The following is a 55586-nucleotide window of genomic DNA, read 5'->3' on the forward strand; positions in this document are numbered from 1 at the left end:
CCAAGAAGCAGGCGCAGGAGGCCATCGCCGAGCAGGCGACCCGGGTCGGCCAGCCGTACGTGAACCACCGCTGGCTGGGCGGCATGCTCACCAACTTCCAGACCGTTTACAAGCGGCTCCAGCGCATGAAGGAGCTCGAGGGCCTGGGTGACCTGACCGGCACCGCCGCCGGGTACACCAAGAAGGAGACCCTCCAGCTCTTCCGCGAGAAGACCAAGCTCACCAAGACGCTCGGTGGTCTGCGTGACATGACCAAGACGCCGTCGGCGATCTGGGTCGTGGACACCAAGAAGGAGCACATCGCCGTCGACGAGGCCCGCAAGCTGGGCATCCCGGTCATCGCGGTGCTGGACACCAACTGTGACCCGGACGAGGTCGACTTCCCGATCCCGGGCAACGACGACGCGATCCGCTCCGCCGAGCTGCTCACCAAGGTCATCGCCGCGGCGGTCGCCGACGGTCTGATCGCCCGCTCCGGCCGTGGCCGTGGTGGCGCCGACGAGAAGCCCGAGCCGGGCACCGTCGCCGCCGGCGAGCCCCTGCCCGAGTGGGAGCGCGACCTCTACGAGGGCGCCGAGAAGAAGGCCGACGACGCTCCGGCCGCCGAGACGCCCGCTGCTGAGGCGCCCGCTGCTGAGGCGCCCGCCGCCGAGGCTCCGGCCGCCGAGCCGGTTCCGGCCGCTGCCGCTCCCGCCGAGTAAGTCACCGACGAACCTGACATCGAGAGAGAGTCATGGCTAACTACACCGCCGCGGACGTGAAGAAGCTCCGCGACCTGACCGGTGCCGGCATGATGGACTGCAAGAAGGCGCTCGAGGAGTCGGCCGGCGACTTCGACCAGGCCGTCGAGTTCCTGCGCATCAAGGGCGCGAAGGACGTCGGCAAGCGGGCCGGTCGCACCGCCGCCAACGGCATCGTGGCCCACTCGGGCGGCGCGCTGCTCGAGCTCAACTGCGAGACCGACTTCGTCGCCAAGACCCCCGACTTCGTCGCGCTGGGTCAGCAGCTGGTCGAGCTGGGCGAGCAGAACAAGGTCGCCGACGCCGCCGCTCTGCTGACCGCGACGCTGCCGGACGGCAAGACCGTCGCCGACACCGTCCAGGAATACTCCGCGAAGATCGGCGAGAAGATCGTCGTGAACCGGTTCGTGATCCTCGACGGCACCGTCGCGGTCTACCTGCACCGCAAGGCGCAGGACCTGCCGCCGCAGGTCGGCGTTCTGGTCGAGTACACCGGCAAGAACGACGAGGCGGCCGACGCGGACGCCCGCGGCATCGGCATGCAGGCCGCCGCGATGCGCCCGCGCTTCCTCACCCGCGAGGAGGTGCCCGCCGACGTGGTCGAGTCGGAGCGCCGCATCGCCGAGGAGACCGCCAAGGAGGAGGGCAAGCCCGAGAAGGCTCTGCCCAAGATCATCGAGGGCCGGGTGAACTCCTTCTTCAAGGACTTCGTCCTCCTCGAGCAGGCGTCGGTCGTCGACAACAAGAAGACCGTCAAGCAGATCGCCGACGAGGCCGGGCTGACCATCACCCGTTTCGTCCGGTTCGAGGTCGGCCAGGAGTAAGCGGGCCGCTGGAGTCAGAGGAGGCCGGGTACGCGATTCTGCGTCCGGCCTCCTTCTCCCATAAGGTCTCTGTCGAGCGTTCGAAGGGAAGGCGGGTCTCATGACGATGGTGACCGAGCAGGCAGTTCCGGTTGACAGTCCGACTCCGCCGTCCGCGCGGCCCCGCCGGGTCGTGCTGAAGCTCTCCGGCGAGGTGTTCGGCGGCGGCGCGGTCGGCGTCGACCCCGACATCGTGCAGGGCATCGCCCGGCAGATCGCCACCGTCATCCGCCGGGGCATCCAGGTCGCCGTCGTGGTCGGCGGCGGCAACTTCTTCCGCGGCGCCGAGCTGCAGAAGCGCGGCATGGACCGCAACCGCGCCGACTACATGGGCATGCTCGGCACGGTCATGAACGGCCTGGCCCTGCAAGACTTCCTCGAGAAGGAGGGCATCGAGACGCGGGTGCAGACCGCGATCACGATGGCCCAGGTCGCCGAGCCCTACATCCCGCTGCGCGCCATCCGCCACCTCGAGAAGGGGCGGTGTGTGATCTTCGGCGCCGGGGCCGGCATGCCGTACTTCTCGACCGACACCGTCACCGCCCAGCGCGCCCTCGAGATCCACGCGGATGTCGTGCTGATGAGCAAGAACGGTGTCGACGGCGTCTACAGCGCCGACCCCCGCGTCGACCCCGACGCCAAGAAGCTCGACCGGCTCACTTTCCAAGACGTGATCCAGCAGGGCCTCCGGGTGGCCGACCAGGCCGCCTTCAGCCTCTGCGAGGAGAACGACCTGCCCATGCTCGTCTTCGGTGCCCAGGGCGACGACACGATCATCCGCGCCGTGAGTGGCGAGAAGATCGGCACCCTGATCACCGCCTAGACAACCTTTCCCCACCGAAGAGAAGCAAGGGAGGCGAGAAGAGCCGGTGATCGACGAGACCCTCTTCGAGGCCGAAGAAAAGATGGAGAGCGCGGTCGAGCACGCCAAGGAGGAGTTCGCCGCGATCCGCACCGGGCGGGCCACCCCGGCGATGTTCTCCAAGATCGTGGTCGACTACTACGGCGCGCCGACGCCGATCACGCAGATGGCGTCGGTCGGTATCCCGGAGCCGCGCATGGTCATCGTGAAGCCGTACGACGCGTCTCAGCTGGGCGCGATCGAGCGGGCGATCCGTGACTCGGATCTCGGGGTCAACCCCAACAACGAGGGCACCCAGCTGCGGATCCACCTGCCGCAGATGACCGAGGAGCGCCGCCGCGACATGATCAAGGTCGCGCGGGGCAAGGCGGAGGAGGGGCGGGTCGCGATCCGCAACGTCCGCCGCAAGGCCAAGGAGTCGCTCGACCGCCTGGTCAAGGACGGCGAGGCGGGCGAGGACGAGGGCCGCCGCGCCGAGAAGGAGCTCGACGACACGACGCACAAGTACGTGTCCGTCGTCGACGAGCTCGTCAAGCACAAGGAAGCCGAGTTGCTCGAGGTCTGATGTCCTACCTCGATCCGCGGGCCGGGCAGAGCTCCGGCGACGACACGAGCGTCCCGGCGCCGTACGCCTATGGCGTGCCCGACACCGGGAATCCCCAGGCGGGGTTCCCGGCCGGGCCGGCGTGGCACGCGGGCGAGGATGTGCCGACCGGGCAGCTCCCTCTCGTCCCCACGACGGAGGAGAAGCCCCAACTGGGCCGCCGGCGGGCCAAGGGCCGGGCCGGTCGCAACCTGCCGGCCGCCATCGGGGTCGGCGTCGGCCTGGTCCTGCTGGTCCTCGGCTCCCTGGTCATCTGGCCGGACGCCTTCCTCGGCGTCATCGCGCTGGCCTCGGCCGTCGGTGTCTACGAGATGGTCCGGGCGCTGCGGGCCTCCGGCGCCGACGCCCCGCTGATCCCGCTGATCGCCGGCTCACTGCTGATGGTCGGCCTGGCCTGGCACGACGGCCCCGACGCGCTGTTGCTCGGCCTGCTGGTCACGGTGGCCGCCTCGGTGATCTGGCGGATCGCCGACGGCTTCGCCGCGTTCCGGCGCGACCTGGTGGCCAGCGTCCTCATCGCGATCTACGTCCCGTTCCTGCTCAGCTTCGGCGTGCTGCTCCAGCTGCCGGACGCGGACACCGACGGCCGCTGGCGGGTGCTGTGCACGCTGCTCGCGGTAGTGCTTTCCGACACAGGTGGCTACGCGGTCGGCGTCTTCTTCGGCAAGCACAAGATGGCGCCCTCGATCAGCCCCGGCAAGACCTGGGAGGGCTTCGCGGGCTCGGTCCTCTCGTCCGGGATCGGCAGCGCCCTGCTGCTCCACTTCCTGCTCGACATCCCCTGGTACTGGGGCCTGCTCTTCGGCGCCGTTCTCGCGGTCGTGGCCGTCGCCGGCGACCTGGCCGAGTCCATGCTCAAGCGTGATCTCGGCCTCAAGGACATGAGCAACCTGCTGCCCGGGCACGGCGGTCTCATGGACCGTCTCGACTCCATCCTGTTTGCGGTGCCCACGGCGTACCTGCTCTTCGCCCTGATCGCGGCGAACACGTGAACGGCACACACACAGGCGAGCGTGCGAGACTGGTTGGGCCATGACGATTCTTCCGGTCATCCCGACCAGCCTCGACCAGCCCGACGCGGTGGCCACCCGGCGCCGTCCGTCGATGCCCCCTCGCCACCTCGCCGATCTGAGTCTCGACGCCCGCAAGGAGGCCGTGGCCGCCCTCGGCGAGCCCGCCTTCCGGGCCAAGCAGATCTCGACCCACTACTTCGGCCGCCTCGTGCGCGACGCCGACGCGATGACGGATCTGCCCGCCGCGTCCCGCGCCCGGCTCACCGACGACCTGCTGCCCACCCTGCTCACGCCCGTACGCGAGATGGCCTGCGACGACGGCGCGACCCGCAAGACGCTGTGGCGGCTGCACGACGGCGCGCTGGTGGAAAGTGTCCTGATGGGCTACCCCGACCGGGTGACGGCGTGTGTGTCGAGCCAGGCCGGCTGTGGCATGGCGTGCCCGTTCTGCGCCACCGGTCAGCAGGGCCTGACCCGCAACCTCTCCATCGCCGAGATCGTCGACCAGGTGGTCTATCTCGCGGGCGTGGCCGCCTCGGGCGCCGTCACCGGATCGCCGCCCCGGCTGTCCCGGGTCGTCTTCATGGGTATGGGCGAGCCGCTGGCCAATTACCCCCGGGTCATCGAGGCCGTACGCCGGCTCACCTCCCCGGCTCCCGAGGGTCTCGGTCTTTCACAGCGGCACATCACCGTGTCGACCGTGGGTCTGGTGCCCGCCATCCACCGTTTGACGGCCGAAGACCTCAATGTGACCCTTGCGCTGTCCCTGCATGCCCCCGATGATGATCTGCGCGATGAGCTAGTGCCCGTCAATCAACGCTGGAAGGTGGCCGAGGTGCTCGATGCCGCGTTCGATTACGCGGCCCGGACCGGACGCCGGATCTCGATCGAATATGCCCTGATCAGGGACGTCAACGATCAGCCCTGGCGTGCCGACCTTCTCGGCAGGCTTTTGCGCGGCAAGCTGGCGCATGTGAATCTGATCCCGCTCAACCCGACACCGGGCAGCAAGTGGGATGCGAGTCCGAAACCGGTCGAGCGCGAGTTCGTCCGCCGGCTGGTCGAGGCCGGAATATCGACGACGGTCCGCGACACCCGGGGCCGGGAGATCGATGGCGCGTGCGGCCAGCTGGCCGCGGGTGAGCTTACGGAGGCGAGCGCTGGGGGCGCCGCCGCCGACGCGGAGGTGGCACAGTGACTGGGCGTAGGTCCCAGCAAGCGGAGTGGGAGACGTTGTGACGAGTCAGGGGCAACGTTTCCGGCGGCGTGCGCTGCGCCGCGGCTACAAGGTAGACGAGGTCGACGCCTTCCTCGACCGGGTCGAGGCCACCCTGGCCGGTGAGCAGGTGGGCCCGCCCGTCGGCGCCCAGGAGGTGCACGACGTGGTCTTCCGCGTGCGCTTCGGCGGCTACGACGAGTGGCAGGTCGACCTGCACCTCGACCGGGTCGAGCGTCAGCTGGCCGAGCTCGAGGACCGTGGAGGCCGGGGTGCCCCGCCGCCCGACCCGATGCGTGACTCGCTGCGCAGCGGCCTGACCGCGGCCAAGCCGGGCGGCCTCGGTGCCGCAATGAGCGGCGGTGGCATGAGCGGCGGTGGCATGGGCGGCCCCGGCATGGGTGGACAGGGCGGGGGCGGCCGGATGGCCCCGCCGACCGAGCGCCTGCCCGCTCCGCCGGTGCGCGACGACCGCTACCAGCAGCAGGCCCCGCAGCGCGGGCAGATGCAGCCCGACCCGTACGGCCGCTACGACGAGCCGACCGGGTACGGCCAGCCGCAGCAGCCCCAGTTGCCTCAGCGGCCCGCTCAGCAGCCGCCGCCGTCCGCCTACGACCGGGGTGACCCGCGCGACCCGCGTGGCTACGACCGCGGCGGGTACGACACGGGCAGCTTCGAGCAGCCGGGTGGCTTCGACGGGTTCGAGGCGGGCCGGCACGGCAAGGCCGACATGACCGCCGAGATCCGCATGCCGCAGCGCGAGCAGCAGGACCCGCGCGGTGGCTACGGTGGCCCGCCGATGAGCGGCCCGCCCATGGGCAACGCCCCGATGAGCGGCCCGCCGATGGGCTACGGCGAACCGCAGCCGCCCCAGCTGCCCCCGCCGATGGGCGAGCCGGGTGGCGAGCTCTACCGGGTCGACCAGTTGCGGCGCACGTTCCAGCCGCGGCGGTTCGGCAGTGGCTACGACCCGAGCCAGGTCGATCGCCTGTTCGAGGGCATCCTGCAGGCGATGACCGGGCGCGGGCCGATGCCCGTACCGGAAAATGATCTTGACATGCTGCAGTTCGGCCTGGTGCCCGGCGGCTACTTCGAGGCCGAGGTGGATGCCGCGTTGCGCGAGGTCAAAGACATCCTGACGCGACGCCGATAGCGAAAAGGGCCCGCCTAGGCGGGCCCTTACTCGTTGCGGAAGCTCTTACTGGTCTTCCGGCTTCAGTCCGTTGCGACGCAGCACGGCGTCGACGATCAGGGCCGCGACCAGGCCGACCGCGAACACGACGAGCCAGATGTTCTCGGTGTTGCCCTCGTGGTTGCCCCAGAAGAACAGCAGCATGATCGCGGCCGAGATGATCGCCGCCTTTCGCGCCCGCTTCCGGTTGCCCGGCTTGAGCTGGTCGGGGGCGTAGACCGGATCCGATTCGGCAGACACGCCTTTGTCCTTCCTCGAAGGTCTTTTCCCATGCGCGATCAGTCTCGCATGGCGGCTCCGCTCGCGGCCCACCAACCCGCACCCGGTACCTTCGATGCCGTCAGCTTCTCGGATCGAGGGAGTAGAACGGTGCGGATCACAGGCACTGGACACGCGAGCATGCGGATCGACACCGCCGCCGGCAGCATTCTGTGTGATCCGTGGGTCAATCCCGCCTATTTCGCCTCATGGTTCCCTTTCCCCGACAATTCGCTCCTGGATTGGGAAACCCTCGGCGACGTCGACTACCTCTACGTGTCGCACCTGCACCGCGACCACTTCGACGCCGAGCACCTCAAGCGCTTCATCAGCAAGAAGGCGACGGTGCTCCTGCCCGAGTATCCGACCAGCCAGCTCGAGGACGAGCTGCGCGAGCTGGGCTTCACCAGCTTCTTCAAGACGAAGTCGGACGAGGTGCACGAGCTCGACGGCGGCCTCAAGATCATGATCCAGGCGCTGATCAGCCCGACCGACGGCCCGATCGGCGACTCGTCGCTGTGGGTCGAGCACGACGGCGTACGGGTGCTCAATCAGAACGACGCCCGCCCGACCGATCTGACCCGCTTCAACGAGCTGGGCCACGTCCACGCGCACATGCTGCAGTTCTCCGGCGCGATCTGGTACCCGATGGTCTACGAGCTGCCCGAGGCGGCCAAGACCGCGTTCGGTAAGCAGAAGCGCGACCGCCAGTTCGACCGCACATGGCGCTACATCGACGACCTCAAGGCCGACCACGTCTTCCCGATCGCCGGCCCGCCGTGCTTCCTCGACGACACGCTCTGGCAGTTCAACGACATCTTCGGCGACGAGGGCAACATCTTCCCCGACCAGTCGGTCTTCATGTCGGAGTACGCCAAGGTCGGCGGCACCAACGGCGTGGTCCTGCTTCCCGGCTCCGTCTCGGATCTGTCCGATTCATCGATTTCCACGACGCACCCCACCGATGTCGACGAGTTCTTCGCCAACAAGGCCGCCCACCTCGAAGAGATGCGCGAGCGCAAGGCCCCGATCATCGCGGCCGAGAAGGCATCGTGGCGGCACCCCGAGATCGACGTGCTCGGCGCCATGAAAAAGCGCATCGAGCCCCTCCTCGAAGAGTCGATCTACATGGCCCAGGGCGTCGGCGGCCCGGTCCGCTTCGACCTGACCGACGGCTTCGGCCCCGACGGCGAGGTCGTCGAATCGATCGTGGTCGACTTCCCCGGCAAGCAGGTACGCCCCTACGCCGACGAAAAGGTGCGCTACCGCTTCAAGACCGGCCGCGCCCTGATCGAGCACCTGATCCACATCGACGAGGGCGACTGGGTCAACAGCCTGTTCCTGAGCTGCCGCTTCAGCGCGGCCCGCATCGGCCAGTACAACGAATACGTCTACGCGTTCTTCAAGTGCCTTTCCGAAGAGCGCCTGCAGTACGCCGAGGGCTGGTACGACGAGCACGAGAAGGCCGTCGAGGCCGAAGACACGGTGCTCGGCGACTGGACCGTCCAGCGCCGCTGCCCCCACCTGAAGGCCGACCTGAGCCGCTTCGGCATCGTCGACGGCAACACCCTCACCTGCCAGTTGCACGGCTGGAAGTTCGACCTGCCCAGCGGGCGCTGCCTGACCAGCGTGGGCCACAAGATCCGCGCCGAGAAGACCGAATCCTGAGAATCTTCATGTCCCGGCCGGGAGGGGCGTACAGACCGTCGCTCCCGCGGGGACCGCGCCGAGCCTCGCTGGCCGCTGGCGCGCCCAGAACGCGAGGCGCGTCACGGCGACGTGCGTGAGTGGTTGCGGTCAAACCCCGAACCCACAGGGGAGCGGATGGTTCTCGAGGGGCATTTCCAGTGGTGGCTCTACGGTGTGGGGCATTCCCAGCTCGTTCTGCACGCGCCCGCCGACGGAATCGCGACCAGCGTCCACTTCGAAGGCGTCCGGGCGGTGAAGCTGCGCACGTCCTACGTGGGGCTGACGATCCTGGAGGCGAGCGGGGACGACCGGATCCGCATGCTCGCGTACGCGAAGGTGCCGGAGAGGCTCTCGGACACCCACATCTGCCTCACGTTGCCCACTGAGGACGACGGTTTCGTCGTCTGTGGCCGGGCGACAGCGTTGTCAGGACGCCAAGCGCGCGCGCATTCCGGCTGGCGGTGGCCCGAGGAGGCCGCCGTGCTCGCGTCATGGAGCCGATGACGCGAGCGGCGACCGGTGCGGTTGTGGAGGGCTTTACGGCGTACGGGAAGAAGGGTCTCAGCGGCCCAGGTCACGCAGGATGCGCTGTGCCACGTTGTGGCCGGCGGCGCCGATGACACTCCCGGCCGGGTGGGCGCCGGCCGAGCCCGCGTAGAGGCCGTCGACGCCGGTGGCGTAGGGCATGCGCTCGTTGAAGGCCACCGTGTTGTCGACGTGGTGGATGTGGCCGCCGGTGATGCCGAAGTGGCGTTCGATGCCCGGTGGGGTGAGTGGCATCGTGTCGGCGATCAGGTCGCGGGTGCCGGGGGCGTAGCGCTCGCAGATGTCGAGGAGGCGGTCGACGTAGGCGGGAAGGGCCTCGTCCCACGTCGTGCCGGCCAGGTCGTAGGGGACTGACTGCACGAACAGGGCCGACGAGTGGTGGCCTTCCTCGTCCTGCAGGGACGGGTCGACCGTGGTGTGCAGGTACCACTCGATGGTCGGCTCGTCGGGCAAGCGGCCCGCCTGCACGTCGGCCCACATGGCGCGCAGCGCGGCCATGGGCGACTCGGAGGCCGAGCCGGGCAGCAGGTGGATCGTCGCGCCGAACGGGGACGGTGCCTCGGGCGGCAGGCAGGTGAACTGCGGCAGCCCGCGCAGGGCGAGGTTGAGTTTGAGGGTGGTGCCGGGGCGCTTCACGGCTTCCATGCGCGACGTCAAAGCCGCCGGGAGGGTCACCAGGGACATCAAGCGGTAAGGGTCGCAGGCGCCCAGCACGACGCCCGCGCTGATCGAGCGGCCGTCGGCCAGCACGACCCCGCTGGCGGCTCCGCCGTCGACCGGGATCGACGAGACCGCGGCGCCGGTGAAGATCTGGGCGCCCGCCGCCCGAGCCGCGTCGGCGAACGTGCGGGTGACCGTGCCCATGCCGCCCTGGGCGATCATCCAGGTGCCGTCGGAACCGGGCAGGCGGCACATGTTGTGGACGAGGAAGTTGTGGCCGGTGCCCGGGTCGTCGGGGCCGGCGTTGAGCCCGGAGAGGCCGTCGGTGACCGCGTACATGCTGACCAGCAGTTCGCTCTTGAAGCCGAACCGGGCCAGATAGTCGGCGACCGAACCGCGGACCAGGTCGATGAACGTGCTCTGCAGCTGTGGCCGGATGAACCGGTCGGCGGTCTCTTCGACGCTGCCGGGCTCCTGCAGCCAGGCCGGGGCCAGGTCGGCCCGCAGCGCGGCGATCTCGACCGCCAGCTGTTCGTCGGCGGCGGCGTCACGCGGGGAGAAGAACTGCTCGAGCTGCGCGCGGGTGGACGCGTGGTCACGCCCGAACAGCAGGTAGGGCGAGCCGGCCGGACCGGGCGTGGGCAGGAAGTAGTGCGGGTCGCGGCGCAGCACCGGGATGTCGACGTCGAGCGTGCGCATCAGCTCGGGCGGCATCAGGCCCAGAAGGTAGGAGCCGGTGGAGTGGCCGAGGCCGGGCACGCGGGGGAACGGATGCTCGGTGCGGGCGGCGCCGCCGATCACGTCGGTGGCCTCGAGCACGACGACGTCGAGGCCGGCGCGGGCGAGCAGGATCGCCGAGACGAGGCCGTTGTGGCCGGCGCCGATGATCACTACGTCGGACCGGGTGGGGAGTCCGGTGGCGGGGAGAGTGGTCATGACGCCTGAGCCTAGCGCGCGGAGAGTTCCCGCCGGGTCTGGAATGCGCTCGCGCTGCGGGTAGCGGCGTAACCGGCCAGAACGATCACGTGGAACAGGTAGAGCCAGAGGCCGACGGCGACCGTTCCGCCGATCGCGTCGAACCCGCCGAACGGCGCACCGAGGTCGATCGGGAGCGAGCAGAACAAAACGAAGCCGTGCAGGAAACCGGACAGGTTGGCGGCGGTGAACGACCCGACCAGTACGGTCGAGAGCCAGCGCGGGCGGCCCGGTGCCACGTAGCGGTAGACCCAGATCACCACCGGGGTCAGCACCAGCCAGGCGGCCAGGAAGGACAGGACCACCGCCAGTACGGCGTACCAGCCGCCCCGCAGCCACAGTCCGCTCGTCGACGGCAGCGCCAGGAACATCGCCAGCAGCAGGGCCGGTGCCGCCGCCATCAGGGGCAGCCAGAGCAGCCGTCCGCGCCAGCCGACCAGGGGCTCGCCGCCCGGCTCCTTGCGCTGCAGCGAGACGAAGGCACGGCGCAGCCCTTCGCCGTAGAGCGTGGCGGGCAACAGGCTGGCCAGCGCGAACAGGGGCGTCAGATGCAGCCCGGCGTCGATCAGGGCGGCCAGCGCGTGCGGCGCCCCGATCTGGTCGGGCAGCGCGGCGATGGTGCGCCCGGTGAGCCGGCGCACCCGGTCGGGTCCGGCGATCAGGCCGGTGATCCAGGTCGCGAGCAGGGCGATCGGCACCACGGCGATGCCGGCGTAGAAGGTGACGGCCGCCGCGTGCAGGGCCAGATCACGGCCCTGGATGGGCCGGAACGGCAAGCTCAGCGTCCGCACCCACCCCGTCATGCTGATCTTCATACCCAGTTGTCCACAGCCCGACCCGTCCGTCCTGGCGCGGCTCCGGAAAGATGGGCGCCATGCGTGACCTCGTTCTGCTCGGCTCGACCGGATCCATCGGCACCCAGGCCATCGACATCGTGCGCCGCAACCCCGACAAGTTCCGCGTGGTCGCCCTCGGCGCGGGCGGCGGCAACGTCCAGCTGCTGGCCGAGCAGGCCCTCGAGCTCGGCGTCGAGGCGGTCGGGGTGGCCCGGTCCTCCGTCGTGCAGGATCTGCAGCTCGCCTTCTACGCCGAGGCGCAGCGCCGCGGATGGGCCACCGGCGACTTCAAGCTCCCCAAGATCGTGGCCGGCCCCGACGCGATGACCGAGCTCGCCCGCCGGCCGTGCGACGTCGTGCTCAACGGGGTGGTCGGCAGCCTCGGCCTGGCGCCCACCCTGGCCGCGCTCGAGTCGGGCCGGATCCTCGCCCTGGCCAACAAGGAGTCGCTGGTCGCGGGCGGCCCGCTGGTGCGCCGCATCGCCAAGGAGGGGCAGATCGTCCCGGTCGACTCCGAGCACTCGGCGCTCGCCCAGTGCCTGCGCGGGGGCACTGCGGCCGAGGTACGCCGTCTCGTGCTGACTGCCAGCGGAGGCGCGTTCCGGGGCCGCCGCCGTGCGGAGCTGACGAACGTCACACCCGAGGACGCGCTCAAGCACCCGACGTGGGACATGGGCCCGGTCGTCACGATCAACACCGCCACGATGGTGAACAAGGGGCTCGAGGTGATCGAGGCGCACGAGTTGTTCGGCACCCCGTACGACGACATCGAGGTGATGGTGCACCCGCAGTCGGTCATCCACTCGATGGTCGAGTTCACCGACGGGTCGACGCTCACCCAGGCCAGCCCGCCCGACATGCGCCTGCCGATCGCGCTGGCCCTGGCCTGGCCCGAGCGGGTGCCGCAGGCCGCGCCCGCGGTCGACTGGCGTGAGGCACACAACTGGGAGCTGCGGCCGCTCGACGACGAGGCGTTCCCCGCCGTACGCCTGGCCAAGGACGCCGGTCGCGCCGGTCACTGCCGTCCGGCCATCTACAACGCCGCCAACGAGGAGTGTGTGGCCGCTTTCGTCGACGGTCGGCTACCTTTTCTGGGCATCGTCGACACGTTGGAGCGTGTGCTCGAGGCGGCACCCGAATTTGCCGAGCCGAGTACCGTCGAAGAAGTGCTCGCGGCCGAGGCTTGGGCGCGCACCCAGGCACAGCAAGAGATCGCTACTGCGGCAAAAGGAGCTTGATGCTGTACTGGCTGGGAGTGGTCGCGTTCGCGCTGGCCATCCTGATCTCGGTGAGCCTGCACGAGTTCGGCCACATGCTCACGGCCAAGGGCTTCGGCATGAAGGTCTCGCGATATTTCGTCGGCTTCGGCCCCACCATCTTCTCGTTCCAGCGCGGCGAGACCGAGTACGGCCTCAAGGCGATCCCGCTCGGCGGCTTCTGCAAGATCGTCGGCATGACGCCGCAGGACGACGACGTCGCCCCGGAGGACCAGCCCCGCGCGATGTGGCGGTTCCCGGTGTGGAAGCGCACGATCGTGATGTCGGCCGGCTCGATAACCCACTTCCTGCTGGCCGGTGTGGCCGCCTACTTCGCCGCGATCTCGATCGGCCTGCCCAACACGGCCTATCCGCAGACCGACGAGGCCACCCTGGCGCAGAAGCCGGTCATCACGATCACCGAGTGCACCTGGGTCAACCTGCCCACCACCCAGCAGGACTGCGTGCCCGGGCAGAACGGCGCGATCGCCGGCCCGGCCTACGCCGCCGGCCTGCGCGACGGTGACCTGGTCACCCAGGTCGGCACCACCCCGATCAGCAACTACGGCCAGCTCACCCAGGCGATCCGGGCGCTGCCCGCGGGCGTCGTCCCGTTCACCTACGAGCGCAACGGCACCACCGCCACCGCCCAGGTGACCCTGGTCGCGGCCCAGCGGGCGCCGGTCGCCGACTCCTCCGGCGCGACCACCACGGTGTCCGTGGCCGGCCTGGGCTGGGACCAGCGCAGCGTGCCCACGATGATCGAATACGGCCCGGTCGAGGCGGTCGGCGCGACCGGCAGCTACGGCTGGTTCCTGGTCGAGCGCACGTTCGAGGCGATGAAGCGGATCCCCGACAAGGTCCCCGCCCTCTGGCACTCGATCACCGGCAGCGAGCGTGACCCCGAGACCCCGATCAGCGTGGTCGGCGCGAGCCGGCTCGGTGGCGAGGCCATCGCCAACGGCGTACCCGAGCTGTTCCTGAACATCTTCATCTCGCTCAACGTCTTCATCGGCATCTTCAACCTGCTGCCGCTGCTGCCGTTGGACGGTGGTCACATCGCGATCGCCTGGTACGAACGCGTCCGGTCGTGGCTCTACGCTCGATTCAAGAAGCCCGACCCGGGCCGCGTCGACTACTACAAACTGATGCCTGTCACCTACGCAGTCATCCTGATTGGCGGTGCGTTCACCCTGTTGACCGTTACCGCCGACATCATCAACCCGATCACGATCTTCAAATAGGTGATGTGAAGTGACTGCGATCAGTCTCGGTATGCCGGCCGTTCCCCCGCCGCCGCTCGCGCCCCGCCGCCAGAGCCGGCAGATCATGGTGGGCAACGTGCCGGTCGGCGGCGGTGCCCCGGTCAGCGTGCAGTCGATGACGACCACGCTCACCTCCGACGTCAACAAGACGCTGCAGCAGATCGCCGAGCTCACCGCCTCGGGCTGCCAGATCGTCCGGGTCGCCGTCCCCTCGCAGGACGACGTCGAGGCGCTCCCCGCGATCGCCAAGAAGTCGCAGATCCCGGTGATCGCCGACATCCACTTCCAGCCGAAGTACGTGTTCGCCGCGATCGACGCCGGCTGCGCGGCCGTCCGGGTCAACCCGGGCAACATCCGCCAGTTCGACGACAAGGTCAAAGAGATCGCCAAGGCGGCCGGCGACGCCAAGGTGCCGATCCGGATCGGTGTCAACGCGGGCTCGCTCGACAAGCGCCTGCTACAGAAGTACGGCAAGGCCACGGCCGAGGCTCTGGTCGAGTCGGCGCTGTGGGAGTGCTCACTGTTCGAAGAGCACGGCTTCCGCGACATCAAGATCTCGGTCAAGCACAACGACCCGGTCGTCATGATCCGGGCCTACCGGCAGCTCGCCGAGCAGTGCGACTACCCGCTGCACCTCGGCGTCACCGAGGCCGGGCCGGCCTTCCAGGGCACGATCAAGAGCGCGGTCGCGTTCGGCGCGCTGCTGGCCGAGGGCATCGGCGACACGATCCGGGTGTCCCTGTCGGCCCCGCCGGTCGAAGAGATCAAGGTCGGCCAGCAGATCCTCGAGTCGCTGGGCCTGCGCGAGCGTGGTCTCGAGATCGTGTCGTGCCCGTCCTGCGGTCGTGCCCAGGTCGACGTCTACACGCTGGCCGAGCAGGTCACGGCCGGGCTCGAGGGCCTGCCGGTGCCGCTGCGGGTGGCCGTGATGGGCTGCGTCGTGAACGGGCCGGGCGAGGCGCGCGAGGCCGACCTCGGCGTGGCGTCGGGCAACGGCAAGGGCCAGATCTTCGTCAAGGGCCAGGTCATCAAGACGGTGCCCGAGTCGATCATCGTGGAGACGCTGATCGAGGAGGCCCTGCGCCTGGCCGACGAGATGGGCGCCGACCTGCCCGAGGAGCTGCGCGAAATGCTCCCCGGGGCGCAGGTCACGGTGCACTAGAAAAGGACAGTGGCGAACGAGCCGGCCGACACGAAGCCGCACCGAGCGTAGACGCGCCGGGCGGCGGCGTTGTAGTCGTTCACATAGAGGCTCACCGTAGGTGCCACGCGGCGTAACGCGTCGCGTGTCACCGACGCCATTGCCGGGGCGGCCAGGCCCCGCCCCCGGAACTCGGGGTCGACCCACACGCCCTGCACCTGCGTGGTGCGGTTGGTCGCGATGGCCAGCTCGGCCTTGAAGATCACCCGGTCGCCGACGAAGCGCGCGTACGCCCGCTTGCCCTTGACCAGCTCGACGATGCGCCGCCGATAGCCGCGCCCACCGTCGTCGAGCAGCGGCGACACCCCGACCTCTTCGGTGTACATCGCCACAGCGGCCGGGAACAGCGCGTCGACCTCGCTCGGCCGTACGAGCCGCACCTCGGGGTCGGGCGCGATCACCGGATCGCGGTCGGCCACCAGCAGCGGCTGATGCGGCCGCACGTCGCGGGCCCGCCCCCAGTGGCCGCCCAGCCTGTCCCACAGATCGAGGACGGCGTCGGAGCGCCCGATGATCGACGAGCAGATGCGCGGCTCGGAGCCCAGCAGTTCGGCGAACGCGGCCGTCGCGGCCGGCGTCGAGCACACCGGCACGAGATGGGCCCCCGACCAGATCAGCGACTCGACGCGGCGGCCCGGCCCGTAGCCGAAGATGCGCCCGTCGGAACGCCACCAGTTCAGGCCGTGCGCCGCCACCCGCTCGGCGATCTGCGCGCCGGCGTAGGGGTCGCGGTCGAGGACTCTCTCGACCTGCGCGCGCTCGGACTCACCGAGCTGGCGAATCGGCACCGTCAGCACAGCTATCACATTGCCAGATCCACGGCCGCACACACCCATCGCAGGGCCCTCCTCTAGAAGAAACCCTTGCGGACGATCTGTTGCCGATATATCGTCTAACTATCGACAACAGATCGGAGATAGTCATGAGGTACCAGCATCCCGGCCCGCACGGCTTCCGTCACCGCGGTTTCACCTTCCCTCCCGGCTTCCCCTTCGGCGGCCCCGGCGATTTCGGTCCCGGCGGTCCGTGGGGTGGCCCCGGCCAACGCGGCGGTCCTCGTCGCGGCGGGCGTGGCGGGCGGCCCAACGTGCGCACCGCCGTCCTGGCGCTGCTCCTCGAGCGGCCCATGCACGGCTACGAGATGATCCAGGAGCTCGACTCCCGGACCGGCGGCATCTGGCGACCGAGCCCCGGCTCGATCTACCCGACGCTGCAGCTGCTCGAGGACGAGGGGCTCATCGAGCCCGAGTCCGAGGGCAGTCGCAAGAGCTACCGGCTGACCGACAGCGGCCGGGCCGAGGCCGAGACCGCCGCCCAGAACCCCCCGTGGGGCAACATCGGCGACGACACGATGTCCCAGGTGCAGGATTTCCGCGACGCGGCGGTCGGCATCATGGGCGCGCTCAAGCAGGTCGGCTTCAACGGCACGCCGGAGCAGCGGCAGCGCGCGCTCGAGATCCTCAACGAGACCAAGCGCAAGCTCTACGCGATCCTCGCCGACAGCGAGTGAGGTTTTACTAGCCGGCTAGTTGGTCGGCCGCGAAAGGCGCACCCCGATGGTGGGTGCGCCTTTCGTGTCTCTTCCGCTTCTTTTCCCGTACGAGGAAGCCCGGTCAACAACCGCAAAAGACGGGTCCCCGCCGCTGCGCACGGCCTGGCTGCAACGAAAGGCCGCACGCGGCTTCCGGCTGTAGCGGCGGGCCGAGCTCAGGTGGCGCGCCCGGCTCGGGTGGGGTGCTCGGCTCGGGTGGGGTGCTCGGCTCGGGCGGGGTGCCCAGCTCGGGTGGGGTGCCCGGCTCGGGTGGGGTGCCCGGCTTGGGCGGGGTGCCCGGCTCGGGCGGGGTGCTCGGCTCGGGCGGGGTGCTCGGCTTTCAGAGCGGTCGGGCGAAGGCCAGCGGTGTCGAGGCGGGCGCGGCCTTCCAGGTGCCGAAGAGGACCGCACCCGGGTGGGAGACGCCGCGATCCAGGATGCGGGGGATCGTCAGCACCAGCTTGTCGGTCTCGATCACCGTCGGGTTGGCCGGGTCGACGTGGGTGATCGCGGTGACCGCGCGGGCCTCGGCGATCTCGTTGATCAGGCTGGTGGTCACGGTCATGCTCGGCTGGCGCGGCTCGAGGTGCCCGTCGGTCTCGATGTACTCCTGGGCCTGGCCGCTGCCGGTGAGCAGGGCCTGCGCCAGCGCCTCGGCATAGACGACGTCGCCCGTCCCGTCGTAGACCCACCGGCGGCCCAGCACCGAATGCTCGGTCGTGCCGACCAGCCACTCGTCGGCCCCCTCGACCGGAGCGCCCCGATAGGTCAGCGGCACCTGGTAGGTCGGCCCGGTCCCCGCGGTGACCAGCAGCGTCTCGATACCGACTTCACCCTCGGGATCGTCGAACCGATAGGACGCCACCCGCTCGACCGCGGCGCCGGCCGTGCCCTGATACCACGAGCGGCTCGGGAGCCACGCCGCCAGCAGTTCAACCTTGGTGGGACTCAAAGTCGCCTTGTGGATCAATGCCATGCGCCGCATCGTAGTTTCCCCATGCGCCCCACGGTCACCGGCAAACAGCCTGACAGTCTCGCCCCGACGCCCATTTCGCCCCGTGTCGACGGCTCAACGCCCTGATCAGCCCAAATGTCTAGCGCCCGAGGGAAGTCAACAGGGGCAGGATCGCGGCCGGATCGCCTGACTCCAGCGTCGGTGTGGGGAGCAGGGCCATCGCGGGGACGGTGATGCCCGCCGCCACGTAGGCCTCGACCTTGGCCCGGCACTCGTCGGCGGTGCCGTGGACGATCAGGTCGTCGACCACCTCGTCGGGGATCGCGGCCAGCGCGCCCTTGCGGTCGCCGGCCGACCAGGCCTGCCACATCGGGGCCAGCGTCTCGTCGCGGCCCAGCCAACGGTGGAAAGCGGCGTACGCGGGCACGGTCAGGTAGGCCGCGATCATGCGACGGCCGACCCGGCGGGCGTGGGCCGCGTCGTCGGTCGGGCAGACGAAGATGCGGGCCGCCACGTCGAAGTCCGGCTTGTCGGTCTTGACCTCGGCCAGAGCCGTGGTGACGTCGGCCGGGGACAGCCAGTTCAGGATCACGCCGTCGGCCTCGGCGGCGGCCAGCCGGAGCATGCCGGGGCGCAGCGCGGCCAGCAGCACCTGCGGCGGGACCGCCGGGGGCCGTTCGAGGCGGAAACGGCGTACGGGAAAAGTCTCGAACTGCTCGTCGACCAGCTCGCCGGCCAGTGCCGCCCGCAGGAAGCGCAGCATGTCGCGGCTGCGCTGGAACGGATCGGTGAAGTCGGCGGCGTTCCAGTCACCGACCACGACCGGCGAGGAAGCGCCGATGCCCAGCTGGAACCGGCCCGGAGCGGTCTCGGCGAGCGCGGCCGCGGTCATCGCCAGCAGGCCGGGCCCGCGGGTGAAGACCGGCGCGATGGCCGTGCCGAGCCGGAACTGCGGCGCCCACGCGGCGGCCAGCGTCAACGGGGTGAAGGCGTCGGAGCCGGCCACCTCCGAGGTCCACAGGTCGGTGAATCCGGCGTCGGCCAGCGCCGCGAAGACGCCTCTGTGCTCGGAGAGCGGGATGCCGCCCAGCGGAACGGTCATGCCCCATCGCATCGACATGACCACGATCCTGCCTTGGGCCCGGTAGTGAGGTCCACCACGGAGATGTCACATCGATCGGTGTCGGGGGTATGTTTTTGTACTGACCAGTCAGTCTAAGTTTGAGGAGCGGCCATGCCGGTGCTCATCGCCCGCGGGGCCGGGGTGCGCCGTCGCCGCGGGTGGCTCTTCCGCGATCTCGACGTCACGATCGAGCCGGGTGAGCTGGTCGCGATCGTCGGCCCGCCCGGCAGTGGCCGCACGACGGCGGCGCTGGCGCTGGCCCGGCGGTTCCGGCTCGCGGCCGGCCGCGTCGAGCTCACCGGGCGCGCGTCACTGGGCTACGTACCCGACGTCTCGGCGCCCGAGCCGGTCTTCACCGTCGCCGAACACGTCCGCGAACGGCTGGCTCTGCTCGGCCGTTCCCGCCGACGGTCGGTCCGGCTCCACGGCTTGGATCCGCAGAGGCAGGGTCAAGACCTTTCCCCGTACGAGAAACAGCTCCTCGGACTGGTTCTCGCCCAGCTCGCGGATCCCGCCGTGATCGCGCTGGACGGTTTCGACGACGGTCTGGATGCGCGGGAGCAGGAGTCGCTGTGGCAGTTGCTGACATCGCTGGCCGCCGGCGGAGTGGCCGTGATCGTGACCGCCCGCGAGGTGGACGGGTCCCGCTTCTCCACCGTGATCCGGCTGGGTGACTCCACTTCGGATGGTGCCGCTCCCGGCGAATCGGTCAACGTGGCGCCAGGCGAGGGCGATGTCGCGCAAGGAGTGCGCGGGGGTGTTGTCGCGGTGCCGGCCGCGATCGGAGACATGGGTGTCATCCCGGGGGCGGCTCGCGAAGACGGCGGCGCGACGTCGAGGGAGCCGGTTGACGCGGGAGTGCTCGACAAAGACCCGCCGATGGGCGGGGGAGCGGCCGACTCCGAGCGGAGCGGTGAACGGGCGAGCGCCGAAGTCGCCACGTTGCAGGTTGGCGGCGAGTCGGGAGCCGCGGACCCGGGATCGAACGGCGGGCACGTCGAGGTGGGACTCGCTCGGTCGGTGCCGGGGCGCGATCGGGTGAGCGCGGATGGCGTCGGCTCGGAGCCGAACGGCGACTGGGCGGACGCCGCCACAGGCATCCCGACGCTGAGCAGTGAGCGAGTGGGTGTGGAAGTGGTCGAGTCAGGCCCGGGTGGCGAGCGGGCGGATGCGAGAGCCGGTGAGCCGAGTCCGAACGGCGAGCGGCTCAGCGAGGAATTGTCCGGGTCGGCTGGCTCCGGGACGAGCGGCGCGTCGGAGGTCGCCGGCTCCGGGACGAGCGGCGCTTCCGAGGTTCCGAAAGTCGCTGGCTCCGAGGCGAGCAGCGCGTCTGAGGCTGCGGACATTGCCGGCTCCGGGACGAGCAGCGGGTCGGTGAGTGGGGAAGTCGCCGGCTCTGGTGCGGACAGCGAGTCGGGCGGCGGCGACGTGGTGGCTGGGGAAGAGCGGGTCGGGGAGGAAGAGCGATGAGCAATCTGTCCACATTGTCGTTGGCCGGGATGGAGCTGAAGCGGTTCCTGCGGGGTCGACTGACCCGGGCCGCGCTGGCCACGCTGGCGGTCATACCACTGCTCTACGGGGCGCTTTATCTGTACGCGTTCTGGGATCCGTACGGGCGGCTCAATCACATTCCGGCTGCTCTCGTGGTGGAGGACCGGGCGGCCACGGCCAGTGACGGCACGTCGGTGCATGCGGGGAAGGACCTGGCCGACGAATTGATCGACCGGGAAGTGTTCGACTGGCATGTGGTCGACGAAACCGCCGCCGAGAAGGGGCTGGCCGACGGCAGCTTCCAGATCTCGCTCCGGATTCCGGCCGGCTTCTCGACCGACCTGGTCAGCGGGCCCGATCAGAACCAGGCGGCCAAACAGGCACAGCTCATGGCGGTCAGTGACGACGCCACGAATTATCTGAGCGGGGTGTTCGCGCGGACCGCGTTCGACGAAGTGCGATCGGCCGCCGCCGCTAGTGCCTCGTCGGGATATTTCGACAAGATGCTGATCGGGTTCACCGATCTGAAGAAGCAGACCCAGGACGCCGCCGACGGCGCCGGAAAACTCGAGGACGGAGCGTCCAGTGCCGAGTCGGGGGCGAACCGGCTGTCGGGCGGGCTGGACGACGCCCGGAACGGCGCGGGACGCCTGACGAGCGGGCTCGGGACGGCCGCGACCGGGGCCGGTGACCTGGCCGACGGGCTGGCCCAGCTCAACGCGGGCGCGCGGCAGCTGGCCACCGGCACTCGGCAGGCGGCCGACGGCGGACGGCAGCTGGCGACGGCGGTGGACGCGGCCGCCGACAAGGCCGAGCCGCTGCTGCGGGACAACGCCGAACGCATCGCCGACGCCGCCACCCTGGTGGCCCGGGGCGCAGACACGCTCGCGGCCAACATCGGGGCGGTCGACCAGGCCGCCGATCAGGCGGTGCGTGATGCGCGGCAATTGAACGACTACCTGAACACGCTGCCCGACGACACCGAGGGGCTGGCCGACGCGAAGGCGATCGCCGGGCGACTGCTCAGTGCGGCTCAGAAGATTCAAGGCGCGTCCGATCTGTCGGAGCTACGGACCGAGTTGCGGCAGGTCGCGGCCACGGCCCGGCAGATCGCGGCGACCGCGCCGCACCTCGCCGACGACGTGCAGGCCGCCCGTACGCGGGTCGACCAGCTCGCGGCCGGACTCGACCGGCTCGCGACGGGAGCGGGACAACTCAGCACCGGCACCGCGCAGGCCCGGCAGGGCGCCCAGGATCTCGAGGGCGGCATCTATCGGCTGTCGTCCGGGGCGCGTCAGCTGTCCGGCGGACTGACCACTCTGGCCAGTGGCGGTCACCAGCTCGCGGACGGTCTCGGCGACCTGCAGGGCGGCGCCGAACGACTGGCCGGCGGACTGGCCGACGGCGCCGACCGGATCCCGGGCTACGGCGACGACCCGAGCGACCGGGCCGACGTGCTCGGCAACCCGGTGGCGCTGGACCGGGACGTCCGGCATCCGGCCGCCACGTACGGGGTCGGCTTCGCGCCGTACTTCCTGGCCCTGGCCCTGTGGGTGGGCGCGATGATCACGTTCATGGTGCTGAAGCCGCTGAACCGGCGCCATCTGGTCAGCGAGGCACCGACGTACCGGGTGGTGCTGGCCGGTCTGCTGCCCGCCGTCGCGGTCGGGCTGGTGCAGGCGACGCTGCTCTTCCTGGTCGTGCACTTCGGGCTCGGGCTCGACCCGGTGCGACCGTGGGCGACCTGGGGGCTGTTGATGCTGACCGCGGCCGTGTTCGCGGCGATCATGCAGTTGCTGGGGGCCGCGTTCGGTGCCCCGGGCCGCATCCTCGCCCTGGCGCTGCTGATGCTGCAGCTGACGTCGTCCGGCGGCACCTACCCGGTGCAGACCTCGCCGGGGTTCTTCCAGGCGATTCACCCGCTGCTTCCGATGACGTACGTGGTGCAGGCCGCGCGCCACGTCATCGACGGTGGGGCCTGGAGCACCGTCGGAACGGGGGTCGCGGTCCTCATCGCGTACGGGGGAACGGCCTTGATCTTGACCTTGGTCACCGCGTGGCGCAGCCGGCGACTGACCCCGAGCGACCTGCACCCCGCTCTCGTGCTCTGAAAGACTGGCGGCATGACCACGGACGGGCGCACGCGGCGACGGGAGGACACCCGGCAGCGGCTCTTCGAAGCGGCCGTCGAGTTGATCGCCGAGCAGGGTTTCTCGGCGACGACCGTGGACGACATCGCGCTGCGGGCCCAGGTCGCCAAGGGCACGGTCTATTACAACTTCAAGTCCAAGACCGTGCTGTTCGAGGAGTTGCTGCGGCACGGCATCGATCTGCTGACCGAGGAGTTCCGGGCCGCGGTGCAGGGGCTGCCCCCGCGAGAAGCGGTGGCGGCCCTGGTCCGGGCCCAGCTCGAATACATCCGCCGTTATCGGGCGTTCGCGCAGCTGCTGATCTCGGAGATGTGGCGGACCAACCGGGAGTGGCAGCAGACGCTGATTCTGCTGCGCGAGCAGGCCATCGGGGTGATCGCCGAGACCGTGCAGGCCGGTGTCGACTCGGGTGATCTGCCGGCCGACCTGGATGTGCGGGTGGCGTCGTCGGCGCTGTTCGGGGTGGGACTGGTGGTGGCCGTCGACTGGCTGGTCTTCATGCCGGAGCGACCCCTCGAGAGTGTCGAGGAGTCGCTCCTGGCGATCGTGCGGCGTGTGGGCGGGACTACTACCCCGTAGTGCGGGACCGCCAGGCGGTCGCCCACGACGTCTTGCCGTTGGTGCGCAGCAGCGAACCCTCGTAGATCCGGGTGCCCACGGCGAGCAGCAACGCGGCCGTCGCGGCCATGATGACCAGCGAGACGAGCGGCTCCCACAGCGCCGCGTCGCCGGTGAAGACGCGGACCGGCATGGCCACCGGCGCCGAGATCGGCACGTAGGACAGCACCCGCATCACCAGGTCGTTCTCGCCGAAGAAGATCACCGCGAAGAACGGCAGCATGACCGCCATCTGCACCGGCTGGGACGAACTGCTCAGCTCTTCCGGACGCGACGCCATCGCACCCACCCCGGCCCACAGCGCGGCCAGCATCACAAAGCCGACCACGAAGAACGCGACGAACCAGCCGATCGTCGGTTCCAGCAGGCGCAGCACGCCGCTGTCGAGCCCGGCCAGCCGCGACCCGACCAGCGTCACGATGGCGATCAGGGCCACCTGCACGAACGCCAGCAACGAGAGGGCCGCGACCTTGCCCGCCAGCAGGGCCCGGGTCGGCACGCTGGCGACCAGGATCTCGACGATGCGGGTCTGCTTCTCCTCGGTCACGCTCTGCGCGATCTGCAGGCCGAACAGGAACGACGTGAAGAAGAAGACGAAGGCCAGCGCGAACGGGACGATGTAGGCCAGGAACGGATCGACGGCGTTGGGGTCGAGGATGCGTACGGGAGGAGCCGTGCTCAACGCCGAAACCACGTCGCCCGGCCGATCCTGCATCGCGAGCACCTCAGGCCCGGCGATCACCGCGGCGTCCACGTCGCCGTCGCGCAGCAACTTCTCGGCGGCCGCGTCGTCGGCGACCACGCGTACCTCGAGATCGGCCTGCTGCAACACGGTGGCGGTGGCCTGGTCGGCGACGGCGACCGTGGTCGGCCCGCCCGAGAAGATCGCCGGCAGCACCGTCACGGCGATCGAGAACAGCAGGAAGAACGCGGTGCTGAACAGGAACGTCTTGTCGCGCAGCTTGACCTTGATCTCGCGGGCGGCGACAACCTTGGCGGCGGTGTAGGTGCTCATCGGATGACCTCTCGGAAGATCTCGGTCAGCGTCGGGACGACCGGCCCGAAGGCGCGCACCGGGCCACGCTCCAGCGCGGCGTGCAGCACCTTCTGGTCGTCGAACCCGGGTTCCAGGTCGAAGACGGCCCGGGCGCCGTCCAGGTCGATCAGGGTGACGCCCGGCTGATCGCGCAGCCAGCCAGCGTCGGCGTCGACCTGCAGCTGGTAGCGCGGCACGGCGTGCTGGGCGCGCAGGGTGGCCCGGTCGCCGGCGGCCGCGATGGTGCCGCCCGCGATGATCACCAGGTCGTCGCACAGGCGCTCGACCAGCTCGAGCTGGTGGCTGGAGAACAGCACCGGCGCCCCGGACGCGGCCCGGTCCCGCAGCACCTCGACCATGGTCTCGACGGCGATCGGGTCGAGCCCCGAGAACGGCTCGTCCAGCACCAGCACCTCGGGGTCGTGCACCAGCGCGGCCGCGACCTGGGCCCGCTGCTGGTTGCCGAGCGACAGCTTCTCCAGCTTCTCGCCCGCCCGTTCGCCCAACCCCAGGCGATCCAAGAGTTTTCCCGTACGTTCCTCGGCCGCTGCACTGCTCAATCCGTGCAGCCGGCCTAGGTAGACGATCTGGTCGTGCACGGTCATCTTGGGATAGAGGCCGCGTTCCTCGGGCATGTAGCCGAACCGCTGCCGGATCTCCCGGGTCAGCGGCGTGCCGCCCAGCGTCACCTCGCCTGTGTCGGCGGCCAGCACCCCCAGGATGATCCGCATGGTGGTGGTCTTGCCGGCACCGTTCGCACCGACGAACCCGGTCAGCTTGCCGCCGCCGACGGAGAACGAGACGTTCTTGAGCACGGCCCGGTCCCCGAAACTGCGGCTGACGGAATCGACGTTCAGCATGCCTTCGACGCTAGGCAATCCGGGCCGGAAATACGTCCGGCTCGCGCATGATCCACCGGGTCCTCCGCAGGGAGGACTACTGCCCCGGGCGGACCACCCCGAGCTCGTACGCCATCACGACGGCCTGGGTGCGGTCGCGCGCCCCGAGCTTGGTCAGCACGCGGCTCACATGCGTCTTGACCGTGGTCTCGCCGAGGTGCAGCGACGTGGCGATCTCGGCGTTGGTGGCGCCGGCGGCCAGCGCGACCAGCACCTCGTGCTCGCGCGGGGTCAGCTCGTCGAGCCTCGTGGCCGGCTGACTGGGGACCGGCCGTGCGAAGGCCGACAGCACGCGGCGGGTGATCTCGGGCGCGAGCAGGGCGTCGCCGCGCGCGAGCACCCGTACGGCCTCGACCAGCGACTCCGGCGAGCTGTTCTTGAGCAGGAACCCGCTCGCGCCCGCCTCGAGCGCCGCGAACAGGTAGTCGTCCCGATCGAACGTGGTCAGGATCAGCACCGACGGCCCGCCCCCGGCGGCCACGATCCGGCGGGTCGCCTCCAGGCCGTCCATGACCGGCATCTCGACATCCATCAGCACCACGTCGGGCGCATGCTCCGCGGTGGCGGCGACGGCCTGCGCGCCGTCCTCGGCCTCGCCGATCACCTCGATGTCATCCTCCAGGCCGAGGATCACCCGGAAGCCGGTCCGCACCAGGCGGTGGTCATCCGCGAGGAGGACCCGGATCATTTCGCCACCGTCGTCATCAGAGGGAGTCTGGCCCGTACGCGGAAACCGCCCGTGTCTCCCGTCCGGTTGCCCGTCTCGACCGTCCCGTCGAGCAGCCCGACGCGCTCGCGCATGCCGATCAGCCCCATCCCGCCCACCTTGGTGGTGGCGCCCCGCCCGTCGTCGGCCACGTCGATCTCCAGCTCCCGGGTGAGATAGCGGATCCGCACGTCCACCGTGGACGCTCCCGCGTGCTTGAGCGCGTTGGTCACGGCTTCCTGCACGATCCGGTACGCGGTCTGCGACGTCGACACGGGCAGCGGCACCGCATCCCCGAAGACGGCGAACTGCGGCGTCAGCCCCGCCTCCCGAACCCGGTCGAGCAACTCCTCGACCCGCTCGACACCCGGGCTGGGCGCGGTGACCGGCTCGTCGGACGTGCGGAGGGCGCCGAGCATGCGCTGAAGTTCGTCCACGGCCGTACGGGCGCTCTCCTCAACGGACGTCAAGGAATCGCGGGCCGTCTCCACGTTGCGGTCCATCGCGCGCCGGGCCGCCGCGGCGTGGATGCCCATCACCGACACGTGGTGAGCAACGACGTCGTGCAGTTCACGGGCGATCCGCAGCCGCTCGGTGACAACCGCCTGCTCCTCGGCCACCGCGCGGGCCCGCTGCAGTTGTTCGGCCTGCCCGACCAGCACCGCCTCACGACGCGCGGACAACCAGGCGATCTCACCGAAGAAGTAGGCGAACCCGAAGATCAGCACGTTCAGCAACACCTGACTGATCAGCGCCGAGAGCAGCGGCGGAAGCTCCCCCGTGCCGTCCGGAAACGCGTCGGCGGGCAGCCCGTCGACGGCCAGCAGCCAGGCCACCGCAAGCCACGCGAACATCGCCCCGATCACCCCGATGCGCAGCCAGCGGGCACGGCCATGATCGCGCCCCCACGCCCCTTCGCAGTAGATCGCCGCAAAGATCGCCCCCGCCGCGAACTGCACCTCCTGCGCCTCACGAACCTGCCCCGCGATGAACACCACGGCCGTGACGACCAGCACAACATCCGGGTAGCGGCGCCGCCAGACCAGCGGAATCGTGATCGCAAAGGCAAAGGCAAGGTGCTCGTAGGCGCTGCGCTCAACACCCCACACGAGCCGCCCCGAGCTGCGCGCCAGCATCACGTAGAGCAGCGCAGCGGCCACCACTCCAAGCCCGATAGCCACGTCGGCACGCCGCTGCCGAGCCGAAGGCCCCGGCCGCTGCCAGTCCTCAAGGTCGGCCATAGCCCCGAGCCTGCCACACGCCCGAAAACCTCAAGATCGCCGGAGTAAACGGTGAGCCCGCACGGACCCCCGCACGGTGGCTACGGAACGCCCCCACTACGGACATCCCACAGTGCCAGCCCTTGACCTGACCCCAGCCATTCCAGGGCCCGGCACTGGACGCCCACCTTTCGCACGACGAACACCACCCCGCCTCCGGTGATGGCTTTTGACGTAAACCGCAACAAATGAGAAGTCCGGCAGGGGGCCGATCTCCCACCACCTCGACGGACAGCGTCCCCCTGGTTGATGTGTTGATCTGCGCTTTCGTCCAGAACAGGTGAGCTATGTCGGCTCGATGTTGTCCTGCCACGGCGGCCGACGTAGCGCCAGCCGCCTCCGTCGGGGAGGCCGCCGAGTTTGACGTCGCAGTGGAGCAGATCACCGGGCGCTCGTAGCGGCGGATCGGTTCGTCAGCGACACGGACGACCTGGCGGGAGGGTCTTGGTTGCGGAACGGCGTGAGGCTCCAAAGAACGCGTTGACCGGCGATATCAGGAGGCGTTCGGGTAAGGCTCGGTGTGGGTCTGGATCGGGACGTCGGCGTCGTCGTCCGGGGTGAGGGTGCCGCCCAGCTCGAGGATCTGGCGGTGTGCGGCCGCCAACCGGTCTTCCAGGGTGACGATGCGGCACGCGGCGGCGAGCAGGATGCCCTCGTCGAGCAGTTGCCGGACGCGGAACGCGAGCTGCAACTGGTGCCGGGAGTATCGGCGATGGCCGCCGTGGGAGCGTTCCGGCTCGATCAGGCCGGCGGCGCCGAGGCTGCGGAGGAAGGCGGGGGTCACGCCGATCATGTCGGCGGCGCGGCCCATCGTGTACGCCGGGAAGTCGGCGTCGTCGAAGGTCGTGCTCATGCTGCCCTTCCGGGGGGAACTACTCGTCCGGGGTCTCCGGTACTTCACTACCGTGTGCCCAAAAAGGTCAGAGCACAATCCATGGTGGCAGGGCAGACAATCCAAGGCTGCGCTCCTGCCGGGGCGTTGCCGGCAGGGCAGACAATCCAAGGCCCCGGCGGGTAACCGGGGCCTTGGCTTTTCAATTCTGATGCCGGCCGTCGCCGGCGCATGCGGTTGTCCGCCTGCGTGCCGCTAGCGGACCACCGGAGTGATGGGCATCGGCTGCGATCACCTCTTGTCGGGTCGGGGACGTTGAGCTTGCGCGTTGCTGCGGTATCTCGTCCTCCTTAGCCAACTCAGGGTCTGCCAATTCGGTGCCGGCTGTGCGTGGCCGACGTCACAGACTCTATTCCGATCGACCCGGGATTTCTAGTACCGCGGCTACAGATTTTTTGGACATATCGCTGGAGGTGCTTGAGTTTCCGCAGGTGAAAACGATGTTGGGGCGGCGGCGCGGAGCGGGCGCCGGGCGCGGCGAAGCCGCGTGAGAGAGAGGTGACCGCGCCCCGCGCCGCCGCGGGTGGGGGCGCCGATGGCTGCCCCGAGGGTGTTCGCGAAGCCTGCCGAGGGCTCGCCGCTGCGTCAGCGTCAGAACACCGGCAGGGCCGTGGATGAGTGCCCTGTCATGGCTACGAGTGTGCGGCCCGCCGACCGGTCGCGGCAACGCAATTAACGCTGTGCATTGACGTCGGTAACACAGCGGGGAGATCATCACGGCACGCCGTGGCCCCGGTCACAGCAACCCTTCGGTAAGGGAGCCGCACATGGCCGTCAACCCCGCACCCAGCACCGACGAAGAACGCCTTGCCCAACTCGGCTACCAGCAGGAACTGCATCGCCGACTGTCCGGCTTCTCGAACTTCGCGGTCTCCTTCTCGATCATCTCCATTCTGGCCGGCGCGATCACGTCGTACGGCATCGCCATGACCGCCGGTGGCCCGATCGCCATCACCCTGGGCTGGCTGTTCGTCGGCATCATGGTGACCTTCGTGGCCCTGGCCATGGCCGAGGTCTGCTCGGCCTATCCGACCGCCGGCGCGCTCTACTGGTGGGCGGCGGCGCTGGCCAAACGCAACAAGGCCGCCTGGGCCTGGTTCGTGGGCTGGTTCAACTTCCTCGGTGAGGTCGCCGTCACCGCCGCGATCGACTTCGGCGCGGCCATCACCACGGCGGCGTTCCTCAGCCTGACCTTCGACATGGAGGTCACCACCGGCCGTACGTTCCTGATCTTCCTGGTCATCATCATCGTGCACGGGCTGCTGAACACGTTCGGCGTCAACCTGGTGCGTGTGCTGTCCGACGTCAGCGCCTGGTGGCACCTGGTCGGTGTGGCGGTCATCGTGGGCGTGCTGGCCATCGTGCCGGACACCCACAAGCCGATCGGCGAGGTGTTCACCGAGGTGCACAACGCCACCGGCTTCACGTTCGCCGGGGCCGGGGTGTACGCCGTCCTCATCGGTCTGTTGATGGCGCAGTACACGTACACCGGCTACGACGCCTCGGCCCACGTCGCCGAGGAGACGCACGACGCCGCCAACGCCGCCCCGCGCGGCATCGTCATGTCGGTGGTCGTCTCGGTGATCGCCGGCTTCGTGCTGCTGTTCGCGATCACCTGGTCGATCCAGGACTACGAGGCGCAGCGGACGACCGACCTGGGCCTGCCGCCGGCGCAGATCTTCATCGACGCCGCCGGGCACAACCTGGGGACGTTCCTGCTCTTCATCTGCATGGTCGCGCAGTGGTTCTGCGGTATGGCCTCGGTGACCGCGAACTCGCGGATGTCGTACGCCTTCGCCCGCGACGGCGCACTGCCCGGCTCGCGGCTGTGGAAGCAGGTCAACCCCCGCACCGGTACGCCGACCAACTCCATCTGGCTCTGTGTGACGCTGTCGACGCTGCTGGTGCTGCCGTCGCTGTGGAACACGACGGCCTACCTGGCGGCCACCTCGGTCGCGGTCATCGGTCTCTACATCGCGTACGTCGTGCCGGTGTTCCTGCGCCGGATGAACCCGGACTTCGAACGCGGCCCGTGGCACCTGGGCAAGTGGAGCGCGGTCGTCGGCTGGATCGCGATCGTCTGGGTGGTGATCATCTGTGTGCTGTTCGTTCTGCCCACGGCCAGCCCGATCACCGCGGCCAACTTCAACTACACGATCTTCGCGGTGCTGGTGGTGCTCGCGTTCGCCACGATCTGGTGGTTCGCGAGCGCTCGCAAGTGGTTCACCGGGCCGAAGCAGAATCTGATCGAGAAGGCCCATCACGGCGAACAGACCATGCCGACCGAGAACTGACCACGGAACGGGGCCGGGCGCATTCGTGCCCGGCCCCCGACGAACGAGGAGACAATCCCGCATGGATCTCGAGGAACTGGACGTCTCCGTCGACAACGGCAGCATCGACACCGTGCTGCTGGCGCTGACCGACATGCAGGGCCGGCTGCAGGGCAAGCGCCTGCACGGCCGCTACTTCATGGACGAGGTGGTCAGCGGCGGCAGCGAGGGCTGCAACTACCTGCTCGCGGTGGACGTCGACATGAACACCGTGGACGGCTACGAGATGTCGTCGTGGGCCAGCGGGTACGGCGACTTCGTGATGAAGCCCGACTTCACCACGCTGCGCCCGGTGCCGTGGCAGCCGGGGACGGCCATGGTGCTGGCCGACCTCGAGACCACGGGCGGGGAGCCGGTCTACGCATCGCCCCGGCAGATCCTGAAACGGCAGCTCGATCGGCTGGCCGAGCACGGACTGACCGCGTACGCGGGAACCGAACTTGAATTTGTGCTCTTCAAGGACACGTTCGAGCAGGCCTTCGACAAGGGGTATCGCGACCTCATCCCGGCGAACCAGTACAACGTGGACTACTCCCTGCTGGGGACGGCCCGGGTCGAGCCGCTGCTGCGGCGCATCCGCAACGAGATGTACGGCGCCGGGCTGATCCCGGAGAGCGCCAAGGGTGAGTGCAACTATGGCCAGCACGAGATCGCGTTCCGCTACGCCGACGCTCTGACCTGCGCCGACAACCACGTGATCTACAAGAACGGGGCCAAGGAGATCGCCGCCCAGGAGGGCATGTCGCTGACCTTCATGGCCAAGCCGAACGCGCGCGAGGGCAACTCGTGCCACATCCACTTCTCGCTGCGCGGTGCGGACGGCAGGTCGGCCATGCTCGGCGACGGGCCGGCCCACCTCAGCGTCACCGGGCAGCGGGTGATCGCCGGGCTTCTGGCCACCATGCGTGAGTTCAGCCTGCTGTTCGCGCCCAACATCAACTCGTACAAGCGGTATCAGGCCGGATCGTTCGCGCCGACCGCGCTGCGCTGGGGGGTCGACAACCGTACGTGTGCGTTGCGGATCGCCGGGCACGGCCAGGGTATGCGCGTCGAGAACCGGGTGCCGGGCGGGGACGTGAACCCCTATCTGGCGATCGCGGCGCTGGTCGCGGGCGCGCTGCACGGGCTCGAGAACGAGCTCGAGCTGGAGCCGGAGACGCCGGGCAACGCGTACGAGGACGCGGCGGCCGATCGAGTGCCGACCACGCTGCGTGAGGCTGAGCAGCTGTGGCTGGCCAGCGAGGTGGCGCAGGCGGCGTTCGGGGCCGACGTGGTCGGCCACTACGCGAACATGGCCCAGGTCGAGCTGACCGCGTTCGACGCGGCGGTTACCGACTGGGAGCTGCGCCGCGGCTTCGAACGGATGTGATCATGGGCAACATGACCACAGAAGTCATCAACCCGTCGACGGGCGCGGTCTTCACGACCGTGCCGTCGCTGGATCTGGCGGCCACCGACGCCGCCATCGAGCGGGCCGCCCAGGCGTTCCCAGCCTGGCGGGCCGTCGCGCCCGGAGACCGTGCACGGCTGCTTCGTCGCTTTGCCGCCGTGGTCGACGCCCACATCGACGAGCTGGCCGGGCTCGAGGTGCGCAACGCCGGCCACACCATCGGCAACGCCCGCTGGGAGGCCGGGAACGTCCGGGACGTGCTCGACTACTACGCGGGCGCGCCCGAGCGGCTCAGCGGCCGCCAGATCCCGGTGCCCGGCGGTCTCGACGTGACGTTCCACGAGCCGCTCGGCGTGGTCGGCATCATCGTGCCGTGGAACTTCCCGATGCCGATCGCCGGCTGGGGGTTCGGCCCGGCGCTGGCGGCCGGCAACACCGTCGTGCTCAAACCGGCCGAACTGACCCCGCTCACCGCGATCCGGCTGGGCGAGCTGGCCCTCGAGGCCGGCCTGCCCGAGGGCGTCTTCACCATCGTCCCGGGTAAGGGTTCGATCGTCGGGCAGCGGTTCGTGACCCATCCGGCCGTACGGAAGGTCTGCTTCACCGGCTCGACCGAGGTCGGCAAGTCGATCATGGCGGGCGCGGCCGACCAGGTGAAGCGGGTGACCCTCGAACTGGGCGGGAAGAGCTCGAACATCGTCTTCGCCGACGCCGACCTGGAGAAGGCGGCGGCGAGCGCTCCGGGCAGCGTGTTCGACAACGCCGGGCAGGACTGCTGCGCCCGGTCGAGGCTGCTGGTGCAGGAGTCGGTCTACGACAAGTTCCTGGCCCTGCTCGAGCCCGCGGTCAAGGCATTCCGCGTCACCGATCCGGCCCGGACGGACGCCGAGATGGGCCCGTTGATCTCCGCGTCGCACCGGAAGACCGTGGAAACATACGTGGAAGGGTCGGACGTCGCCTTCCGCGGAGATGCCCCGAAAACCGACGGCTGGTGGTTCCCGCCGACGGTGCTGCTCGCCCACTCGACCGACGACCCGCACTGGCGCGAAGAGGTCTTCGGGCCGGTGCTGAGCGTGCTGCCGTTCACGGACGAGGAAGACGCCGTACGCCTGGCCAACGACACCGAGTACGGACTGTCGGGCTCGCTGTGGACCCGCGACCTGGGCCGGGCCCTGCGCGTCTCGCGGGCCGTGGAAACCGGAGCGCTGAGTGTCAACAGCCATTCATCGGTGCGCTATTGGACTCCGTTCGGCGGCATGAAACAGTCCGGTCTGGGCCGTGAGCTGGGACCGGACGCGTTGCTCAGCTTCACGGACGTCAAGAACGTGTTCATGGCAATGGGAGATTAAGTGGAGCGTCTACAGGACCGGGTCGCCGTCATCACCGGCGCCGGCAGCGGTATCGGTCTCGCGACGGCCCGGCGTTTCGCCGCCGAGGGCGCGTTCGTCGTTTGCGTCGATATCTCCGCCGAAGCGGGCGAAGCGATCGCGAAGGAGATCAACGGCGAGTTCGTGGCCTGCGACGTCAGCGACGAGGAGCAGGTCAAGGCCCTGTTCGACGGGGTCGCCGAGCGCCACGGCCGGGTCGACATCGCCTTCAACAACGCCGGCATCAGCCCGCCCGACGACGACTCGATCCTGGTCACCGGCCTGGACGCGTGGGAGCGGGTGCTCAAGGTCAACACGACCAGCGTGTTCTTCTGCTGCAAGTACGCGATCCCGCACATGCAGCGGCAGGGCAAGGGCTCGATCATCAACACCGCGTCGTTCGTCGCCCTGCTCGGCGCCGCGACCTCGCAGATCGCCTACACCGCGAGCAAGGGCGGGGTGCTGGCGATGACCCGCGAGCTGGGCGTGCAGTTCGCCCGCGAGGGCATCCGGATCAACGCGCTCTGCCCCGGACCGGTGGCCACCCCGCTGCTGATGGAGCTGTTCGCGAAGGATCCGGAGCGGGCCGCCCGCCGCCTGGTGCACGTGCCGATGGGCCGCTTCGCCGAGCCGGCCGAGATCGCCGCCGCCGTCGCGTTCCTGGCCAGCGACGACGCCTCGTTCATGACCGCTTCGCAGTTCGTCGTCGACGGCGGAATTACCGGAGCCTATGTAACGCCGCTGTAATGTTTAAGACTCCGTTTTCACGGGGAAGGCCCTGGTACACCCGCTGACGAAGTGGGTGAAGGGGTCGAATCCCCGCCCGCGCCGGTCGATCCCGGTGTAGGTGGGACAGAAGGACCCAGGCGCGGCGCCGCCTCCACCCGGAGGCGACGCCGCGCGCCTGTTTTCCCCCGTTCGGTTGTTGCTCGGAAACATGATCTGGTTACGGTGGGGCGATGCGCCCGATCATCGGCATCACGACCTATGTGGAACCCGCCACCTGGGGCGTTTGGCGTGATCTGCCCACCACGCTGGTGCCGCACGACTACACCGAAGCGGTCACCCAGGCGGGTGGCCGGCCGGTGCTCATCCCCCCGCACGAAGACACCGACGTCCTCGGGATGCTCGACGGTCTGGTGCTGGCCGGCGGCCCCGATCTGAGCCCCGGGTTCTACGGCGCCGAGCCCGAGCCGCTCACCGTGACCCGCCCCGATCGGGACCGCGCCGAAATACTGCTCGTCCGGCGGGCGTTGGAACTGGATGTACCCCTTCTCGGTGTGTGCCGTGGCATGCAGCTGCTGGTGGTGGCCAACGGAGGCACCCTGCACCAGCATCTGCCCGACGTCCTGGGCCACGAGCGCCACCGACCGGCCCCCGGTGTCTACGGCGAGCACGACGCCTCGCTCGTCCCGGGCAGCCGGATAGCCGGACTGATGGGCGACGAGCTCGGCATCCGGTGTTTCCACCACCAGGGCGTGGCCGATGCCGGGAAACTCACCGTGACCGGCCACGCGGCGGACGGACTGCCCGAGGCGGTCGAGGATCCGGGCCACCGGTTCGTCCTCGGCGTCCAGTGGCACCCCGAAGTGACCCGTGACGAGCGGCTGTTCGGCGCCCTGGTTGCGGCCGCACGCCAAAAATAAGAGCTACGAGGAGGAAGTCGACGAATGCGCAGGCCCCTGATCGGTATGACCGCGTACGCCCAGCAGGTGCAGTACGGCAGCAACGACCTCATCGCGGGCATGCTCCCGATGACGTATGTGCGAGCCGTGCACGCCGTCGGCGGACGAGCCGTACTGATCACCCCGGACGATCCGGGAACCGACGTCATCGAGTCGCTCGACGGCATCGTGTTCAGCGGCGGCGGTGACGTCGATCCGGCGTACTGGGGGGCCGAGCGGCATCCGGCGACCGAGGTCGACAAGGAGCGCGACGAGTCCGAGATCATGCTGATGCGGGCGGCGCTGGCGGCCGACCTGCCGACCCTCGGGGTGTGCCGGGGCATGCAGGTGATGGCGGTCGTCGGCGGGGGCTCGCTGCACCAGCACCTGCCCGACCTGATCGGCCACGAGCGGCACCGCGCCGCGGCGGGCACCGACCCGCTGGCCGCGGACGCCTCCGCGTACGGCCGGCACGACGTGATCACCGAGCCCGGCTCGATCGCGCACACCCTGCTCGGGGCGCACGCGACCGTCAACTCGTTCCACCACCAGGGGGTCGACGACCCGGGATCGTTCACGGCGACCGGCTGGTGCCCCGACGACCGGGTCATCGAGATCATCGAAGACCCTGATTACGCGTACGCCCTGGGCGTCCAGTGGCATCCGGAGCGGACCGCCGATCTGCGGGTCTTCGCGGCTCTCGTCGAGGCCGCGGCCAAGCGTTCCGGACTGAAGCCGGAGGCGTTCGCGGCGTAAGCGCGGTGTTACCGTGCTCACTCGTAGCAAGGTAACGAGCCACGTGGGAGGGCCGATGGACGTCACCCTCCCGAATCGGCTGCGCGTGGCGTTCGAGCGCGGCGGCGAGATGGGCCGCCGGATGGCCGGGCTCGACTGGTCGGCCAGCCCGCTCGGCCCGCCGGCGACCTGGGCGCCCGAACTGCAGAACGTCGTCGTGACCATGCTGGCCTCCCGGTCCCAGATGATCATTTTCTGGGGCCCGGAGTACTGCTCGCTCTACAACGACGCCTACATCTCGGCCGTGGGCACCAAGCACCCGCAGTTCCTGGGCCGGCCCGGTCGCGAGCTGTGGGCCGAGACGTGGTCTGTGCTGCGGAGCCTGTTCGACGGGGTGGTGGCCGACGACGAGGCGTTCTGGGCCGGCGACCACCCGTTCATGCTGGAGCGGCACGGCTTCCTCGAAGAGGCGTACTTCGACATCTCGTACGACCCGATCCGGCGCGACGAAGGGACGGTCGGTGGCGTCCTGTGCGTGGTCACCGACACCACCGCGCGGGTGCTGGGCGAACGGCGGGTCCGTACGCTCAGCGCGCTCGGCCGGCGACTGGCCGATTCACCCGATCAGGCGGCTCTGGTGGCCGACGTGGCGGCGGTGTTCGCGGAGAACGCGGCCGACGTCCCGTACGCGAAACTGATCCTCGATGACGAGCCGGACGAGGTGCGGCGGGTCATCGCGATCCCGGCACCGGTGCCCCTGCGCGACATCGTCGACGCGGCGCCCCCGGCCGCCGGGCAGGCGCTGGTGCTGCCGGTGATCGTGGGCACCGCTCACGTCGGTGCGCTGGTCCTCGGGGTGAGCCGCTATCTCTCGCTCGACGGCGGTTACCGCGACTTCCTCCAGCTGGCGGCCGCGCAGATCTCCCGGGCCGTGGGCAACCTGCAAGCGTACGAGCAGGAACGGGCCCGCGCGGCCGAGCTGGCCGCCCTCGACCGGGCCAAGACCAACTTCTTCTCCAACGTGAGCCACGAGTTCCGGACGCCGCTGACCCTGATCCTGGGCCCGCTGGATGACCTGCTCGACGAGCCCGCGCTGCCCGCGGCCGAGCGCGAGCGGCTGCTCCCCATGCAACGCAACGCCCTGCGGCTGCTCAAGCTGGTCAACACGGTGCTCGACTTCTCGCGGCTGGAATCGGGCCGGCTGCGCGCGGCCTACCGGCCGACCGATCTCGCCGACTACACGACCCGGCTGGCCAGCACCTTCCGGTCGGCCGCGGAACGCGCCGGTCTCGAGCTCGTGGTGGACGCGCCGCCGCTGCCCGAGCCGGTCTACGTCGATCGCGAGATGTGGGAGAAGATCGTCCTCAACCTGCTGTCCAACGCGGTCAAGTTCACCGCCCGGGGCCGCATCGAGGTGCGCGTCCGGGCGGCCGACCGCGGTGCCGAGCTGACCGTCCGCGACACCGGCGCCGGCATCCCGGCCGACCAGTTGCCGATGCTGTTCGACCGTTTCCACCGGGTCACCGGCACTTGGTCACGCAGTCACGAGGGCACCGGCATCGGTCTGGCCCTGGTGCGTGAGCTGGCCGAGCTGCACGGCGGGTCGGCCGGGGCCGAGAGCGAGCCCGGCGTAGGCACCGTCTTCGTGATCACGATCCCGTTCGGCGCCGGCCACCTGCCGGCCGACCGGATCACCGAGGTGGCCGGCGACATCGTCGGAGAGATCGACGCGCGGGCCTACGTCGAGGAGGCCGCGCACTGGTGGGCGGGCGACGATCAAGACCCTTCCCCCGTACGCCCGCAGCCGTCGACGGATCACCCGCGCGGTCGCATCCTGCTGGCCGACGACAACGCCGACCTGCGGGACCACCTGGCCCGGCTGCTCCGGCCGATGTGGGAGGTCACCACCGCGGTCGACGGCCGGGCCGCGCTCGAGCTGGCCGAGCGCCAGGAGTTCGACCTCGTGCTGACCGACGTGATGATGCCCCGGCTGGACGGGTTCGGCCTGATCGCCGCCCTGCGCGCGAACGAGCGCACGCGGCATGTCCCGATCGTCGTGCTCTCGGCCCGGGCGGGCGAGGAGGCCTCCGTCGAGGGCCTGGCCGCCGGCGCCGACGACTACCTGGTGAAGCCGTTCTCGGCCCGCGACCTGACCGCCCGGGTGCGGGCCAACCTCGACCTCGGGCAGGCCCGCCGCCAGATCATCGGCCGGCTGCGCGGGCTGGTCGACACGGCGGCCGCGGTCAACGCCGCGCGTACCACGGACGACGTGCTCGACGTCGCGGCCGAGCACGTCCGGGCGATGACCTCGGCCGGCCGCGTGGTGCTGACCGTGCCCGGCGCGCGGGCCGAGGTGGACGGCGGCGCCGAACCGTCGGCCGGTCCCGACGCCGTGCTGCCGCTGCCCGACACGTCCGGCGCGACCGTCGGCGAGCTGCGGGTCTGGTCGTCGGCGGACGGCGTACCGGATCAGGCCGTACTCACCCAGCTGGCCCGGATCATCGGGCTGCGCCTGGAGAACGCCCGGCTCTACGAGGCCGAGCACCGGATCGCCAGCACGCTGCAGCACAGCCTGCTGCCCCAGTCCCTGCCCGAGGTGCCCGGGGCCGTGCTGGCCGGTCGCTATCGGCCCGGCAGCAGCGAGGCCGAGGTCGGCGGCGACTGGTACGACGTGATCGCCGGGCACGACGAGCAGCTCTATCTGGTGATCGGGGACGTGGTCGGCAAAGGGGTGCAGGCGGCGGCGGGCATGGGTCAGCTGCGCAACGCCCTGCGCGCGTACATCCTCGAGGGATTCGACTGCGGCGCGGCGCTGACCCGGCTCAACCGGCTGGTCGACAACCTCGGCCGCCGCCAGTTCGCCACCGTCGTGTGTGTCCGGTTCGACCCGCGGGAGCAGCGGCTGCACTACTCGTCGGCCGGTCACCCGCCGCCGGTGCTGGTGCGGCCCGGTGAGCTCGGCACGTTCCTGTACGACTCGGCGATGGGCCCGCCGATCGGCGCGCTCACCGACGTCGACTACCCGACCCGCTCGACCGGGATGCCCGCCCGGTCCCGGCTGCTGATCTACACCGACGGCCTGGTCGAGGACCGCCGGACCGGCATCGACGCCGGGCTGGCCGAGCTGACCACCGACGCCGCCAAACCGGCCGACAACCTGGAGGATCTGCTGGACGCGCTGCTGAGCAAGGCGGCCCGGCGAACCCGGCGCGACGACATCGCGCTGCTCGCGCTGGAGGCGACCGAGCCCCGCGACTTCGTGCTGCGGCTGCCGGCCGACCCCGGTCAGCTCAGTGTGCTGCGCCGGCGGCTGGACGACTTCCTGACCGCACACGCCGTGCCCGAGGCCGACGCGTTCGACCTGAGCATCGCCGTCTCCGAGGCGGCCGCGAACGCGATCGAGCACCCGATCGAGCCGGCCGAGCCGGTGATCACGGTGGAGGCATCGCTGGCCGACGACGCGGTGACGGTCGTGGTGCGCGACACCGGCAGTTGGCGGCCCAGCCAGTCGGGCGGGTTCCGCGGGCGCGGGCTGGCCCTGATCGGTGCGTTGTCCGAACTGGCGGTGCTGCGCTCGGACGAGGGGACCTCGGTGACGGTGCGGCGGCCGCTCAGTCGCTGAGCCACGGCTGCGTCGACAGCCCCGAGATCTCGAGCACCCGGCGCACCTGCGACGACGGCAGCACGGTGAGGCCGTCGCCGTAGTGGTCGGACAACCGCAGGAGCGCGTGGATCGCGGCCGAGTCGAAGAAGGTCACCTGGCGCAGGTCGACGGTGGCGGCCGTGGCGCCGGCCGGAGTGGCGGTGCGGAACATCGACTCGGCGGTGGACATGTCGACCTCGCCGCTGACCGTCACCACGACCCGTCCCGACTCCACGACGGCGGTGGCCGCGAAGTCTGGGTCCGACCGCTCTTGATCCACGTTGACACGATTACACAGGGGCCGGTGAGCGGCAAGAACCGCCCGATCGGACTCAACCGGGCCGTTTTCGCGCGCCCGGCAGCGCGTCGGGCGCCGGGTACCCGGCGATAGGCTGGGGCTATGACAGTTCGCGCCCCACTGGCGCCGGGAAGGCAGTCGCCCTGGCGGGCGGTCCCGGCGCAGATCGTCCGTCCCGAATATGTCGGCAAGAAGCGCCCGAAAGAGTGGCGCGGCTCGCACGTGCAGACCCCCGAGACGGTCGACCGGATGCGGATCGCCTCGCGGCTGGCGGCGCAGGCCACCCAGCTCGCCGGCGAGCACTGCAAGCCGGGCGTGACCACCGACGAGATCGACCGGGTGGTGCACGAGTTCCTGTGCGACCACGGGGCGTACCCGTCGACGCTGGGCTACAAAGGCTTCCCCAAGTCCTGCTGCACGTCGGTCAACGAGGTGATCTGCCACGGCATCCCCGACTCGACCGTGCTCGAGGACGGCGACATCATCAACGTCGACGTCACCGCCTATCTGAACGGGGTGCACGGCGACACCGACGCGACGTTCTGCGTGGGCGAGCCGAGCGAGGAGGCGCGCCTGCTCGTCGAGCGCACCCACGAGGCGATGATGCGCGGCATCAAGGCGGTGGCGCCGGGCCGGCCGATCAACGTCATCGGGCGGGTCATCGAGTCGTACGCGAAGCGGTTCGGCTACGGCGTGGTCCGCGCCTTCACCGGTCACGGCATCGGCGAGACGTTCCACTCCGGGCTCTACATCCCGCACTACGACGACCCGCGCTACGACACGGTGATCGAGACCGGCATGACCTTCACCATCGAGCCGATGATCACGCTGGGCACCGCCGAGTTCGACATGTGGAAGGACGGCTGGACCGCCGTCACCAAGGACCGCAGGTGGACGGCCCAGTTCGAGCACACGCTGGTGGTCACCGACGACGGCGCGGAAATCCTCACCCTGCCGTGACCGCGGTCGCCGAGCACCACCACGCCGACGTCTCCGGTGGCTGGCTGCGGGCCGCCACCTTCGGCGCCATGGACGGGCTGGTCACCAACATCGCGCTGATCGCGGGCGTGGGCGGCGGTGGCGTCGACCGCGGCACCCTCGTGCTCACCGGGGTGGCCGGCCTGGTCGCCGGGGCCATCTCGATGGGCATCGGCGAGTACACCAGCGTGCGGACCCAGAACGAACAGGTCGCGGCCGAGCTCACCAAGGAACTGCGCGAGCTGCGGCTCAACCCCGAGGGCGAGGCCGACGAACTGGTCGGGATGTGGGTCGCCCGCGGGCTGCCCGAGCCGCTGGCCCGGCAGGTCGCCGACGTCCTCAAGGAGCACCCCGATCAGGCCCTGCGGGTGCACGCGCAGGAGGAACTGGGCGTGGTGCCGGACGAACTGCCCAGCCCGTGGACGGCGGCCGGGTCGTCGTTCGTGTGCTTCGCCGTGGGCGCGCTGATCCCGCTGCTCACCTATCTGCTCGGCTTCGACAGCCTGTGGCTCGCGCTGGCCGTGGGCGGGCTCGGCCTGTTCGTGGCCGGGGCCGTGGTCGGCCGGTTCACCGCGCGCCCGTGGTGGTCGGGCGGCCTGCGTCAGCTCGTCCTGGGAGCGCTGGCCGCCGCGGCCACGTACGGGATCGGGGTCCTGATCGGCGTGGGCGTCAGCTGATCACTCGAAGAGGGCAGCCAGGGTGCCGTCGACCGGGCGGCCGCGCGCGGTCAGGTCCTCGGCCTGCGCGTCCAGGATCTTGCCCAGTTCCTGCACGTCGGCGCCGGCCAGCCCGGTGCGCTTGACGGCGTCGGCCTGGTTGCGGAAGTAGGTGCGCGAGAGCAGCCCGGCGACCAGGGCGGCGTGCACGCGGGCCTCGGCCATCAGCACGAGCGCGGCGTCGGTGTCGTAGTACTCGGCCAGCCGTACGGCCCGGGCGTGGGCGGCCGCGGCGATCTCCCAGTCGTGCCGGGCCAGCCCGCTGAACTCGGGCGGCCGGGCCTCGGCGAGCCGGCTCAGGTGGGCGTCGCGATGCTCGGCGAGCAGCCCGCGCGGATCGTGCAGCGGCCGGGCGGTGACGAAGCGCTCGGCCTCCAGCGGCCAGCGCGGGGTCAGCTCGCGGGCCTGGCGCAGACCCTCCTCGGCCGTGGTCACCCGCAGGTCGACCAGGATGCCGTCGACCTTGCGCAGCGCCGGGCGGGGTCCGGCGCCGGCCCGGTAGGTCAGGACGATCAGGTTGACGTCGCTGCCGTCGTGGTCGTCGCCGTGGGCCAGCGAGCCGTGCACGCCGATCGCGCGTACCTCGGCCGGCCAGCGGGCCCCGATCACGTCGCTCAGCCGCTTCGCGAGGTGTCCCCGCGGCGAGTAGAAGTCGATCTCGTCCTGCACTCCGTCATTCTCGGGCATCCATGCGTACGCGGTAGGTCTACAGCGCGTAGCTGGAGAAGGGACATTTACGGTGTGGTCGGGCGACCCGGGAAGGGCAGGGTCACCGGGCTCACCGCGGCCAGGCGGCGCCAGCGGGTCGCCCGTACGGCCGCCTCGGTCATCGCGGCCAGCGCCGTGATCCGGTCGTTCCCGGTGGTCACCGGCAGCACCGGACGCCACGCCTGGGCCACGCCGTCCTCGACGTGGATGGCCAGCTTGAGCGCACTGGCCCGGTCGGTCACCTCGAACGGCAGCTGATAGCCCGCGGGCGACGGCGCCGCACTGGCCCGGAGCTGGGACAGACGCGAGACGAGGTAGTCGCGGCGATTGCGGTGCGCCTGCTCGACCGTACGCGCCTCGGTCACGTCCCCGCGACCCTCCAGGTGCACCCCGATCAGCCCGTACGCATAGATGGCGGCCTCCTCCGCGGCCAGCGCGGCGCCAAGCTGGGGGTTCATCGCAGCGCCTCGGCGTGGGTGGCCCGGCATGCCGCGATCGAGCCGATCAGGGCCGCCCGCTCCGGAACGGCGGCCCGGCACAGCGCGACCGCCGACTTCTGCGCCGCCTGCTCGGCCTCGCGCAGGGAGGCCACGGTCTCGGCCGGCGCACCGACCGAGGCGCTGGGCGCGACCGACGGCGGTGTCTTGCCGATCACCAAAGTCAGTTCGGCCACGTGGGCGCGGTGGTCGTCGCCCAGAGGAGTGAGCCGGGAGGCCAGTCCGGGCTGGGCCGCGATCGCCCGATCGTAGGACGCGGCCAGCGCCATCGCCTCGTCGAGCAACGGCTGCAGCGGATCGGCCGGCTCGGGCGGCGCCGGCTCGTCGTCGAAGAGCCCGCAGCCGGCCAGGGCCGAGCCGGCGAGAGCGGAGGCGGCCGCCGTCCCCAGGAGTCGTCTGCGCACCGCGCCAGTCAACACTATGGAGTACACACCGTGACCTGCGGATGGCGCGGAATCGGAGCGGCGGCGGACCGGCCCGAGTCCGAGCGCGTTACGCTCTGTCTCAGCCGCGGGGCTTTCCGGCCCGGCGGCATACAGTCGTTTGTCCGCGAGTTCAAGAAAGGTCGAGCCCGATGACGCAGCGTGGTCGCGCCGGCGCCCGGCCTGGACAGCGTCCGGGTGGCCGTCGCCGCACCGAGGACGAGGAGTCCCGGGTCCCGGCCGCTCCCCGCATCGACCTGACCGCCGCCCGGGCCCGCGTCCGCGCGGTGATCGAGCCGGTCGTGTCCGAGGCGGGTTACGACCTCGAAGACGTGTCGGTCTCCCGGGCCGGCCGCCGCCACGTGGTGCGCGTGCTGGTCGACACCGACGGCGGCATCAGCCTCGACGACGTGGCGATCGTCTCGCGGGCCATCTCGACCGCCCTCGACGCGTCCGAAGAGGGCGGGGCCGAGGTGCTGGCCGGGGAGTACCAGCTCGAGGTGGGCTCGCCCGGGGTCGACCGGCCACTGACCGAGCCCCGGCACTGGCGGCGCAACAAGGGCCGGCTGGTCGCGGTCAACGGACTGACCGGCCGCATCACCGGCGCCGACGACGAGGGCATCGTGCTCGACGTCGACGGCACGCCCCGCGAGCTGACCTTCGGTGAGCTCGGGCCGGGCAAGGTGCAGATCGAGTTCAAGCGACTGGACGAGGCCGACTTCGGCGACGAAGACGACGACGAAGATGACGAGGACGAAGGGGAGGGCGAGGAATGAACATCGACCTCGCGGCGCTGCGCGCCCTGGAGCGCGAGCGGGAGATCCCGTTCGACACGATTCTGGCCGCCATCGAGACGGCCCTGCTGACCGCCTACCGGCACACGGAGGGCGCGCAGAGTCACGCCCGGGTCGAGATCGACCGCAAGACCGGTGTCGCCTCGGTGCTGGCGCAGGAGCTCGACGACGACGGCACGGTGGTGCGTGAGGTCGACGACACCCCGCACGACTTCGGCCGCATCGCCGCCATGACGGCCAAGCAGGTCATCCTCCAGCGGCTGCGCGAGGCCACCGACGAGCAGCACTTCGGTGAGTACGCGGGCCGCGACGGCGACCTGGTCACCGGCATCGTGCAGGCCGACGCGGCCCGGGCCGAGAAGGGCATCGTGATCGTCGACCTCGGCAAGATCGAGGCGGTGCTCCCGCAGTCCGAGCAGGTGCCCGGCGAGTCGTACGAGCACGGGTCGCGCCTCCGGGCCATCGTGGTGCACGTGGCCAAGGGCTTCCGCGGCCCGCAGGTCACCCTCTCGCGGTCGCACCCGGCCCTGGTCAAGAAGCTGTTCGCGCTCGAGGTGCCGGAGATCGCCGACGGCGTCGTCGAGATCGCGGCGATCGCGCGTGAGTCAGGTCACCGCACCAAGATCGCGGTGCATTCGACCGTGCCGGGCGTCAACGCCAAGGGTGCGTGCATCGGCCCGATGGGTCAGCGGGTCCGGGCCGTGATGAGCGAGCTGCACGGCGAGAAGATCGACATCATCGACTGGTCGGAGGATCCGGCCCAGTTCGTCGGCAACGCCCTCTCGCCGGCAAAAGCCCTGCGTGTCGACGTGGTCGACGCGGCCACCCGGACGGCCCGGGTCACTGTGCCCGATTTCCAGTTGTCCCTGGCGATCGGCCGGGAGGGGCAGAACGCGCGGCTCGCGGCCCGTCTCACCGGGTGGCGGATCGACATCCGGCCGGACAACGAACCCGCACCTCAGGCGCCCTCGGAACGTGATGCGGCCGAGGCCGGTAGCTGACCGGATACGCACCCGGGACGTACGAGGAGTAGACTTTCACATGGTCGGCCCGACGCGAACCTGTGTCGGCTGTCGCAAGCGCGCGCCGGCCATCGAGTTGATTCGGTTCGTCGCGGCCGGCTCCGGGGATGATCTCCGGCTCCAGCCCGATCCGAACCGCAGACTGCCGGGCCGGGGAGCGCATCTGCATCCCGATCCGGCTTGCTTCGCGCTGGCGGAGCGGCGCCGCGCCTTCGGGCGGGCGCTGCGTCTCACCGGTGTTGCTGACACCGGTTTGCTGGCCGAGCACATCCGGACGGCCTCGCCGTCCGGAACGACCGATGATGTGGCCATGGTGGCTACGTCACGACCCAGCAAGGTAGGACGACCAAGATGAGCACACGATGAAGTCCCTGAAATGAACAGGCTTCTAGTGCACGAGTGAGGTCGTTGCGGGTGCGCTCGCACGACCTCGAAGTGAGGAGTGCAGTGCCAGGAAAGGCCCGCGTACACGAGCTCGCGAAGGAGCTCGGGGTCGACAGCAAGACCGTTCTCGCCAAGCTCAAGGAGATGGGCGAGTTCGTCAAATCCGCGTCCAGCACGGTCGAGGCCCCGGTGGCCCGGCGACTGCGTGGCGCCCTCGAGGCAGGTTCCGCTCCGGCGGCCTCCGCTCCGGCGGCTCCGAGCGCAGCCGCGCCCACCTCCGCCCGTCCGGCTCCGCCCGCCGCGCGGCCCCAGCCGCCGCGCCGGCCCAACGCCCCGGCCGCGGGTGCGCCCACCAGCGCCCCCACGTCCCCGGCGCCGTCGCCCGGTTCTTTCGCGCGTCCCAAGCCGCCGGCCGGCCGTCCGGGCCCCACGCCCGGTCCGGTCGCCAAGCCGGCGAGCGCCCACGACATCGAGGTCGCGGCGGCCGAGGCTCGTGCCTCGGCGCTCAAGGCCGAGCAGGAGGCCGCGGTCAAGGCCGCACAGGCCGCCCGCACGCGTGACGCCGAGCGTCGCGCTCAGCAGCCGCCGTCCGACGGTGGCTCGCGTCCCCGCCCGGGCCCCGGCTCGGTCCCGCCGCGCCCGGGTTCGCCCGCGGCCCGGCCGGCCGCTCCCGGTGGTGCGCCCGGTGGCCCGCGTCCCGGCCCCGCCGGTGGTGCTCCGCGGCCGCCGCAGCGTGGTCCCGGCAACAACCCGTTCGGAGTGTCCGGTGGTGCGGGGTCCCGGCCCACGCCCAGCGCGATGCCCCGGCCCAACCAGCCCGGCATGCCGCCGCGGCCGAGCCCGGCGTCGATGCCGCCGCGGCCCAGCCCCGCGTCCATGCCGGCGCAGCGCCCGGCCGGTCCCGGCCGTGGCGGTCCCGGCGGCGGCGCCGGTCGTCCCGGTGGTCCCGGCGGCGGCCGTGGCGGTCCCGGTGGCGGCGGTGGCGGCTTCCGTCCCGGCGGTGGCGCCGGCGGCGGTGGCGGTGGCTACCGTGGCGGTCCCGGTGGTGGCGGCGGCGGTGGCGGTGGCTACCGCGGTGGCCCCGGTGGTGGCGGCGGTGGCGGTGGCTACCGTGGCGGCCCCGGTGGTGGCGGCGGTGCTCCGGCCGGTGCCGGTGCTCCCGGTCGTCCCGGTGGTGGCGGTCGCGGTCGTGGCGGCGGTGCCGCGGGTGCCTTCGGGCGTCCGGGTGGCCGGCCGACCCGTGGCCGCAAGTCGAAGAAGCAGCGGCGTCAAGAGTTCGACAACCTGTCGGCTCCGCAGATGTCGTCGGGTGCTCCGCGCGGTCAGGGTCAAGAGATCCGGCTCTCCCGCGGCGCGTCGCTCTCCGACTTCGCCGACAAGATCAACGCGAACCCCGGTTCGCTGGTCCAGGAGATGTTCAACCTGGGTGAGATGGTGACGGCGACCCAGTCCGTCTCCGACGACACCCTGCTGCTGCTGGGCGAGCACCTGGGCTTCGACGTGCAGATCGTCAGCCCCGAGGACGAGGACCGTGAGCTGCTCGCGCAGTTCAACATCGACCTCGACGCCGAGGTGGCCGAGGACCGTCTGGTCACGCGGCCGCCGGTCGTGACCGTCATGGGTCACGTCGACCACGGTAAGACGAAGCTGCTCGACGCGATCCGCAAGACCAACGTGGTCGCCGGCGAGGCGGGTGGCATCACCCAGCACATCGGCGCCTACCAGGTCCACTACGAGCACAACGAAGAGGAACGGGCGATCACCTTCCTCGACACCCCGGGTCACGAGGCGTTCACCGCCATGCGTGCCCGTGGTGCCCAGGTGACCGACATCGTGATCCTGGTCGTGGCGGCCGACGACGGCGTCATGCCCCAGACCGTCGAGGCGTTGAACCACGCCAAGGCGGCCGAGGTGCCGATCGTGGTCGCGGTCAACAAGGTCGACAAGCCCGACGCCAACCCCGAGAAGGTTCGTCAGCAGCTGGCCGACTACGGCCTGCTCGCCGAGGAGTACGGCGGCGACACGATGTTCGTGAACGTGGCCGCCAAGCCCGGGATCGGCATCGACGAGCTGCTCGAGGCCGTCCTGCTCACCGCCGACGCGTCGCTGGAGCTGACCGCTCCGGTCGACGGGGCGGCCCAGGGCGCGGTCGTGGAGTCGCACCTCGACAAGGGTCGTGGTGCGGTGGCGACGGTGCTGGTGCAGAAGGGCACGCTGCGGGCCGGCGACTCGATCGTGGCGGGCGGCGCGCACGGCCGCGTCCGCGCCATGCTCGACGAGAACGGCAACCAGGTCGCCGAGGCTCTGCCGGCTCGTCCGGTGCTGGTCCTCGGTCTCACCTCGGTGCCGGGCGCGGGCGACACCTTCCTGGCCGGTGAGGACGACCGCACCGTTCGGCAGATCGCCGAGCAGCGGCAGGCCCGCCGCCGGGCGGCCAGCTTCGCCAACTCGCGGTCCAAGGCGACTCTCGAGACGCTCATGGAGCAGCTCAAGGAGGGCGAGAAGACCTCGCTCACCCTGGTCATCAAGGGCGACTCGTCCGGTTCGGTCGAGGCCCTCGAGGACGCGCTGTTCAAGATCGAGATTCCGGACGAGATCCAGCTCAAGGTCATCCACCGCGGCGTCGGTGCGATCACCGAGAGCGACGTGAACCTGGCGTCGGCTTCCTCGGAGGCCACCGCCACGATCATCGGCTTCAACGTCCGGGCCTCGAACAAGGTCAAGGAGATGGCCGACCGGGCCAACGTGGAGATCCGCTACTACAGCGTGATCTACCAGGCCATCGAGGAGATCGAGGCCGCCCTCAAGGGCCTGCTCAAGCCGGAGTACGAGGAGGTCGAGCTGGGCACCGCGGAGATCCGCGAGGTCTTCCGCTCGTCCAAGATCGGTCTCATCGCCGGCTGTCTGGTCCGCACCGGTCTGCTGCGCCGCAACGCCAAGGCCCGGATCATCCGGGACGGCAAGGTCGAGGCGGACAACGTCACGATCAGCTCGCTGCGCCGTTTCAAGGACGACGCCACCGAGGTCCGCGAGGGCTTCGAGTGTGGTCTGACGCTGAGCGGTTTCGGCAGCCCGCAGGTCGGCGACATCATCGAGACCTTCGAGATGCGCGAGAAGCCGCGCGCATAACGAGGTTCAACTCGTAGGCAAGGCCCCCAGTGCTCCGGCGCTGGGGGCCTTGTTGTCCAATGGCTGCCATGTCCCGGTACGCCCTCTTGCTCGCGCCGTCCGCCAATCGTGTCTACGCCGATCAGGCTCCTCAGCTCGCCACCGCCGAACTGGCCGGGTTCGCCCCGGTGCTCAGCGCGGGTCTGGACGACATCGAGGTGGTCACTCTCGGGGGCGTGGAATACCTGGCGTTCACCGGTGAGCTGACCGCCCGCGACATCGCCTACCTGTCGAACATGTCGTCGGCGTACGCGCTCTTCGAGCGTACGGGGGAAGAGCTTCTGAGGCCGTTGACCCTCACCCCGCTGGCCCGGTACGACAGTGATCTGATCACCATCCCGAAGTACGCCGGGAAGACCAACGAGCAGTTCACCAAGCTCGTGCTCAACCTCACGCTGCTCGCCTCGGGGTCGGCCGGCCGGATGCTCGACGGCGGCCTCACCGTGCTCGACCCGCTGTGCGGGCGGGGCACCACGCTCAACCAGGCGCTGATGTACGGCTACGACGGCATCGGCATCGAGATGGACGGCAAGGACGTGGAGGCGTACAAGCTGTTCCTCCAGACCTGGCTCAAGCGCAAGCGTCTCAAGCACACCGCCGACCTGGTTCCCGTACGCCGTCAGGGCCGGCGGGCCGCGCGCCGCCTCGAGGTGACGCTCGCCGCCAGCAAGGACGACCACAAGGCGGGGGCGGTGCAGAAACTCGTCGTCCTGCAGGCCGACACCACCCAGCTCGAGGGACTGCTGCGCGGCGGGGTGGCCGACGTGCTGGTGGCCGACCTGCCCTACGGGGTGGCGCACGGCTCCTACGACGACGAGGGTGGCCTCTCGCGGCGCCCGCTCGACCTGCTGGAGCGCGCGGTGCCGCAGTGGCTGCCGTTGCTGCGTCCGGGCGCGGCGATCGGGCTCTCGTGGAACACCAAGGTGGCCAAGCGTGAGCTGGCCGAGGACATCCTGCTCGCGCACGGGCTCGAGCTCGTGCCCCAGCGGCCCCTCGCGCACCGCGTGGACCAGGGCATCGAGCGGGACGTGCTGATCGCCCGCCTCTAATAGGGCCGCGGATTGTCGTACCCGGGCAGTAATCTTCGCGCTGATGTATACGGAGACAGCAGTGATCGACCTGCTTCTGCCCGGCGACTCACGCTCGCTCAAGCAGAAGCGTTCCTACGTCCGCCCGATCCTCGCGATGCTGAAGAAATACGAGGTCAGCGCAGCCGAGGTGGGCTTTCACGACCTGCACGGGCGGGCCCGGATCGGGGTGGCGGTGGTGGCCGCCGAGCCGGCTCAGGCCCGGGCCGTGATCGACACGTGCGAAAACCAGGTGGCCGGTCGTCCCGAGGTCGAGGTGCTCTCGGTCAAGCGGCGGCTCTACGGCGAGGATGACGACTGACTCTGCAAGTTCGGCCGGCCCGCGTCGTGGGTAGGCTTCAGCAGTTGGGCGGGGGCTTCACAGACCCGCGGGATCACAGTCGGAGGTGGGCGATTATGTCGGACCCGGCCAAGACGCGTCGGCATGCGGAACGCGTACGGGAACTGGTGGCATCGCTGGTACGTGAGATCAAGGATCCCCGGCTCGGCATGGTGACGATCACGGATGCGCGGATCACCGGCGATCTGCGCGAGGCGACGGTCTTCTACACGGTGCTCGGCGATCCGACCGAGCAGGCGGCGACCAAGGCGGCTCTCGAGAGCGCCAAGGGCATGCTGCGCACCCGGGTCGGTCACGCCCTGGGTCTGCGGCACTCGCCGAGCCTGGCCTTCTCACAGGACAACGTGCAGGACCACGCCAAGGAGATGGAAGACCTCCTGGCCGAGGCGCGGCAGCGCGACCAGGAAGTGCAGCGGCTGGCCGCCGGCAAGCAGTACGCGGGCGACCCCGACCCGTACAAGAGCGAGGAAGAAGACTCCTCCGAGCGGGTGGGTGCCGGCGAGGAACAAGGGTGACCTCGTCCTCCGTGATGCGGCCCGGCATCTCGACGCAGAGTTGGGATGCCGCGGTCGCGGCGGTCCGGGCGACCCCACCCGATGCCGAGGTGCAGCTCGTCTGTCACGTCAACCCCGACGGTGACGCGCTCGGCAGCATGCTCGGCTTCGCTTTGGGCCTGCGCCGGCTGGGCTTCACCCGGCTGAGTGCGACGTTCGCGGGCGAGTTCGACGTCCCCGAGCCCTACCGGGTGTTGCCCGGCATCGACCTGCTCGTGCCGTCGTCGTCCGCGTTCACCGCGCCCGCCCTCGTGCTGATCTTCGACGTGGCCGGGGAGTCCCGCCTGGGCGAGCTGGTGCGCCTGCTCGACGGTGACGCGCCCGTGGTCGTGCTCGACCATCACGCGTCCAACACCGGCTTCGGCACGGTCGGCCTGGTCGACCCGGCCGCCGTGGCCACCTCGGTGGTGGCCGAAGAGCTGCTCGCACGGCTGGGCGTCGAGCTCGACGCCGAGATCGCCGAGTGCCTCTACGTGGCCCTGGCCACCGACACCGGCTCGTTCAAGTTCGTCCGGTCGCCGTCGGTGCACGAGCTGGCGGCCCGGTTGATCGCCACTGGCATCAGCCCCGGTGACATCGCCCGCCGCATCTTCGACACCCGGCCGTTCGGGGCCATGAAGCTGGCCGGCGAGGTGCTGGGCCGGGCCGTGCTCGATCCGGCCGCGGCCGGTGGGCGGGGCATGGTCTGGACCTACGCGACCACGGCCGACCTGGAACGGCACGACCAGCGGCCCTACGTGCTCGACTCGCTGATCGACCCGGTGCGCGGGGTGGCCGAGGCCGACGTGGCCGTGGTGGTCAAGGAACAGCTGCCCGGCGAGTGGTCCGTGTCACTCCGATCCAAGGGTGCGGTCGACGTGAGCGCGGTTGCGGTGGCCCTCGGCGGCGGGGGCCATCGACTGGCGGCGGGCTTTACGGCGTACGGAAGCCCCTCCGAGGTGATCGAGCAGATCCGGCCGTTACTCGACGCTCACCTGGCCTGATCCGTTTCTTGAGGCGCGTGGCTTCGGCCACGCGCCTTTGTCGTGCGCGCGGTAAGTGACTGTCGGGTATCAGAATCGTGTCTCGGTTGATGGGATCCGCGCTCCAACCGGCGGACCTGAACGATAGTTTGGTCCCTGAACGGTGATTTGGTTTCCCGGGTTCACCCATCCGGGTCGTGTCACCCCAGCGCCAAGCGCCCGGCGATCCCGGGCCGGCCCTCTCGCAGAGCGCGTGTTCGCGCGCTCACACCCGCCGTGGAGGGACCACGATCATGGCTGCCAAGCCCAAGCCCCAGAGCACCGACGAAGCCCGTGAGGCCGCGCGCCGCGCGCTGCAGACCTCGATGGACACGCGTCAGTAAGCTCTCAGTTTATTTACAGTCCTTACAGCGGGGCGGCATGATGGCTCAACATGAGTCCGCCGCCCGCCGTCTCCACCCGGCGCATCGCCCAGCTGGCGCTGCCCGCACTGGTCGTGCTGGCCGCCGAGCCGCTCTATGTGCTGGTCGACACCGCCGTGGTGGGCCATCTGGGCCCGATCCCGCTCGCCGCCGTCGCGGTCAGCGGATCGGTCATGTCGCTGGCCGCCTGGCTCGGCGCACTCATGGCCTACGGCACGACCGGGCGGGCTGCCCGCCGCTTCGGCGCCGGTGACCGGGCCGCGGCCGTCGCCGAGGGCGTTCAGGCCTCATGGCTCGCGCTGACCGTCGGCGTCCTGCTGGCGCTGCTGGCCCAGCCCTTCGCCGGCCCGCTGGCCCACGCCCTGGCCGGTGACGCCGCCACCGCCGACGCCGCCGCGGGCTGGCTGCGGGTCGCCGTGCTCGGCGCGCCCGGCCTGCTGCTCGCCGCGGCCGGCAACGGCTGGATGCGCGGCGTGCAGGACACCCGCCGCCCGCTGATCTTCGTGCTCGGCGCCAACGTCCTGTCGGCGATCCTCTGCCCGCTGCTCGTCTATCCGGTCGGCTGGGGGCTGACCGGCTCGGCCGTCGCCAACGTGGTCGCCCAGACCGTCTCCGGCGGCTTCTTCCTGCACGCCCTGGTCCGCGAGACGCGGCAGCTCCGGCCCAGCCCGCAGATCATCGGCCAGCAACTGCGCCTCGGCCGCGACCTGCTGATCCGCGGCGGCGCGTTCCAGGCCTGCTTCCTGTCGGCGACCGCGGTGGCCAGCCGGTTCGGCGTCGAGTCGGTCGGCGCCCACCAGATCGCCCTCCAGCTGTGGTTTTTCAGCGCCCTCGCCCTCGACGCGGTCGCCATCGCGGCCCAATCGCTGGTCGGCGCCGCCCTGGGTTCCGGCAGCGCGGCCGACGCGCAGGCCGTGGCCCGCAAGGTGACCATCGCGGGTGGCATCGCCGGCGTGATCTTCGCGCTGTTCGTGCTGGTGGGCAGCGGCTCGATCGCGGGCTGGTTCACGCCCGACGCCGGGGTGTACGCCCAAGCGGCGATCATCTGGCCGTGGTTCATCGGCCTGCTGCCGTTCGCCGGAGTCGTCTACGCGCTCGACGGCGTGCTGATCGGGGCGGGTGACATCCGGTTCCTGCGCAACATCACCCTGGCCGCCGCGCTGCTCGGTTTCCTGCCGGCGATCTGGGTCGCCTACTTCTTCGACCTCGGGCTGGGCGGCATCTGGGCCGGGCTGGCCCTGCTGATCCTGATCCGCTTCGTCACGACCGTGTGGCGCTGGAGGTCGGGGCGCTGGGCGGTTCTGGGTGCTTCTAGGGTGGTGCCGTGAATGCGGACGGACTCATCGTGGTGGACAAGCCGGCGGGGATGACCTCGCACGACGTGGTGGCGCGGATCCGCCGGCTGGCCAAGACCCGGCGTGTCGGCCACGGCGGCACGCTCGACCCGATGGCCACCGGCGTGCTCATCATCGGCGTCAACAAGGCGACGCGCCTGCTCACGTACGTGATCGGTTCGGGCAAGAGCTACACCGGAACGATCCGCCTGGGTGTCTCCACGATCACCGACGACGCCGAGGGCGAGATCACCGCATCGACGCCGGCCGCACACGTCACCGACGACGAGATCCGCTCCCAGTTGGCCACGCAGACCGGCGAGATCGACCAGGTTCCCAGCGCCGTGAGCGCCATCAAGATCAATGGCGAGCGCGCGTACAAGCGGGTCCGCGAGGGCGAGGAGGTGTCCATCCCCGCCCGCCGGGTGACCATCTCGCGCCTCGAGGTGCTGGACATCCGCCGTGACGCCGACGTGATCGACATCGACATCGACGTGACCTGCTCGTCCGGCACGTACATCCGGGCCATCGCCCGCGACCTCGGGACGGCGCTGGGCGTCGGTGGACACTTGACCGCCCTCCGCCGTACGGCTGTCGGTGGCCTGGCCCTCTCCGAAGCGCGCACCCTGGCGCAGTTGGAAGAGGTGGCCCCCGACGTGGTCACGCTGCCGATGGCCGCGGCGGCCCGCCAGGCCTTCCCCGCGCGCGAGGCGACCTCCGAGGAGGCCCGCGTGCTCAGTCACGGCGGCCCGCTGGCCACCGTCGGCATCGACGGTCCGTACGCCGTCTTCGGCCCGTCCGGTGACCTGCTGGCCATCGTCTCCGAGCGTGAGGGCCGGGCCCGGGCCGAGATCGTCCTCGCCGCGGCCTAGGACCAGTCGGGTTTGCCGCCGGCCGCGTTCGAGGTCACCTCTGGCCCGATCAGCAGGAAAGTTGCCTCGTCACCTTCGACCCGGGGACAGTGCTCGACACCTCGCGGGATGACCAGCAGGTCGCCCGGAAGCAGTCGGACGTCACCGTCGCGCAGCTGGATCGTCAGCTCTCCCGAGAGCAGCAGGAGCGTCTCGTCCTGGTCGTCGTGCGAGTGCCAGTTCGTCGACCGGGTTCCCTTGGCCACCTTGAACAGGTTGCCGTTGGCCGAGGCGAGCACTCGCTGGGACCAGAACTCGGTGAGAGCGGCCGCCTCACCGGCCACCGCATGTTTCGTGAGCATGCTGCGATCATGCGGCGCCCGCGCGCGACCCGGCACTGGTAGGAATGACCAATGCCGCAAGGATCCTCACATCGGGTCGTCCTGGTCGTCGACGAACAGTCCAACCCGTTCGAGGTCGGCTGTGCCTGCGAGATCTTCGGCGGCCCGTTCGGCCTGTACGACCTGCGAGTGGCCGCGCCCCGGGCCTCCGTACCCATGCGGGACTCCCTGTTCAGCATCGGCGCGGCCGGACGCCTCGACGAGATCGACCACGCCGACACGGTGATCGTGCCGAACCGCCCGTACGTGGATACGCCGACCCGTCCCGCCCTGCTCGAAGCCCTGCGCCGGGCCCACGCGCGGGGTGCCCGCCTGGTCGGCCTGTGCACGGGCGCCTACACGCTGGCCGAAGCCGGCCTGCTCGACGGGCGCCGGGCCACGGTGCACTGGGACCTGGCCGACGAGTTCCGGCGACGCTTCCCCGCCGTACGCCTGGAACCCGACGTCCTCTACGTCGACGACGGCGACCTGCTCACCTCGGCCGGCAGCGCCGCAGCCCTCGACCTGGGCCTGCACATCGTCCGGCGCGACCACGGCGCCGAGATCGCCAACCACGTCAGCCGTCGCCTGGTCTTCGCTGCCTACCGCGACGGTGGCCAGCGCCAGTTCATCGAGCGCCCGATGCCCGCGGCCACCGACCAGTCCCTGGGTCCGGTGCTGGCCTGGGCCCAGCAGCACCTGGACGAGCCGCTCACGGTCGCCGACCTGGCCCGCCGCAGTGGCATGAGCGCCGGCAGCCTGCACCGCCGTTTCCGGGCCGAGCTCGGCACCACGCCGCTGGCCTGGCTCACCACCGAGCGGGTCACGCTGGCCTGCCGCCTGATCGAACAGGGCCCCCACGGCCTCGACGCCGTCGCGCGGCTCGCCGGCCTGGGTACCGGAGCCAATTTGAGGTCTGTGTTCAAGCGCCACATGGGCGTGGCCCCAGCCGAATACCGCCGCCGGTTCGCGGAGACGTCTTGAGCCCCCGGGCATGCGGCTGTGGACGAAGCCGATCCCGCCTGTGGACAAGTGCGCCCCTCCGGCTTGACACGGCGTAGGGTCCCCGCCGACTCCCAGGGCGGGTGGGGGAGGCGGTGGCTGCTCAGTAAAACGGCGAAACGCCACAAAACGGCGGAGCGGACCGGGCTATACGCTGTGCGGGGAGTGCAGGCTGACCGGAGGCGCGAGACATGCAGCGGTGGCGGGGATTCGAAGCCGTGCCTGGGGGATGGGGGCGGTCGGTCGTCACGATCGGGGTCTTCGACGGGGTGCACCGCGGCCACCAGGCGATCATCGGGCACGCCGTTAAGCGGGCCCGTGACCTGGGGCTTCAGTGTGTGGTGGTGACCTTTGACCCGCATCCGGCCGAGGTGGTGCGGCCGGGATCACATCCGGCGGTGCTGACCGAGCCGGTTCGCAAGGCTGAGCTGATGGAGCAACTCGGGGTCGACGCGCTCTGCGTGGTTCCTTTCACGCCCGCGTTTTCGCAGCTCAGCCCGGATGCGTTCGTCCACGACGTGCTGGTCGAAGCATTGCACGCGGCGGTCGTGGTGGTGGGGGACAACTTCCGGTTCGGGCACAAGGCGGCCGGCGACGTCGAGTTGCTGGAGCGGCTGGGGGTGTCGTTCGGCTTCACGGTCGAAGACGCGCCTCTGGTCACCGAGGATGGTCTTGTC

General features: G+C 70.3%; 53 protein-coding genes and 1 pseudogene (2 of these 54 cut by a window edge). 37 read left to right on the forward strand and 17 right to left on the reverse strand.

Annotated elements, in window-relative coordinates; genetic code table 11:
• The 7 genes from rpsB to KOI35_RS01675 form a co-directional block, all read left to right on the forward strand.
• A protein-coding gene (rpsB, locus tag KOI35_RS01645; protein ID WP_215784180.1) for a 30S ribosomal protein S2 crosses the window boundary here: on the forward strand, window positions 1-701 show its 3' portion. It extends 214 nt beyond the left edge of the window; the window shows 701 of its 915 coding nt (coding positions 215-915); the start codon falls outside the window, past its left edge; the stop codon is at window positions 699-701.
• A 32-nt stretch (window positions 702-733) separates the two neighbouring features.
• Window positions 734-1564 carry a translation elongation factor Ts gene (gene tsf / locus KOI35_RS01650; protein WP_215784181.1) on the forward strand — a complete coding sequence of 277 codons (831 nt, stop codon included), beginning with the start codon at window positions 734-736 and terminating at the stop codon, window positions 1562-1564.
• Between the two features lie 100 nt (window positions 1565-1664).
• Window positions 1665-2426, forward strand: a complete 762-nt coding sequence (gene pyrH / locus KOI35_RS01655; protein WP_246612354.1) for a UMP kinase — start codon at window positions 1665-1667, stop codon at window positions 2424-2426.
• Window positions 2427-2472: 46 nt separating this feature from the next.
• Window positions 2473-3030 carry a ribosome recycling factor gene (gene frr, locus KOI35_RS01660; protein ID WP_215784182.1) on the forward strand — a complete coding sequence of 186 codons (558 nt, stop codon included), beginning with the start codon at window positions 2473-2475 and terminating at the stop codon, window positions 3028-3030.
• Window positions 3030-4061: a phosphatidate cytidylyltransferase gene (locus tag KOI35_RS01665; RefSeq protein WP_215784183.1), complete on the forward strand. Its 1032-nt coding sequence runs from the start codon at window positions 3030-3032 to the stop codon at window positions 4059-4061. The genes frr and KOI35_RS01665 overlap by 1 nt, the downstream gene beginning before the upstream one ends.
• Before the next feature lie 40 nt (window positions 4062-4101).
• The gene (gene rlmN, locus KOI35_RS01670) at window positions 4102-5280 is read left to right on the forward strand and encodes a dual-specificity RNA methyltransferase RlmN (protein ID WP_215784184.1); all 1179 of its coding nucleotides are present in this window, start codon (window positions 4102-4104) and stop codon (window positions 5278-5280) included.
• A gap of 37 nt (window positions 5281-5317) precedes the next feature.
• Window positions 5318-6451 carry a DivIVA domain-containing protein gene (locus KOI35_RS01675; protein WP_215784185.1) on the forward strand — a complete coding sequence of 378 codons (1134 nt, stop codon included), beginning with the start codon at window positions 5318-5320 and terminating at the stop codon, window positions 6449-6451.
• A gap of 45 nt (window positions 6452-6496) precedes the next feature.
• On the opposite strand, the gene KOI35_RS01680 is transcribed toward KOI35_RS01675, so the two are convergent.
• A complete protein-coding gene (locus tag KOI35_RS01680) occupies window positions 6497-6730 on the reverse strand; it encodes a DUF2631 domain-containing protein (protein WP_215784186.1) in 234 nt (77 codons plus the stop codon).
• Between the two features lie 129 nt (window positions 6731-6859).
• Here KOI35_RS01680 and KOI35_RS01685 point away from each other — a divergent pair, with 129 nt between their 5' ends.
• Both KOI35_RS01685 and KOI35_RS01690 read left to right on the forward strand, forming a co-directional pair.
• Window positions 6860-8416: a Rieske 2Fe-2S domain-containing protein gene (locus tag KOI35_RS01685; protein WP_215784187.1), complete on the forward strand. Its 1557-nt coding sequence runs from the start codon at window positions 6860-6862 to the stop codon at window positions 8414-8416.
• Window positions 8417-8572: 156 nt separating this feature from the next.
• Window positions 8573-8941 (forward strand): hypothetical protein, encoded by a 369-nt coding sequence (locus KOI35_RS01690; protein WP_215784188.1) that lies wholly within the window; start codon window positions 8573-8575, stop codon window positions 8939-8941.
• Between the two features lie 57 nt (window positions 8942-8998).
• Here KOI35_RS01690 and KOI35_RS01695 read toward each other — a convergent pair whose 3' ends face one another.
• The gene (locus tag KOI35_RS01695) at window positions 8999-10579 is read right to left on the reverse strand and encodes a phytoene desaturase family protein (protein WP_215784189.1); all 1581 of its coding nucleotides are present in this window, start codon (window positions 10577-10579) and stop codon (window positions 8999-9001) included.
• A gap of 11 nt (window positions 10580-10590) precedes the next feature.
• The gene (locus KOI35_RS01700; protein WP_246612356.1) at window positions 10591-11421 is read right to left on the reverse strand and encodes a YhjD/YihY/BrkB family envelope integrity protein; all 831 of its coding nucleotides are present in this window, start codon (window positions 11419-11421) and stop codon (window positions 10591-10593) included.
• Between the two features lie 62 nt (window positions 11422-11483).
• Between KOI35_RS01700 and dxr the strand changes: the two genes are divergently transcribed.
• The 3 genes from dxr to ispG are packed head-to-tail and all read left to right on the forward strand — an operon-like array spanning window position 11484 to window position 15137.
• Window positions 11484-12692: a 1-deoxy-D-xylulose-5-phosphate reductoisomerase gene (dxr, locus tag KOI35_RS01705; protein ID WP_215784191.1), complete on the forward strand. Its 1209-nt coding sequence runs from the start codon at window positions 11484-11486 to the stop codon at window positions 12690-12692.
• The gene (locus tag KOI35_RS01710; RefSeq protein WP_215784192.1) at window positions 12692-13954 is read left to right on the forward strand and encodes a M50 family metallopeptidase; all 1263 of its coding nucleotides are present in this window, start codon (window positions 12692-12694) and stop codon (window positions 13952-13954) included. The genes dxr and KOI35_RS01710 overlap by 1 nt, the downstream gene beginning before the upstream one ends.
• 10 nt (window positions 13955-13964) lie before the next feature.
• A complete protein-coding gene (gene ispG / locus KOI35_RS01715) occupies window positions 13965-15137 on the forward strand; it encodes a flavodoxin-dependent (E)-4-hydroxy-3-methylbut-2-enyl-diphosphate synthase (RefSeq protein ID WP_215784193.1) in 1173 nt (390 codons plus the stop codon).
• Here ispG and KOI35_RS01720 read toward each other — a convergent pair.
• Window positions 15134-15973, reverse strand: a complete 840-nt coding sequence (locus KOI35_RS01720; protein WP_215784194.1) for a GNAT family N-acetyltransferase — start codon at window positions 15971-15973, stop codon at window positions 15134-15136. The genes ispG and KOI35_RS01720 overlap by 4 nt on opposite strands.
• Before the next feature lie 125 nt (window positions 15974-16098).
• Between KOI35_RS01720 and KOI35_RS01725 the strand changes: the two genes are divergently transcribed.
• The gene (locus tag KOI35_RS01725; RefSeq protein WP_215784195.1) at window positions 16099-16686 is read left to right on the forward strand and encodes a PadR family transcriptional regulator; all 588 of its coding nucleotides are present in this window, start codon (window positions 16099-16101) and stop codon (window positions 16684-16686) included.
• A gap of 361 nt (window positions 16687-17047) precedes the next feature.
• On the opposite strand, the gene KOI35_RS01730 is transcribed toward KOI35_RS01725, so the two are convergent.
• Together KOI35_RS01730 and KOI35_RS01735 are read right to left on the reverse strand one after the other, a co-directional pair.
• Window positions 17048-17683 carry a CG0192-related protein gene (locus KOI35_RS01730; RefSeq protein WP_215784196.1) on the reverse strand — a complete coding sequence of 212 codons (636 nt, stop codon included), beginning with the start codon at window positions 17681-17683 and terminating at the stop codon, window positions 17048-17050.
• 118 nt (window positions 17684-17801) lie between these two features.
• A complete protein-coding gene (locus KOI35_RS01735) occupies window positions 17802-18764 on the reverse strand; it encodes an LLM class F420-dependent oxidoreductase (protein ID WP_215784744.1) in 963 nt (320 codons plus the stop codon).
• A 132-nt stretch (window positions 18765-18896) separates the two neighbouring features.
• Between KOI35_RS01735 and KOI35_RS01740 the strand changes: the two genes are divergently transcribed.
• The 3 genes from KOI35_RS01740 to KOI35_RS01750 are packed head-to-tail and all read left to right on the forward strand — an operon-like array spanning window position 18897 to window position 23005.
• The gene (locus tag KOI35_RS01740; protein WP_215784197.1) at window positions 18897-20255 is read left to right on the forward strand and encodes an ABC transporter ATP-binding protein; all 1359 of its coding nucleotides are present in this window, start codon (window positions 18897-18899) and stop codon (window positions 20253-20255) included.
• Entirely contained in the window at window positions 20252-22387 is a 2136-nt protein-coding gene (locus KOI35_RS01745) for a YhgE/Pip domain-containing protein (RefSeq protein WP_215784198.1), read from the forward strand. Before KOI35_RS01740 ends, KOI35_RS01745 begins: the two co-directional genes overlap by 4 nt.
• Before the next feature lie 12 nt (window positions 22388-22399).
• Window positions 22400-23005 (forward strand): TetR/AcrR family transcriptional regulator, encoded by a 606-nt coding sequence (locus KOI35_RS01750; protein ID WP_215784199.1) that lies wholly within the window; start codon window positions 22400-22402, stop codon window positions 23003-23005.
• Here KOI35_RS01750 and KOI35_RS01755 read toward each other — a convergent pair.
• The 6 genes and pseudogenes from KOI35_RS01755 to KOI35_RS01775 form a co-directional block, all read right to left on the reverse strand.
• Window positions 22995-24059 carry an ABC transporter permease gene (locus KOI35_RS01755; protein ID WP_215784200.1) on the reverse strand — a complete coding sequence of 355 codons (1065 nt, stop codon included), beginning with the start codon at window positions 24057-24059 and terminating at the stop codon, window positions 22995-22997. The two genes, KOI35_RS01750 and KOI35_RS01755, sit on opposite strands and share 11 nt — an antisense overlap.
• Window positions 24056-24940: an ABC transporter ATP-binding protein gene (locus KOI35_RS01760; protein ID WP_215784201.1), complete on the reverse strand. Its 885-nt coding sequence runs from the start codon at window positions 24938-24940 to the stop codon at window positions 24056-24058. The genes KOI35_RS01755 and KOI35_RS01760 overlap by 4 nt, the downstream gene beginning before the upstream one ends.
• Before the next feature lie 76 nt (window positions 24941-25016).
• Complete coding sequence (locus tag KOI35_RS01765) at window positions 25017-25667, reverse strand: response regulator (RefSeq protein ID WP_215784202.1); 651 nt, start codon at window positions 25665-25667, stop codon at window positions 25017-25019.
• The gene (locus tag KOI35_RS01770) at window positions 25664-26926 is read right to left on the reverse strand and encodes a sensor histidine kinase (protein WP_215784203.1); all 1263 of its coding nucleotides are present in this window, start codon (window positions 26924-26926) and stop codon (window positions 25664-25666) included. The genes KOI35_RS01765 and KOI35_RS01770 overlap by 4 nt, the downstream gene beginning before the upstream one ends.
• 350 nt (window positions 26927-27276) lie before the next feature.
• Window positions 27277-27395: pseudogene (locus KOI35_RS49280) on the reverse strand (IS481 family transposase); the annotation flags it as partial.
• Between the two features lie 63 nt (window positions 27396-27458).
• Window positions 27459-27818, reverse strand: a complete 360-nt coding sequence (locus KOI35_RS01775) for a MerR family transcriptional regulator (protein WP_215784204.1) — start codon at window positions 27816-27818, stop codon at window positions 27459-27461.
• 806 nt (window positions 27819-28624) lie between these two features.
• Here KOI35_RS01775 and KOI35_RS01780 point away from each other — a divergent pair.
• The 7 genes from KOI35_RS01780 to KOI35_RS01810 all read left to right on the forward strand — a co-directional run bounded on the left by KOI35_RS01780 (window position 28625) and on the right by KOI35_RS01810 (window position 38968).
• Window positions 28625-30151 carry an amino acid permease gene (locus KOI35_RS01780; RefSeq protein ID WP_215784205.1) on the forward strand — a complete coding sequence of 509 codons (1527 nt, stop codon included), beginning with the start codon at window positions 28625-28627 and terminating at the stop codon, window positions 30149-30151.
• 61 nt (window positions 30152-30212) lie between these two features.
• Window positions 30213-31559 carry a glutamine synthetase family protein gene (locus KOI35_RS01785; RefSeq protein WP_215784206.1) on the forward strand — a complete coding sequence of 449 codons (1347 nt, stop codon included), beginning with the start codon at window positions 30213-30215 and terminating at the stop codon, window positions 31557-31559.
• An 11-nt stretch (window positions 31560-31570) separates the two neighbouring features.
• Window positions 31571-32929 carry an aldehyde dehydrogenase family protein gene (locus KOI35_RS01790; RefSeq protein WP_308120732.1) on the forward strand — a complete coding sequence of 453 codons (1359 nt, stop codon included), beginning with the start codon at window positions 31571-31573 and terminating at the stop codon, window positions 32927-32929.
• A complete protein-coding gene (locus KOI35_RS01795) occupies window positions 32930-33694 on the forward strand; it encodes a 3-oxoacyl-ACP reductase (RefSeq protein ID WP_215784208.1) in 765 nt (254 codons plus the stop codon).
• Between the two features lie 212 nt (window positions 33695-33906).
• Window positions 33907-34593: a gamma-glutamyl-gamma-aminobutyrate hydrolase family protein gene (locus KOI35_RS01800; protein ID WP_215784209.1), complete on the forward strand. Its 687-nt coding sequence runs from the start codon at window positions 33907-33909 to the stop codon at window positions 34591-34593.
• Between the two features lie 24 nt (window positions 34594-34617).
• Window positions 34618-35367 carry a gamma-glutamyl-gamma-aminobutyrate hydrolase family protein gene (locus KOI35_RS01805; RefSeq protein ID WP_215784210.1) on the forward strand — a complete coding sequence of 250 codons (750 nt, stop codon included), beginning with the start codon at window positions 34618-34620 and terminating at the stop codon, window positions 35365-35367.
• A gap of 55 nt (window positions 35368-35422) precedes the next feature.
• Window positions 35423-38968, forward strand: a complete 3546-nt coding sequence (locus tag KOI35_RS01810; RefSeq protein WP_215784211.1) for a SpoIIE family protein phosphatase — start codon at window positions 35423-35425, stop codon at window positions 38966-38968.
• On the opposite strand, the gene KOI35_RS01815 is transcribed toward KOI35_RS01810, so the two are convergent.
• Entirely contained in the window at window positions 38958-39269 is a 312-nt protein-coding gene (locus tag KOI35_RS01815; RefSeq protein ID WP_215784212.1) for an STAS domain-containing protein, read from the reverse strand. The genes KOI35_RS01810 and KOI35_RS01815 overlap by 11 nt on opposite strands.
• 120 nt (window positions 39270-39389) lie before the next feature.
• Between KOI35_RS01815 and map the strand changes: the two genes are divergently transcribed.
• Entirely contained in the window at window positions 39390-40247 is an 858-nt protein-coding gene (gene map, locus KOI35_RS01820; protein ID WP_215784213.1) for a type I methionyl aminopeptidase, read from the forward strand.
• Window positions 40244-40942, forward strand: coding sequence for a VIT1/CCC1 transporter family protein (locus KOI35_RS01825; protein ID WP_215784214.1), 699 nt, complete (start codon window positions 40244-40246; stop codon window positions 40940-40942). Before map ends, KOI35_RS01825 begins: the two co-directional genes overlap by 4 nt.
• Here KOI35_RS01825 and KOI35_RS01830 read toward each other — a convergent pair whose 3' ends face one another.
• The 3 genes from KOI35_RS01830 to KOI35_RS01840 all read right to left on the reverse strand — a co-directional run bounded on the left by KOI35_RS01830 (window position 40943) and on the right by KOI35_RS01840 (window position 42590).
• Complete coding sequence (locus KOI35_RS01830) at window positions 40943-41650, reverse strand: nucleotidyltransferase domain-containing protein (protein ID WP_308120733.1); 708 nt, start codon at window positions 41648-41650, stop codon at window positions 40943-40945.
• A gap of 65 nt (window positions 41651-41715) precedes the next feature.
• A complete protein-coding gene (locus KOI35_RS01835) occupies window positions 41716-42147 on the reverse strand; it encodes a ferritin-like domain-containing protein (RefSeq protein WP_215784216.1) in 432 nt (143 codons plus the stop codon).
• Window positions 42144-42590 carry a hypothetical protein gene (locus KOI35_RS01840; protein ID WP_308120734.1) on the reverse strand — a complete coding sequence of 149 codons (447 nt, stop codon included), beginning with the start codon at window positions 42588-42590 and terminating at the stop codon, window positions 42144-42146. The genes KOI35_RS01835 and KOI35_RS01840 overlap by 4 nt, the downstream gene beginning before the upstream one ends.
• Window positions 42591-42760: 170 nt before the next feature.
• Here KOI35_RS01840 and rimP point away from each other — a divergent pair, with 170 nt between their 5' ends.
• The 10 genes from rimP to truB all read left to right on the forward strand — a co-directional run bounded on the left by rimP (window position 42761) and on the right by truB (window position 53548).
• Window positions 42761-43384 (forward strand): ribosome maturation factor RimP, encoded by a 624-nt coding sequence (rimP, locus tag KOI35_RS01845; RefSeq protein ID WP_215784217.1) that lies wholly within the window; start codon window positions 42761-42763, stop codon window positions 43382-43384.
• Window positions 43381-44403, forward strand: coding sequence for a transcription termination factor NusA (nusA, locus tag KOI35_RS01850; RefSeq protein ID WP_215784218.1), 1023 nt, complete (start codon window positions 43381-43383; stop codon window positions 44401-44403). The genes rimP and nusA overlap by 4 nt, the downstream gene beginning before the upstream one ends.
• A 40-nt stretch (window positions 44404-44443) precedes the next feature.
• Window positions 44444-44779, forward strand: coding sequence for a YlxR family protein (locus KOI35_RS01855; protein ID WP_215784219.1), 336 nt, complete (start codon window positions 44444-44446; stop codon window positions 44777-44779).
• Between the two features lie 92 nt (window positions 44780-44871).
• Window positions 44872-47937, forward strand: a complete 3066-nt coding sequence (infB, locus tag KOI35_RS01860) for a translation initiation factor IF-2 (protein ID WP_215784220.1) — start codon at window positions 44872-44874, stop codon at window positions 47935-47937.
• 68 nt (window positions 47938-48005) lie between these two features.
• Window positions 48006-49025 carry a TRM11 family SAM-dependent methyltransferase gene (locus KOI35_RS01865; protein WP_215784221.1) on the forward strand — a complete coding sequence of 340 codons (1020 nt, stop codon included), beginning with the start codon at window positions 48006-48008 and terminating at the stop codon, window positions 49023-49025.
• 43 nt (window positions 49026-49068) lie between these two features.
• Entirely contained in the window at window positions 49069-49365 is a 297-nt protein-coding gene (locus KOI35_RS01870) for a DUF503 domain-containing protein (RefSeq protein ID WP_215784222.1), read from the forward strand.
• A 95-nt stretch (window positions 49366-49460) separates the two neighbouring features.
• Entirely contained in the window at window positions 49461-49919 is a 459-nt protein-coding gene (gene rbfA / locus KOI35_RS01875) for a 30S ribosome-binding factor RbfA (RefSeq protein ID WP_215784223.1), read from the forward strand.
• 14 nt (window positions 49920-49933) lie between these two features.
• A complete protein-coding gene (locus KOI35_RS01880) occupies window positions 49934-50941 on the forward strand; it encodes a DHH family phosphoesterase (protein ID WP_215784746.1) in 1008 nt (335 codons plus the stop codon).
• Window positions 50942-51353: 412 nt separating this feature from the next.
• Window positions 51354-52670 carry an MATE family efflux transporter gene (locus tag KOI35_RS01885; RefSeq protein WP_215784224.1) on the forward strand — a complete coding sequence of 439 codons (1317 nt, stop codon included), beginning with the start codon at window positions 51354-51356 and terminating at the stop codon, window positions 52668-52670.
• The gene (gene truB / locus KOI35_RS01890) at window positions 52667-53548 is read left to right on the forward strand and encodes a tRNA pseudouridine(55) synthase TruB (protein WP_215784225.1); all 882 of its coding nucleotides are present in this window, start codon (window positions 52667-52669) and stop codon (window positions 53546-53548) included. The genes KOI35_RS01885 and truB overlap by 4 nt, the downstream gene beginning before the upstream one ends.
• Here the strand turns inward: truB and KOI35_RS01895 are convergent.
• The gene (locus KOI35_RS01895; RefSeq protein ID WP_215784226.1) at window positions 53545-53889 is read right to left on the reverse strand and encodes a cupin domain-containing protein; all 345 of its coding nucleotides are present in this window, start codon (window positions 53887-53889) and stop codon (window positions 53545-53547) included. The genes truB and KOI35_RS01895 overlap by 4 nt on opposite strands.
• A 51-nt stretch (window positions 53890-53940) precedes the next feature.
• Between KOI35_RS01895 and KOI35_RS01900 the strand changes: the two genes are divergently transcribed.
• Both KOI35_RS01900 and KOI35_RS01905 read left to right on the forward strand, forming a co-directional pair.
• Window positions 53941-54891 (forward strand): GlxA family transcriptional regulator, encoded by a 951-nt coding sequence (locus KOI35_RS01900; RefSeq protein ID WP_215784227.1) that lies wholly within the window; start codon window positions 53941-53943, stop codon window positions 54889-54891.
• Between the two features lie 209 nt (window positions 54892-55100).
• On the forward strand, window positions 55101-55586 hold the 5' portion of the coding sequence (locus tag KOI35_RS01905) for a bifunctional riboflavin kinase/FAD synthetase (RefSeq protein WP_215784228.1). It continues 447 nt past the right edge of the window; the window shows 486 of its 933 coding nt (coding positions 1-486); its start codon is at window positions 55101-55103; the stop codon falls past the right edge of the window.

The organism is Paractinoplanes bogorensis (assembly GCF_018829635.1).
Classification (GTDB): Bacteria; Actinomycetota; Actinomycetes; order Mycobacteriales; family Micromonosporaceae; genus Actinoplanes; species Actinoplanes bogorensis.

What these genes read in the sequence shown, in the direction of transcription:
- tsf (WP_215784181.1), top strand. Translation starts at nt 734, where the DNA reads ATGGCTAACTACACCGCCGCGGACGTGAAGAAGCTCCGCGACCTGACC.
- pyrH (WP_246612354.1), top strand. Translation starts at nt 1,665, where the DNA reads ATGACGATGGTGACCGAGCAGGCAGTTCCGGTTGACAGTCCGACTCCG.
- KOI35_RS01665 (WP_215784183.1), top strand. Translation starts at nt 3,030, where the DNA reads ATGTCCTACCTCGATCCGCGGGCCGGGCAGAGCTCCGGCGACGACACG.
- rlmN (WP_215784184.1), top strand. Translation starts at nt 4,102, where the DNA reads ATGACGATTCTTCCGGTCATCCCGACCAGCCTCGACCAGCCCGACGCG.
- KOI35_RS01690 (WP_215784188.1), top strand. Translation starts at nt 8,573, where the DNA reads ATGGTTCTCGAGGGGCATTTCCAGTGGTGGCTCTACGGTGTGGGGCAT.
- KOI35_RS01695 (WP_215784189.1), bottom strand. Translation starts at nt 10,579, where the DNA reads ATGACCACTCTCCCCGCCACCGGACTCCCCACCCGGTCCGACGTAGTG.
- KOI35_RS01700 (WP_246612356.1), bottom strand. Translation starts at nt 11,421, where the DNA reads ATGACGGGGTGGGTGCGGACGCTGAGCTTGCCGTTCCGGCCCATCCAG.
- dxr (WP_215784191.1), top strand. Translation starts at nt 11,484, where the DNA reads ATGGGCGCCATGCGTGACCTCGTTCTGCTCGGCTCGACCGGATCCATC.
- KOI35_RS01710 (WP_215784192.1), top strand. Translation starts at nt 12,692, where the DNA reads ATGCTGTACTGGCTGGGAGTGGTCGCGTTCGCGCTGGCCATCCTGATC.
- KOI35_RS01725 (WP_215784195.1), top strand. Translation starts at nt 16,099, where the DNA reads ATGAGGTACCAGCATCCCGGCCCGCACGGCTTCCGTCACCGCGGTTTC.
- KOI35_RS01730 (WP_215784196.1), bottom strand. Translation starts at nt 17,683, where the DNA reads ATGGCATTGATCCACAAGGCGACTTTGAGTCCCACCAAGGTTGAACTG.
- KOI35_RS01735 (WP_215784744.1), bottom strand. Translation starts at nt 18,764, where the DNA reads ATGACCGTTCCGCTGGGCGGCATCCCGCTCTCCGAGCACAGAGGCGTC.
- KOI35_RS01740 (WP_215784197.1), top strand. Translation starts at nt 18,897, where the DNA reads ATGCCGGTGCTCATCGCCCGCGGGGCCGGGGTGCGCCGTCGCCGCGGG.
- KOI35_RS01745 (WP_215784198.1), top strand. Translation starts at nt 20,252, where the DNA reads ATGAGCAATCTGTCCACATTGTCGTTGGCCGGGATGGAGCTGAAGCGG.
- KOI35_RS01750 (WP_215784199.1), top strand. Translation starts at nt 22,400, where the DNA reads ATGACCACGGACGGGCGCACGCGGCGACGGGAGGACACCCGGCAGCGG.
- KOI35_RS01755 (WP_215784200.1), bottom strand. Translation starts at nt 24,059, where the DNA reads ATGAGCACCTACACCGCCGCCAAGGTTGTCGCCGCCCGCGAGATCAAG.
- KOI35_RS01760 (WP_215784201.1), bottom strand. Translation starts at nt 24,940, where the DNA reads ATGCTGAACGTCGATTCCGTCAGCCGCAGTTTCGGGGACCGGGCCGTG.
- KOI35_RS01765 (WP_215784202.1), bottom strand. Translation starts at nt 25,667, where the DNA reads ATGATCCGGGTCCTCCTCGCGGATGACCACCGCCTGGTGCGGACCGGC.
- KOI35_RS01770 (WP_215784203.1), bottom strand. Translation starts at nt 26,926, where the DNA reads ATGGCCGACCTTGAGGACTGGCAGCGGCCGGGGCCTTCGGCTCGGCAG.
- KOI35_RS01775 (WP_215784204.1), bottom strand. Translation starts at nt 27,818, where the DNA reads ATGAGCACGACCTTCGACGACGCCGACTTCCCGGCGTACACGATGGGC.
- KOI35_RS01780 (WP_215784205.1), top strand. Translation starts at nt 28,625, where the DNA reads ATGGCCGTCAACCCCGCACCCAGCACCGACGAAGAACGCCTTGCCCAA.
- KOI35_RS01785 (WP_215784206.1), top strand. Translation starts at nt 30,213, where the DNA reads ATGGATCTCGAGGAACTGGACGTCTCCGTCGACAACGGCAGCATCGAC.
- KOI35_RS01790 (WP_308120732.1), top strand. Translation starts at nt 31,571, where the DNA reads ATGACCACAGAAGTCATCAACCCGTCGACGGGCGCGGTCTTCACGACC.
- KOI35_RS01800 (WP_215784209.1), top strand. Translation starts at nt 33,907, where the DNA reads ATGCGCCCGATCATCGGCATCACGACCTATGTGGAACCCGCCACCTGG.
- KOI35_RS01805 (WP_215784210.1), top strand. Translation starts at nt 34,618, where the DNA reads ATGCGCAGGCCCCTGATCGGTATGACCGCGTACGCCCAGCAGGTGCAG.
- KOI35_RS01810 (WP_215784211.1), top strand. Translation starts at nt 35,423, where the DNA reads ATGGACGTCACCCTCCCGAATCGGCTGCGCGTGGCGTTCGAGCGCGGC.
- map (WP_215784213.1), top strand. Translation starts at nt 39,390, where the DNA reads ATGACAGTTCGCGCCCCACTGGCGCCGGGAAGGCAGTCGCCCTGGCGG.
- KOI35_RS01835 (WP_215784216.1), bottom strand. Translation starts at nt 42,147, where the DNA reads ATGAACCCCCAGCTTGGCGCCGCGCTGGCCGCGGAGGAGGCCGCCATC.
- rimP (WP_215784217.1), top strand. Translation starts at nt 42,761, where the DNA reads ATGACGCAGCGTGGTCGCGCCGGCGCCCGGCCTGGACAGCGTCCGGGT.
- nusA (WP_215784218.1), top strand. Translation starts at nt 43,381, where the DNA reads ATGAACATCGACCTCGCGGCGCTGCGCGCCCTGGAGCGCGAGCGGGAG.
- KOI35_RS01855 (WP_215784219.1), top strand. Translation starts at nt 44,444, where the DNA reads ATGGTCGGCCCGACGCGAACCTGTGTCGGCTGTCGCAAGCGCGCGCCG.
- KOI35_RS01865 (WP_215784221.1), top strand. Translation starts at nt 48,006, where the DNA reads ATGTCCCGGTACGCCCTCTTGCTCGCGCCGTCCGCCAATCGTGTCTAC.
- KOI35_RS01870 (WP_215784222.1), top strand. Translation starts at nt 49,069, where the DNA reads ATGTATACGGAGACAGCAGTGATCGACCTGCTTCTGCCCGGCGACTCA.
- rbfA (WP_215784223.1), top strand. Translation starts at nt 49,461, where the DNA reads ATGTCGGACCCGGCCAAGACGCGTCGGCATGCGGAACGCGTACGGGAA.
- KOI35_RS01880 (WP_215784746.1), top strand. Translation starts at nt 49,934, where the DNA reads ATGCGGCCCGGCATCTCGACGCAGAGTTGGGATGCCGCGGTCGCGGCG.
- KOI35_RS01885 (WP_215784224.1), top strand. Translation starts at nt 51,354, where the DNA reads ATGAGTCCGCCGCCCGCCGTCTCCACCCGGCGCATCGCCCAGCTGGCG.
- KOI35_RS01895 (WP_215784226.1), bottom strand. Translation starts at nt 53,889, where the DNA reads ATGCTCACGAAACATGCGGTGGCCGGTGAGGCGGCCGCTCTCACCGAG.
- KOI35_RS01900 (WP_215784227.1), top strand. Translation starts at nt 53,941, where the DNA reads ATGCCGCAAGGATCCTCACATCGGGTCGTCCTGGTCGTCGACGAACAG.